46 protein-coding genes, 1 tRNA gene and 1 pseudogene (2 of these 48 cut by a window edge) are annotated in these 57,671 nt (G+C 55.0%); 5 read left to right on the top strand and 43 right to left on the bottom strand.

Annotated features, from left to right (window positions below):
* The 12 genes from atpA to FYJ35_RS14410 all read right to left on the bottom strand — a co-directional run.
* A protein-coding gene (gene atpA / locus FYJ35_RS07770) for a F0F1 ATP synthase subunit alpha (protein WP_154525262.1) crosses the window boundary here: on the bottom strand, nucleotides 1-1,328 show its 5' portion. 187 nt of this gene lie to the left of the window's left edge; the window shows 1,328 of its 1,515 coding nt (coding positions 1-1,328); its start codon is at nucleotides 1,326-1,328; its stop codon lies off the left edge, out of view.
* Nucleotides 1,329-1,341: 13 nt separating this feature from the next.
* Nucleotides 1,342-1,884: an ATP synthase F1 subunit delta gene (gene atpH / locus FYJ35_RS07775; protein ID WP_321049876.1), complete on the bottom strand. Its 543-nt coding sequence runs from the start codon at nucleotides 1,882-1,884 to the stop codon at nucleotides 1,342-1,344.
* Nucleotides 1,881-2,393, bottom strand: coding sequence for a F0F1 ATP synthase subunit B (gene atpF / locus FYJ35_RS07780; protein WP_205839766.1), 513 nt, complete (start codon nucleotides 2,391-2,393; stop codon nucleotides 1,881-1,883). The genes atpH and atpF overlap by 4 nt, the downstream gene beginning before the upstream one ends.
* A gap of 55 nt (nucleotides 2,394-2,448) precedes the next feature.
* Nucleotides 2,449-2,727 carry an ATP synthase F0 subunit C gene (atpE, locus tag FYJ35_RS07785; RefSeq protein ID WP_277067026.1) on the bottom strand — a complete coding sequence of 93 codons (279 nt, stop codon included), beginning with the start codon at nucleotides 2,725-2,727 and terminating at the stop codon, nucleotides 2,449-2,451.
* Nucleotides 2,728-2,786: 59 nt separating this feature from the next.
* Nucleotides 2,787-3,542: a F0F1 ATP synthase subunit A gene (locus FYJ35_RS07790; protein ID WP_154525268.1), complete on the bottom strand. Its 756-nt coding sequence runs from the start codon at nucleotides 3,540-3,542 to the stop codon at nucleotides 2,787-2,789.
* A gap of 4 nt (nucleotides 3,543-3,546) precedes the next feature.
* Entirely contained in the window at nucleotides 3,547-4,008 is a 462-nt protein-coding gene (locus FYJ35_RS07795) for a hypothetical protein (RefSeq protein WP_154525270.1), read from the bottom strand.
* 84 nt (nucleotides 4,009-4,092) lie between these two features.
* Complete coding sequence (locus tag FYJ35_RS07800; RefSeq protein ID WP_154525272.1) at nucleotides 4,093-4,365, bottom strand: AtpZ/AtpI family protein; 273 nt, start codon at nucleotides 4,363-4,365, stop codon at nucleotides 4,093-4,095.
* Nucleotides 4,366-4,434: 69 nt separating this feature from the next.
* Entirely contained in the window at nucleotides 4,435-4,638 is a 204-nt protein-coding gene (locus FYJ35_RS07805) for a hypothetical protein (protein ID WP_154525274.1), read from the bottom strand.
* An 85-nt stretch (nucleotides 4,639-4,723) separates the two neighbouring features.
* Nucleotides 4,724-5,836: an OmpA family protein gene (locus tag FYJ35_RS07810; protein WP_154525276.1), complete on the bottom strand. Its 1,113-nt coding sequence runs from the start codon at nucleotides 5,834-5,836 to the stop codon at nucleotides 4,724-4,726.
* A complete protein-coding gene (locus tag FYJ35_RS07815) occupies nucleotides 5,833-7,620 on the bottom strand; it encodes a MotA/TolQ/ExbB proton channel family protein (RefSeq protein ID WP_154525278.1) in 1,788 nt (595 codons plus the stop codon). Before FYJ35_RS07815 ends, FYJ35_RS07810 begins: the two co-directional genes overlap by 4 nt.
* 77 nt (nucleotides 7,621-7,697) lie before the next feature.
* Nucleotides 7,698-10,508, bottom strand: a complete 2,811-nt coding sequence (locus FYJ35_RS07820) for a fibronectin type III domain-containing protein (protein ID WP_154525280.1) — start codon at nucleotides 10,506-10,508, stop codon at nucleotides 7,698-7,700.
* Nucleotides 10,509-10,638: 130 nt separating this feature from the next.
* Nucleotides 10,639-12,216 carry an NlpC/P60 family protein gene (locus FYJ35_RS14410; protein ID WP_235906456.1) on the bottom strand — a complete coding sequence of 526 codons (1,578 nt, stop codon included), beginning with the start codon at nucleotides 12,214-12,216 and terminating at the stop codon, nucleotides 10,639-10,641.
* A gap of 262 nt (nucleotides 12,217-12,478) precedes the next feature.
* Here FYJ35_RS14410 and proC point away from each other — a divergent pair, with 262 nt between their 5' ends.
* The gene (proC, locus tag FYJ35_RS07830) at nucleotides 12,479-13,270 is read left to right on the top strand and encodes a pyrroline-5-carboxylate reductase (protein ID WP_154525282.1); all 792 of its coding nucleotides are present in this window, start codon (nucleotides 12,479-12,481) and stop codon (nucleotides 13,268-13,270) included.
* 25 nt (nucleotides 13,271-13,295) lie between these two features.
* Here proC and upp read toward each other — a convergent pair whose 3' ends face one another.
* The 3 genes from upp to FYJ35_RS07845 form a co-directional block, all read right to left on the bottom strand.
* Nucleotides 13,296-13,925 (bottom strand): uracil phosphoribosyltransferase, encoded by a 630-nt coding sequence (upp, locus tag FYJ35_RS07835; protein ID WP_154525284.1) that lies wholly within the window; start codon nucleotides 13,923-13,925, stop codon nucleotides 13,296-13,298.
* 75 nt (nucleotides 13,926-14,000) lie between these two features.
* The gene (locus FYJ35_RS07840; RefSeq protein WP_205839767.1) at nucleotides 14,001-14,459 is read right to left on the bottom strand and encodes an arsenate reductase/protein-tyrosine-phosphatase family protein; all 459 of its coding nucleotides are present in this window, start codon (nucleotides 14,457-14,459) and stop codon (nucleotides 14,001-14,003) included.
* A 34-nt stretch (nucleotides 14,460-14,493) separates the two neighbouring features.
* Nucleotides 14,494-15,540 carry an L-threonylcarbamoyladenylate synthase gene (locus FYJ35_RS07845; RefSeq protein ID WP_154525288.1) on the bottom strand — a complete coding sequence of 349 codons (1,047 nt, stop codon included), beginning with the start codon at nucleotides 15,538-15,540 and terminating at the stop codon, nucleotides 14,494-14,496.
* A 242-nt stretch (nucleotides 15,541-15,782) separates the two neighbouring features.
* Between FYJ35_RS07845 and FYJ35_RS07850 the strand changes: the two genes are divergently transcribed.
* The gene (locus FYJ35_RS07850) at nucleotides 15,783-16,871 is read left to right on the top strand and encodes a S1 RNA-binding domain-containing protein (RefSeq protein WP_205839768.1); all 1,089 of its coding nucleotides are present in this window, start codon (nucleotides 15,783-15,785) and stop codon (nucleotides 16,869-16,871) included.
* A 179-nt stretch (nucleotides 16,872-17,050) separates the two neighbouring features.
* Here FYJ35_RS07850 and FYJ35_RS07855 read toward each other — a convergent pair whose 3' ends face one another.
* The 8 genes from FYJ35_RS07855 to FYJ35_RS07890 all read right to left on the bottom strand — a co-directional run bounded on the left by FYJ35_RS07855 (nucleotide 17,051) and on the right by FYJ35_RS07890 (nucleotide 26,563).
* Nucleotides 17,051-19,312: an LTA synthase family protein gene (locus tag FYJ35_RS07855; RefSeq protein ID WP_205839769.1), complete on the bottom strand. Its 2,262-nt coding sequence runs from the start codon at nucleotides 19,310-19,312 to the stop codon at nucleotides 17,051-17,053.
* Nucleotides 19,313-19,506: 194 nt separating this feature from the next.
* The gene (locus FYJ35_RS07860) at nucleotides 19,507-20,421 is read right to left on the bottom strand and encodes a glycosyltransferase family 2 protein (RefSeq protein ID WP_154525294.1); all 915 of its coding nucleotides are present in this window, start codon (nucleotides 20,419-20,421) and stop codon (nucleotides 19,507-19,509) included.
* A gap of 75 nt (nucleotides 20,422-20,496) precedes the next feature.
* Nucleotides 20,497-20,985, bottom strand: coding sequence for a GtrA family protein (locus FYJ35_RS07865; RefSeq protein WP_235906457.1), 489 nt, complete (start codon nucleotides 20,983-20,985; stop codon nucleotides 20,497-20,499).
* A 342-nt stretch (nucleotides 20,986-21,327) separates the two neighbouring features.
* Complete coding sequence (locus FYJ35_RS07870) at nucleotides 21,328-22,098, bottom strand: YkgJ family cysteine cluster protein (RefSeq protein ID WP_154525296.1); 771 nt, start codon at nucleotides 22,096-22,098, stop codon at nucleotides 21,328-21,330.
* Nucleotides 22,088-23,245, bottom strand: coding sequence for an alpha/beta hydrolase (locus FYJ35_RS07875; protein WP_205839770.1), 1,158 nt, complete (start codon nucleotides 23,243-23,245; stop codon nucleotides 22,088-22,090). Before FYJ35_RS07875 ends, FYJ35_RS07870 begins: the two co-directional genes overlap by 11 nt.
* Nucleotides 23,246-23,303: 58 nt before the next feature.
* Nucleotides 23,304-24,533, bottom strand: a complete 1,230-nt coding sequence (pepT, locus tag FYJ35_RS07880; protein WP_154525300.1) for a peptidase T — start codon at nucleotides 24,531-24,533, stop codon at nucleotides 23,304-23,306.
* Between the two features lie 15 nt (nucleotides 24,534-24,548).
* Nucleotides 24,549-25,961 carry an aminopeptidase gene (locus FYJ35_RS07885; RefSeq protein ID WP_154525302.1) on the bottom strand — a complete coding sequence of 471 codons (1,413 nt, stop codon included), beginning with the start codon at nucleotides 25,959-25,961 and terminating at the stop codon, nucleotides 24,549-24,551.
* 101 nt (nucleotides 25,962-26,062) lie between these two features.
* Nucleotides 26,063-26,563: a cob(I)yrinic acid a,c-diamide adenosyltransferase gene (locus tag FYJ35_RS07890; protein WP_154525304.1), complete on the bottom strand. Its 501-nt coding sequence runs from the start codon at nucleotides 26,561-26,563 to the stop codon at nucleotides 26,063-26,065.
* Between the two features lie 263 nt (nucleotides 26,564-26,826).
* Here FYJ35_RS07890 and typA point away from each other — a divergent pair, with 263 nt between their 5' ends.
* On the top strand, nucleotides 26,827-28,680 hold the full coding sequence (gene typA, locus FYJ35_RS07895; RefSeq protein WP_154525306.1) for a translational GTPase TypA: 1,854 nt from the start codon (nucleotides 26,827-26,829) through the stop codon (nucleotides 28,678-28,680).
* A 285-nt stretch (nucleotides 28,681-28,965) separates the two neighbouring features.
* Here the strand turns inward: typA and FYJ35_RS07900 are convergent, their stop codons facing one another.
* The 5 genes from FYJ35_RS07900 to FYJ35_RS07920 form a co-directional block, all read right to left on the bottom strand.
* Nucleotides 28,966-29,919, bottom strand: a complete 954-nt coding sequence (locus tag FYJ35_RS07900) for an L-lactate dehydrogenase (protein WP_154525308.1) — start codon at nucleotides 29,917-29,919, stop codon at nucleotides 28,966-28,968.
* Nucleotides 29,920-30,034: 115 nt separating this feature from the next.
* Complete coding sequence (locus FYJ35_RS07905; RefSeq protein WP_154525310.1) at nucleotides 30,035-30,712, bottom strand: GntR family transcriptional regulator; 678 nt, start codon at nucleotides 30,710-30,712, stop codon at nucleotides 30,035-30,037.
* Nucleotides 30,705-31,589 (bottom strand): 4-(cytidine 5'-diphospho)-2-C-methyl-D-erythritol kinase, encoded by an 885-nt coding sequence (gene ispE, locus FYJ35_RS07910; RefSeq protein ID WP_154525312.1) that lies wholly within the window; start codon nucleotides 31,587-31,589, stop codon nucleotides 30,705-30,707. Before ispE ends, FYJ35_RS07905 begins: the two co-directional genes overlap by 8 nt.
* Nucleotides 31,590-31,621: 32 nt before the next feature.
* The gene (gene greA / locus FYJ35_RS07915) at nucleotides 31,622-32,128 is read right to left on the bottom strand and encodes a transcription elongation factor GreA (RefSeq protein ID WP_154525314.1); all 507 of its coding nucleotides are present in this window, start codon (nucleotides 32,126-32,128) and stop codon (nucleotides 31,622-31,624) included.
* 118 nt (nucleotides 32,129-32,246) lie between these two features.
* Entirely contained in the window at nucleotides 32,247-33,152 is a 906-nt protein-coding gene (locus tag FYJ35_RS07920) for a PHP domain-containing protein (protein ID WP_154525316.1), read from the bottom strand.
* A 200-nt stretch (nucleotides 33,153-33,352) separates the two neighbouring features.
* On the opposite strand from FYJ35_RS07920, the gene trmB reads away from it, so the two are divergent.
* Both trmB and FYJ35_RS07930 read left to right on the top strand, forming a co-directional pair.
* Nucleotides 33,353-34,030, top strand: coding sequence for a tRNA (guanosine(46)-N7)-methyltransferase TrmB (gene trmB, locus FYJ35_RS07925; protein WP_154525318.1), 678 nt, complete (start codon nucleotides 33,353-33,355; stop codon nucleotides 34,028-34,030).
* A gap of 467 nt (nucleotides 34,031-34,497) precedes the next feature.
* Complete coding sequence (locus tag FYJ35_RS07930; RefSeq protein WP_154525320.1) at nucleotides 34,498-35,055, top strand: zinc dependent phospholipase C family protein; 558 nt, start codon at nucleotides 34,498-34,500, stop codon at nucleotides 35,053-35,055.
* An 88-nt stretch (nucleotides 35,056-35,143) separates the two neighbouring features.
* Here the strand turns inward: FYJ35_RS07930 and FYJ35_RS07935 are convergent.
* The 15 genes and pseudogenes from FYJ35_RS07935 to trkA form a co-directional block, all read right to left on the bottom strand.
* Nucleotides 35,144-35,216, bottom strand: a tRNA-Lys gene (locus FYJ35_RS07935).
* A gap of 397 nt (nucleotides 35,217-35,613) precedes the next feature.
* A complete protein-coding gene (locus FYJ35_RS07940) occupies nucleotides 35,614-37,422 on the bottom strand; it encodes an NlpC/P60 family protein (RefSeq protein WP_205839771.1) in 1,809 nt (602 codons plus the stop codon).
* 257 nt (nucleotides 37,423-37,679) lie between these two features.
* On the bottom strand, nucleotides 37,680-38,783 hold the full coding sequence (gene mtnA / locus FYJ35_RS07945) for an S-methyl-5-thioribose-1-phosphate isomerase (RefSeq protein WP_154525323.1): 1,104 nt from the start codon (nucleotides 38,781-38,783) through the stop codon (nucleotides 37,680-37,682).
* A gap of 180 nt (nucleotides 38,784-38,963) precedes the next feature.
* Nucleotides 38,964-40,316: a replicative DNA helicase gene (gene dnaB / locus FYJ35_RS07950; RefSeq protein ID WP_154525325.1), complete on the bottom strand. Its 1,353-nt coding sequence runs from the start codon at nucleotides 40,314-40,316 to the stop codon at nucleotides 38,964-38,966.
* Complete coding sequence (gene rplI, locus FYJ35_RS07955) at nucleotides 40,316-40,762, bottom strand: 50S ribosomal protein L9 (RefSeq protein ID WP_154525327.1); 447 nt, start codon at nucleotides 40,760-40,762, stop codon at nucleotides 40,316-40,318. Before rplI ends, dnaB begins: the two co-directional genes overlap by 1 nt.
* A gap of 33 nt (nucleotides 40,763-40,795) precedes the next feature.
* Nucleotides 40,796-42,856: a DHH family phosphoesterase gene (locus FYJ35_RS07960; protein WP_154525329.1), complete on the bottom strand. Its 2,061-nt coding sequence runs from the start codon at nucleotides 42,854-42,856 to the stop codon at nucleotides 40,796-40,798.
* 60 nt (nucleotides 42,857-42,916) lie between these two features.
* On the bottom strand, nucleotides 42,917-44,893 hold the full coding sequence (gene glgB / locus FYJ35_RS15220) for a 1,4-alpha-glucan branching protein GlgB (protein ID WP_408634776.1): 1,977 nt from the start codon (nucleotides 44,891-44,893) through the stop codon (nucleotides 42,917-42,919).
* A 291-nt stretch (nucleotides 44,894-45,184) separates the two neighbouring features.
* Nucleotides 45,185-46,384: pseudogene (locus FYJ35_RS15225) on the bottom strand (alpha-amylase family glycosyl hydrolase); the annotation flags it as partial.
* 516 nt (nucleotides 46,385-46,900) lie between these two features.
* Nucleotides 46,901-47,899, bottom strand: a complete 999-nt coding sequence (locus FYJ35_RS07970) for an ABC transporter permease (protein ID WP_154525333.1) — start codon at nucleotides 47,897-47,899, stop codon at nucleotides 46,901-46,903.
* A complete protein-coding gene (locus tag FYJ35_RS07975) occupies nucleotides 47,900-48,994 on the bottom strand; it encodes an ABC transporter permease (RefSeq protein WP_154525335.1) in 1,095 nt (364 codons plus the stop codon). It abuts the gene before it with no gap.
* Nucleotides 48,991-50,490: an ABC transporter ATP-binding protein gene (locus FYJ35_RS07980; protein WP_154525435.1), complete on the bottom strand. Its 1,500-nt coding sequence runs from the start codon at nucleotides 50,488-50,490 to the stop codon at nucleotides 48,991-48,993. The genes FYJ35_RS07975 and FYJ35_RS07980 overlap by 4 nt, the downstream gene beginning before the upstream one ends.
* A 132-nt stretch (nucleotides 50,491-50,622) precedes the next feature.
* Complete coding sequence (locus FYJ35_RS07985) at nucleotides 50,623-51,927, bottom strand: BMP family ABC transporter substrate-binding protein (RefSeq protein WP_408634774.1); 1,305 nt, start codon at nucleotides 51,925-51,927, stop codon at nucleotides 50,623-50,625.
* 234 nt (nucleotides 51,928-52,161) lie between these two features.
* On the bottom strand, nucleotides 52,162-55,182 hold the full coding sequence (locus tag FYJ35_RS14980) for a hypothetical protein (RefSeq protein WP_154525339.1): 3,021 nt from the start codon (nucleotides 55,180-55,182) through the stop codon (nucleotides 52,162-52,164).
* A 19-nt stretch (nucleotides 55,183-55,201) separates the two neighbouring features.
* A complete protein-coding gene (locus FYJ35_RS07995; RefSeq protein ID WP_154525341.1) occupies nucleotides 55,202-56,734 on the bottom strand; it encodes a TrkH family potassium uptake protein in 1,533 nt (510 codons plus the stop codon).
* Nucleotides 56,735-56,740: 6 nt separating this feature from the next.
* Nucleotides 56,741-57,671: the 3' portion of a Trk system potassium transporter TrkA gene (gene trkA / locus FYJ35_RS08000; protein ID WP_154525343.1), read on the bottom strand. Its footprint extends 428 nt past the window's final position; 931 of the gene's 1,359 nt are visible here — the last part of the coding sequence; its start codon lies off the right edge, out of view — the gene reads right to left on this strand; its stop codon occupies nucleotides 56,741-56,743.

The raw sequence follows: 57,671 nt of genomic DNA on the forward strand, positions 1-57,671 counted from the left end.
TCGTTGCTGACCGCGTACAGGATAGCAATCTGCTTCTCGACCGGCACCGGCGTCCCTTTGTTCTGCTTGAGAACCTCGACAATCCGTGCTCCTTTGTCCAGTCTGGCTTTGGTATCCTCATCAAGGTCCGATCCAAACTGTGCAAAGGAAGCCAGCTCTCTGTACTGGGAATAGATCAGTTTCAGAGTCCCGGCGACCTTCTTCATCGCCTTGATCTGTGCGTTGCCGCCGACACGGCTGACCGAGATACCCGGGTTGACAGCCGGACGGATCCCTTCATGGAAGAGCTCTGTCTCAAGGAAGATCTGTCCATCCGTGATGGATATGACGTTGGTCGGAATGTACGCGGACACGTCGCCTGCCTGTGTCTCGATGATCGGCAGTGCGGTCAGAGAGCCGCCGCCTTTCTCGTCTGAGAGCTTCGCCGCTCTCTCGAGCAGACGGGAGTGCAGGTAAAAGACATCGCCCGGGTACGCCTCACGTCCCGGCGGTCTGCGGATCAGAAGCGACATCTCACGGTAAGCAACCGCGTGCTTGGACAGATCGTCATAGACGATCAGTGCATCCTTGCCCTGATTCATGAAATACTCGCCGATCGTACAGCCTGCATACGGGGCGATGTACTGAAGCGGTGCCGCCTCCGACGCGGTTGCCGCGACGACAATCGTGTACTCCATCGCACCGGCTGCCTGGAGCTGTGCGACCAGGTTCGCGACGGTTGAATTCTTCTGGCCGATCGCCACGTAGATGCAGATCACGTTCTTGCCCTTCTGGTTGATGATCGTGTCTGTCGCGATGACGGTCTTACCGGTCTGTCTGTCTCCGATGATCAGCTCACGCTGCCCTCTCCCGATCGGAATCATGGAGTCGATTGCCTTGATACCGGTCTGAAGCGGCTGCTTGACCGGCTGTCTCTCGATGATGCCGGGCGCCGTGTGTTCAATCGGGTCGTAGCGCACAGCCTTGATGTCTCCCTTGCCGTCGATCGGCTGTCCGAGCGCATTGACCACACGTCCGAGCATCGCCTCCCCGACCGGGACTGACACGACACGGCCGGTACGCTTGACCGTGTCTCCCTCCTTAATTCCAATATCAGATCCAAGGAGGACAACGGAGATGCTGTTTTCTTCCAGATTCAGCGCCATGCCGTAGGTGCCGTTCGAGAACTCGACGAGCTCCCCGGCCATGCACTTCTCCATCCCGCTGACACGGGCGATGTCATCACCAACCATGATGACCGTTCCGGTCTCGGCCTGCTCGATGGCAGCGGAATAATGCTTGATCTGGCTTTTTATGATCTGACTGATTTCTTCAGGTTTTAATGCCATCTCATTTCCTCTTTTATACGGTAGTGTTTCTGATGATGCTGCGAAGCGTCTTCAGTCTCTCTGCGGCTGTTCCATCATATCGCTTTCCTTCGAAGTCCAGACGGACTCCGCCGATCAGCGCTGGATTGACCAAACATATCATCTCGACCTTTTTCCCGCTCATCTTCTCAAGCTTGTCGAGAAGGGCAGCCTTCTGCGCTTCCGTCAGCTCCCGCGCGCTTGTCACGATCGCTTCCGATATGCCATGGTCCCCGTTATACCGCCTGCGGTATTCCTTATAGCAGCCCCTCAGCTCAGAGATGTATCCCTCCTCACAGAGAAGCTTCAGGAAATTCAGCAGATACGGCCAGAGAGAAGAGCCGAACGCCTCATCGATAAGCTGTGTCCGTTCCTTCTTTGTAATGCTGGGCTCTGCAAGAAGACGCTCGTACTGCGGATTTTCCTTCATCAGATCCAGCACTTCGCGAAGCTGTGCGAGAACCTCGTCCACCATCCCCTCTTCAAGGGCCAGTTCATAGAGACTCCCGCCATATCTTCTGGCAGTCTCGGTCATCATGCTGATTCGTCTCCTACATTCTGAATAAACTCATCGACAAGATCCGCCTGGTCCTGCTCGTTGATCTCACGTCCGATGACTTTGGACGCAATATCCACCGCCATGGAGCCAATCTCATCCTTCGCGTCATTGATCGCCCGCTTCTGCTGGGCGGCAATGTCAAGCTGAGCCTGCGCCTTCAGCGCTGCGGCTTCCTCCTGCGCGTCGGAGACGATCCGCTCACTCTTCTGGGATGCGGCCGCGGAAGCTTCCTTCACGATCCTGTCCGCTTCCTCATTGGCCTTCGAGAGATTGGCCTCGTACTCCTTCTTCATGCTCAGCGCCTCCTGCTTTGCGGCCTCCGCTTCCTTGAGCGGCTGGTCCACAAGCCCCTGGCGCTTGCGGAGGATCTTCATGACAGGCTTGTAGAGAAACTTCTTGAAAAGCAGGATCTGAATGCCGAGGTTGATCAGCTGTATGATGATGGTCTGCCAGTCCAGTGAAACCAGTAATTCATAACCTGTTTTCATGGCCATAACCTCTTTCCATTGCTTTCAGTGTCAGACAAATGCTGCGCTTCTCTCATCAAAGTTTTCCGAGGAACAGGCTCGGCGCAACGAAGATCAGAAGCAGACCGGTGACGAAGCCATAGATACCGGTTGTCTCTGCGAGCGCGACACCGAGGATCAGGGTGGAGCGGATATCGCTGGCCGCTTCCGGCTGGCGTGCGATCGACTCGACAGCGGACGCAGCCGCGTTGCCTTCACCGATACCAGGACCGATACCTGCGATCAGCGCGAGTCCTGCGCCGATTCCGCATCCTGCAAGTGCAATACCTTTTGCCAATACTGTGAAATCCATAATGTTTCCTCCTTGGGGAAATGTTTGTATTGAGGCAGTCTGAAACCGCCTGAAACTGTACCTCAGCCCTCATCCGCCTGTTTAATGAAGATACAGGTCAGAATACAGAAGATAAAGGGCTGGATGAGTCCGCTGAACCAGTCAAAGTACAGGGACGTGATGGCCGGGAGACCGATCTCAAAGATCGGGATGTGCTGGCCAAGCCAGCCGCCGATACCGGGGATCAGTCCCAGGACCGCTCTGCTCGCGAGTCCCAGCGAGCTGTAGATCAGTGTGCCGATGACCATGCCCGACAGGATGTTGCCGAAATGACGGCAGGCCATCGAGACCGGGGTTGCCAGCTCACTGATGACATTGATCGGCGCCATCAGGAAGATCGGGGACAGGTAACTCTTCAGGTATCCGCCCAGGCCGCTCGCCTTGATCTTGTGCTTCGTAATCAGCACAAATGCGATTGCTCCCCAGCCGATCTCTGTTGCAAGATCTGCCGTCGGACTCCAGACCCCGCCCACCAGGCTGATCAGATTGCTGAAGATGGCAGTTCCGAACAAGGCGCCGATGAACGGTGCATAGTGTTCGACTGAGCTTCCCAGGTTGCTGCTGACAAAATCGTTCAGCGCTTCCACGATCCACTCTGCGACTGCCTGTCTCTTGGATATTCCGGTCACTTTCAGGTTCCGACCGAGAATCCAGCACAGAAGGGACATGACGATGAGGACGACCCACCCCATAATCATGGTCATCGTGATGTGGATGTCACCGACCGGCGTATTCTCCAGAATCGTAACATACCACGAACCGTGAAGATTGATATTCATATTATCAGGTTTCACCTCCTTTGCCGCCGGACTTTGGCTGCGTCAGATTCAGCTTTCCGGTTATTTGAAGTCCATAAATGGCCAGTTTTGGAAAAAGCAGGGGAATAAGGCCGCAGACCGTATTGATATATGGAACAAATACGGCAACTGCCACCCATGCCGCCTGCGCAAGGAGTCGTTTGTTGTAACCAGCCTGAACACCCTTCTTTACCGCCTTCCCGCCGGACGCCGCCTCATCAAGCGACCTCTGCAGAGAAGCTGCCATCCACCAGAACACCGCGACGGCCACTGCCGTGCCGAGGACGGAGCCAAGGATGACACCGATGATGGATACGGGGTCTGCCTTCAAATGAAAAAAACCGGCTGCGTATATCACAATGCCAGCCGCCATCTCGACTGCGCACAGAATACTACACCCGATCCCTACACCTTTCAACAGCCCCTTGATATCACTGTCAAATCTCACAGATTCCACTCCCCTCTGATGCTGCATCCGCCTTGGCGGCTGACCCTTTTCACTTAACGAACAAGGATCTGTTCCATTCCTTTTTCAGACATGCTTTGAAAAGGAAATCCGTTCCGGTTTGTCCGCATCCGGTTTCTTCACACCCTTCATGACAATCCGTTTATAGAACTTCCAGAAGGTCATGCCACCGGCTGAGAGACCGAGCGCCAGGCCTGCAAAATAGACCCAGACCCCCCATCCGAGACGTGTATCCAAAAGCCACGCAGCGCCCAGACACATCAAAGAGGGCATGATCAGGTCAAGGCCAAGCTGTCCCACGTAAACCAGATATGTCAGTGCTTTTCCGTGATCCTTCATAGTTCCTCCTGCCGGAACGCCATTGGTCTATATCATAGCACAGGGGCCGGATAGGGTGCAATGGCAGAATCAGTGTTTGCGGAAGATCGCTTCCTTGTGGTCCTTCCAGATGTTCAGGATGAAAACGGCTGCTCCGGCCGCTGCAGAAAGCCTTTTGATCCTCTTCACTCTCCGTTTTCTGCGCTCCGGCTCCGTCCGGATGATGTCCAGCAGTTTCTCTGCCAGCATGTTGCCGGCTGCATCCTTCCATTTTTCTGAGTCTCTCTTTGCCATAGTCTGTCTCCCTGCCGGGGCTGCAGACAGCCTACCCTGCCGCATTCGTCTGTGCCTGGGCATCTGTCTGCGCCGCTGCGTCCGTCTATCCTGCCGCATCTGTCTGCGCCGCTGTGTCTGTCTGCGCCGCCGCGTCTGTCTGCGCTGTCTGGTTCTTCGTGTCGACGATAATCTTGGAGAGCTCTGCAATCATCTCCTCGTCCTTGAGCCGGAACTTGATCTCAACACGACGGGACGCCCGTGCGTCCTCGTTACCATTCTGGTCGAGCACCAGGTTGGACTGAGAGCGGCCATTTGCCGTCAGCTTCTGCGCCAGTTCCTTATTCTGGGCGTCGGTCAGAAAGCTTCCGCTGTTGGAAAGCAAATAGGACGCGACTGCATACGCACGGTTCTGTGACAGCGCGAGGTTGGTCAGGTAATCTCCGCTGGAATCCGTGTACCCGTCGATGATGACCTCCGCCACATAGTCTGCGTATTGATCTGACAGCAGAACGCTGCAGTATACCGGGAGCACCTGTGACAGCACCTTTTCTCCGTCTCCCGTCAGTGTTGATTCGCCCCAGTCGAACATGACGTTCGCGTCCAGGACAATCGCGCCGGTCTGGCTGTCGATGTTGACGACGATCTGCTGCTTCTTGAACTCATCATTCAAAGCCGCGATCAGATCCGCCTTCACACCGACGATCTGGTCAATCTTCTCCTGCTGAGACTTCATCAGGGCATTCGCCTCATCCAGCTGCTTCTGACTCTGCGCCAGCGCATCGTCCCGGCTCTGAAGCTCAGACTCCTGCGTGGCAAGCTGCTGCCGGCTCTTTTCCAGCTCCGATTCCTGCTGGGAAACCTGCTGCTGGCTCTTTTTAAGCTGGCTTGCCTGATCGTCAAGCGTCGTCTGCAGGCTGCTCAGGGATGCCGTCTTCTCCTCCAGCTCAGACTCTCTCTGATTCAGCTGCTGCTGCGCACTCTGCAGCTCTTTTTCACGCTGCGTCAGCTCATCCTGCGTCTGGGCGAGTTCTGTCTGTGTCTGTGCCCTGGAAGCCTGCTCCTTCAGCTTGTCATCGTAGTTCTTCTGCGCTTCCATGAGGCCGACCGCCATGATGAGGACAAACAGCAGAAGCAGACCGGACATCATGTCTGAATAGGACCGCCAGACATTAAAGCCGGCCTCGTCATTCATTCTTTTCCGGTTAACTTTTTTCATCTTCCGAACAATCCTCTTCTTCTGGGCTTCGATTCCTCAGTCTTCTCTTTCCGTGTCTCCGCGGCTTCTCTGGATTCCCTCGCCTTCAAAAGGGCAATGAGCTCCCCAAGCTGAGAGTCCGCCAACGGTTTTGCGCTGGTCTCCGCTGCCTGCGCCTGTTCAGTCAGATACTGATTCATCTTCCGGACAGCTTCCGCGGTTGACTCGGTGAGCCCCTTCATGGATGCGAGCACCTGCGTCATGTAATCGGTAAACTGGCGCAGGTTCTCCTGCTGCGTCTTCGTCTCCTTCACCAGCGTGCCCTGTGCTTCCTGAATGGATTTCAGATACCCGTCCGCCGCGCTGATATACGCAGACTGTGCCTTCTGGACACCCTGAAGCGAGGAAACCGTCAGATCGTTCATTTTCGATATTTTATCGGTCATGCGAATATTGGCGTCATTCATGACAGAGAGGCCCTCTGACAGATCTGAATTGTCCGCCTGCACCTGTGCAAGACTCCGCGTATACTTCTCAGACAGTTCCGTCAGCTCTGCAAGCCTGCCGGATACTGCCCCGTTCATCTCGCTGAGATGTTCCATCTGCCGTGTCATCTCGAGGTTGGTATCGTTGACCTTCGCCATATCTGCCATCGACCTCTGCATGTCCGCGACAAACTGCGACAGCTGCTCCTCCTGGGCGTGCATCGCGTCAAAAACCTCGCTCACAAGCTGCGCGGAGCCGTTCATGACGTCAACCATATGCTGCTGCCCCTGGTCAATGATCTGCTGGTACTGCTTCTCGGACTTCTCCATGAATTCCGCGTGATCGCGCTGCACCTTGTTCGTCTCGCCCATGACCTTGCGCATTTCCGTAAACTCGGAGAAAAACTCCTGCTTCATGGTACGGGCGATTCGCTGTGAGATATTCTCCAGAAGCTGCCCCTGCTGAAGGGTGACCGTTTCTGAGAAGCTGTCCATCGTATGATCCAGATGCTCAACCATCGGCCGGATATTGTTCGCGAGTGTCTGGGACACCTGCTCAGCAAGATCCTTCTGCATCTGCCCGAGCACCTTCGTCTGCGCATTCTGGTTGGCAATGATGTGATTCATGGCCGTCGCGTCGGTTGGCGTGACAGCTGTCGTATAGTACGCGTCCAGAAAACGGTCCAGACTCTCCGAGACTCCCGTCAGCGCTCCTCTGAGCCAGTAGGAAAAAGCCAGCGACAATGAAATCCCGTAGATGGAAGTGACAAACGCCACCTTGATCCCGTCAATCAGAGATTCCACAGACCCCGACATCGCCTCGTAGCTGGTCGGATTGAAATGACGCAGCCCGAGAACCAGCCCGACGAAGGTTCCCAGAATCCCGAGACTCGTCAGAATGTCCGGAATCATTTCCAGAAGACGGCGATGGGTATAATTGTTGATCTCATACTCGCCGATGTAGTCCCCGATATCTGTCGGGCTGTTTGTCTTCCGGAGATAATGCAGATATTCCTGGTATTTTGCATCAAAGTAAGGAACGCCGAAGATTGCTGCTCCCGGCGTTGTGATGGCAGACATATTGCCTCCTCCGTCGGAAATGGCTTTCAGCTTATCCGTTGCCTGGTCGAGCCCCTGCTGTGTCTGGCGCATGCGTCCGAACCCGATCCCGCAGCCGACAATCAGAATAACAATCATCGCCGCCAGAAAACAGCTGTTGTAGATGATGTTGCTCAGACTGGAGTCGAGCGTAATATAGGTGATCGCCACGACCACGGCGGCAGCCATAAGGCCGACGATCCAGTTTGTGATTTTCCGCATATCCCTCTGCCTCCTCCATGCAGCTTCCGTTTTCTTTCCTCATCATGATACACGATTCCGTCAGTCGTGTGAACAACTCATTTTGTCCGAACCTTCAGCACCCGGCTCCATGCCCCGACCCTCTTTCCGCTCACTGCGCGGATTCTGACATAATAGGTCTTCCTTCTGCCTGCGCGGATCGTAGCCGATGCGGTTTTCTTTTTATTTTTGACTGTGCGGGTTTTTGCTCCCGTGAAATCTTTCCTGCCAGCATACTGAATCTGATACCTGGTGTATTTTCCATTCTTCTTGAATGTGACGCGGAACTTCCCTTTTGAGACCGCTGAGACATTCCGGAGGTTCGTCTTCTTCAGCAGCTTCGCCGTGTACTGATCCTGCCAGGTGCCTCCGCAGCGGATGCAGGTATGCAGCGTATAACCGCCCCTTGATGTTGTCGGTTCCACGACTTGTGCCGTATACACGTGTCCCAGCGCCGGCAGCTCCGTTACCTTCGTCTGCCCGCACCGGCTGCACGTCTCCGTGACGCTTCCCTTCTGCGTACACGTTGCGGCTTTTCGAGACGTCTCCTTGAAGCTGTGCCCTAATGCCGGAATCTCCTGCTCTGACTTCACTGCCCCGCACCAGCTGCAGATGACCGACCGCCTGCCCTTCGCTGTGCAGGTCGCCGCAACTGTCTTCTCATGGAAGTCGTGCCCCAGAACCGGCAGCTCCGTTGTCTTTATCTCCCCGCAGCGGCTGCACGTCTCTGTGATGCTTCCCTTCTGTGTACAAGTCGCGGCTTTCCGAGACGTCTCCTTGAAGCTGTGCCCTAATGCCGGAATCTCCTGCTCTGACTTCACTGTCCCACACCGGGTGCAGACCACTGACCGCCTGCCCTTCGCTGTGCAGGTCGCCGCGACTGTCTTCTCCTGAAAATCATGCCCCAGCGCGGGAAGCTCCGTTATCCTTGTCTGTCCGCACCGTCTGCACGTCTCCTTGACGCTTCCCTTCTGCGTGCACGTCGCTGCCTTCCAAGACGTCTCCTTAAAGTCGTGCCCCAGAACCGGGATGGTTCTGTCCACATTCTTGCCGCACACCGTGCAGGTTCCACTCTCCCTGCCCGCCTTCGCGCAGTCTGTCCCTTCAATCGTCGTCCCCTGGTGGGCAGTCTCGTAGCACGTATCCGACGCCGCCGGATAGCTGAACGTTGTTGTGATTGTGCTCCCGCTGAAGTTTCCGCTCGCCTGACGGCTCGTCAGCAGTGTATTATTCGTATAATTGGAAACCAGCAGATATCGCCTGCTGCTGGCCTGAGCGCCTGCCCTATCCGAATCGTCCCAGGTGACATCTACCAGATACCACACGCCGCCGATCTGAGCAAGATTCCACATATGCCCGCTGCCAGTCCGGCTCTTGTCTGACAGGCCGCTGACACAGACCGCCGGAACGCCCAGCTGATCACACAGAACCTTGAAGGCTTTCGCATAGCCCTCGCAGACAGCTCCCGTCAGGTGGTCTGTCCCGCCCAGAAATGCAGCCGCAGACGTATAAATCCGGTATGCGTCGTTGCAGGCGACACTCTGACTGCCGCTGTTCTCCGCAGCACTGACGGAAACGGCTGTGTTGAGCGCAGAGTGATCATAGAACAGGCGGCTGCACAGATACTCATCCGCCGCCCGGACAAGAAGGGCCTGGTAAGCGGCGCTCCCGGTCTCCGCGCCTTCTGTGTTCCACGAATCTGCCATCTCCCGCACCTTGGCAACAGCAGCCTGTACCCCTGCCTGGTAGCTGCTGATCAGGCTTCCCGCCCCAGCAAATGTCTCTACCGGTTTGTACGTCGCTGAGACGATCTGAAAAACGCCCCGTGTCTTCCCATCGTCCCCAGTCTGCTCAGTGCCCGGCACAGACAAGATGGTAAAGGAATATGTCTTCGGTGACCGGATCCAGAACACCTCCGGATGATCATGCTTGAAGGCATCTGCCGCCGCCTGCATATCAGCCGTCATCTGCTCTTTACAAGTCTCAAAGGCGTTCTTCGTATCCGGATCTGTTTTGTCATAAGATATCCCCGAGAGATTGCTATTTTTAGTGACAACCCCCCGAAACTGATAGACACCCTCCCCAAACTTACAGCTCCACTCTCCGGTATGATGTTCTGTCGCGTACCACTCGACCTTGGAATCATAAATCGCTTTTGCATTCGCTCCGAGCTGGGAGGAAAAAGCATATGAACTGCCACTCAGGGCACTCCTTAAAGTCCGGCGAACCCTCCGAAGAGAGGAAGAACCGGTCTGTGTCTGGACAATCTGCCCTGGTGCGCTCAGCGGGTCCTGAATCTGAGCCGTCTCCGTCATCGTGACAGGCTGACCCTCAGAGGATGTCTCTGTCTCCTCGGTCTCCTCTGTAATCAGTCCGTCATCCGGCGTTTCCTCACTTACGATGTCAGACACGCCATCTGTTCCGTCCTCAATCACAAGGCCGCTTTGATCATCCTCACCGACAACACTTTCATTCGCTCTGCCGGATGCCTCTCCGTCCGCTGTTCCCGGCGAATCATCCCCCGTCTCCTGCGAACTGTCTCCCGCTGTCTCCGGCAGACCGTCACTCGTCTCCTGAGAAGCTTCTGTCCTGTCTTCCGCTGTAACCGGCAAGCCGTCACTCATCTCCTGCGAAGCTTCCGTCCTGTCTTCCGCTTTAACCGGTGAACCATCCCCCGCGTTCGGAGCGGCTCCCGGGTTTCCACCAACCGTTTCCGGTGCAGACTCCTCATTTCCAGCTGCCTCTGTCGACACGATGGCTTCTCCTGCTGCATAAGCTGGCAATGCGTTTGGCAAAGCTGTCATGCCCATTGTCAGCGCCAGCAGAATTGCAGATACCTTCCTAAGATTCCTGTTCCATCTGTCGCTCATCAATCTTCCTCTTCCCTGATGCTTTTCTGTTCGCTTTCTCCTGATACAGGAAAGGCGCTTCCCCGGTTTTTCCCGGAGCAGCGCCCGCACTTATCACTGAATCATTCGTTTCGCTTTTTATCGCTTCCGTCTAACCAGCCCAATATCTTCGGTTCTGATTATGCAGCCTTCCGCCGACATAGTCAACCGACGAAACGATGATGCCCAGCCTGGAATTGGCAGCATGGACAACCTGATTGTTCCCGATATAGATGGCAACATGGCTCGCATAAGAACCCGATCCGTAGAAAACAAGGTCTCCCGGCTGAAGGTTTGCATCGGAGACCTTCATGCCTGCGGCATAGCCAATCGTTGAATAGTACCCGCTGGCTCCATTCATCTGGTCAACGGCAACCCTCATGATCCGCACCCCGAAGTGTGCCATCACGGCCTGTGTAAACCCAGAGCAGTCCGTTCCATTTGTCAGGCTCGTCCCGCCGTAAACATATCTGTTTCCGACAAACTGCTGCGCGAACCGGACAACCGCATTTCCGCTGACCGCCGATTCTGACACGATGTGTCCGTCGGACGGGTCCGTATAGTAGCAGCTTCCTGCAGCAAACACAACGGAATCTGTCTGAAGCACTCCCTGCGCATCGAAATAGAACTTATATCCGCCGATGATCTGGAGGCCTGTCAGAGCCCCTCCATCGCTTCCTGCATAGTAGCGCTTTCCATCGGATGTCGACAGCCACTGATTGGTAAGCGGGCTCCCGCTCGTGCCGAACAGATAGGTTCGGCCGTTCCGTGTCACAACGCCGGAAGGCGGTCTTTCTGCCTTGGTTCTGATCCCGTCCGTGCCGACATAATAATCTCCGATGAAGCGGTTCGTCGCGATTCTGCCGTCCGCATCACACCAGTAATAATGCTTTTTGTACTTCACCCAGCGGTTTACCGCAATCCGGCCGGTCCTATAGACATAATAGCGGCTCCCAAGGTAGGAAAACAGCCTTGCGGAGGTATACATCTGCCCGTTCGGGCGGAAATAATAGGTAGAAGCACCGATTCCAACGAGCCCCTTCGCAAAGCTCCCGTCTGCCTGAGCGTAGTACTTCTTTCCCTTCAGCTTTACAAAACAGTTTCTCAGAAGATAGCCCTTTTTCCCTGCATAGTACTGTGCGCCATTCAGGCTGATCAGCCTGCTCTTCTGAAGCACGCCCCTGCCGTTGAAATAATACAGCCTTGAGCCGATCTCCTGCATTCCGGTCAGCTTCTGATGCTGTTCATTGTTGTAATAGGTCTTGCTTCCGATATGGTACCAGCCAACCGCTGCCGCTGCAGCGCCGCCCTTGATCAGAGCGCCGTCCGGGCCGAAATAGTACTTGCCCTTTCTTTTATTGATATATAGCGCGCCGGTCTTCTTGTGCGCATAGTACTTTGCGCCGGCATAGCTGATCCAGCCATAGCGGCGCGCCCCTGTGTTCAGGTCGAAGAAGTATGTCTTCGCCCCCACCCTCTGAATCCCCCGGAGCATGAGGCCGTTTTGATCGAACAGGTAAACCTTCCGCCCGATTTTCTTCAGGCCGGTCACTGTCACCCCTGCCTTCGTCACATACTTCACACCGTCGGGAGTATTCACGAAACCTGCCTGCACGGCTATCGGTGCTGCTGTCATCAGCATTATCAAAAGCAGCAAAAACGCCGCGATGTGTTTGCCCAATCTCTTCATTCCGCTCCCTCGGTTCTCACAGGTACTGCTCTTTTTCTGTAACACTTGTAACAAACCATTCGAAAAGCCTCGCTGTATTCATTACAATTTTGTTACATTTATTTGAATATTACACATTTTCGATCTGTGTGTCAATAGAGGAGCGAGTGTGGTATGATGTCGGGAAACAGCGCATGCGGTGCTTTGGCGGGTTCGTCTGCCGTCGACACCAAAGCAGCTGTCGATAACCTGTCAATCTGAGGAATACCGGGAGGGCTTTGTGATGAAAATTGGTTTTATCGGCTGCGGAAACATGGCAACTGCAATGATTCACGGGATTCTGAAAAGCGGTCTCGCATCCGAGGGCGATCTGATGGCCTCTGCAAAGACAGAGAAGACAAAGAAAAAAATAACAGACGAGCTGCACCTTGCGTGTGGAACCAACGAGGAGACAGCATCGTTCTCCGATGTCCTCTTCCTCGCCGTCAAGCCTCAGTTCTATGAGGATGTCATTCTTTCGATCCGTGACCACGTAAAAAAGGACGCTCTGATTGTGACGCTGGCTCCCGGCAAGACGCTCGAATGGCTCGGATCTCTCTTTGGGGAAGACCGGAAGATTATCCGGACGATGCCCAACACCCCTGCAATGGTCGGCGAAGGCATGACAGCTGTCTGCCCGAACCATTCCGTCACTGATGAGGAACTTGACACCGTCCTGACACTGCTCTCCAGCTTTGGGCAGGCTGAGGTGATTCCGGAAAACCTGATCGATGTCGCAACCGCCGTCTCCGGCTCCAGCCCGGCTTACATTTTTCTGGCAATTGAAGCAATGGCAGATGGCGCTGTCGCAGATGGAATGCCGCGGAACAAGGCATACAGATTTGCCGCGCAGGCCGTCCTGGGTTCCGCGAAGATGGTTCTGGAGACAGGGAAGCATCCCGGCGAGCTGAAAGATATGGTCTGCTCCCCGGGCGGAACAACGATGGAAGCTGTCCGCGTCCTGGAAGAAAAAGGCCTTCGGTCCGCCCTGATTGAGGCGGAGAAGGCCTGCGTACGAAAAGCCCGGGCGATGTAAAACCGCCCGGGTGATCTGCCAGTCTTTACTTCGTTCCAAAGATCCGGTCTCCTGCGTCGCCGAGTCCCGGAATGATATAGCCGTGATCGTTCAGCTTCTCATCAACCGAGCAGACGTAGATATCCACATCCGGATGTTCTCTCTGGACTCTTGCGATGCCCTCCGGCGCTGCAATGATGTCCAGAAGACGGATGTGCTTGCAGCCATGCTTCTTCAGCATTGAAAGCGCTGCGCATGCGCTTCCGCCGGTTGCCAGCATCGGGTCGACAACGAATACCTCCCTCTGCCCGCAGTCCGCTGGAAGCTTGCAGTAGTATTCGACCGGCTCCAGTGTCTTCGGGTCGCGGTACAGTCCGATATGACCGACCTTCGCCGCCGGAATCATCGTCAGCATTCCCTCGACCATACCAAGTCCGGCTCTGAGAATCGGCACCACGGCCATCTTGCGGCCGGAAAGCTGCTTTGCAGTCATCTTCGTGATCGGAGTCTCAATCTCCACATCTTCCAGCTTCAGATCTCTTGTCGCTTCATAGCACATCAGCCCGGCGATCTCGGATACGATTGTCCGGAAATCCTTTGTCCCGCAATCCTTGTTGCGAATCACACCAAGCTTATGCTGGATCAGTGGATGATCACATACCGTAACTTTCGACATTCTGTCCTCCTTTATGGGCAGCTTTCGCTGCCATTCTCATGCTGCATCGCTGCAGCTTCCTACCTGCCTCTCTTTTCAGTTCAGCTCCTCCTGCTGGAGAATCCCGGCCAGCCGTTCAATCTGCGCGTTCAGCTCCCGGAAGCACTGTCCGTAATCGCCAAGCGTCCCACCGTACGGATCATGCACCTCGCCCTCCGCACGGATATACTCGCTCAGGGAGAACACATTGATCGGGTTGGCAAAGTCCCGGAGCAGCCGCTCCTTCTCCGCACCTGTGATCGTCAGGACCAGTGTCCTGTCATCAAAGTCGGCTTCATCGAGCGGATCGCTCATATGGTCCTTCATCGTCAGCCCCTGGGCGACCAGGACAGCCTCCGCCTTCGGATTGATCGGCTCCGGGAAGAGCACCACGAGTCCTTTTGAAAGAATCAGAATATCCTCCAGCAGAAAATGTCTGGAAAGGATCGCCTCCGCCATCGGACTTGTGATCGTATCACTCTCACTCACGAAGATCAGTTTATCATAGTGTTTCACATCCATACCTCCGGCAGAGAGGTTTCCCTGCCCGTCAGACCTTGATGACCTGATGGCCTGCCGCCTTAATCAGACGATTCATGATCGCCTGCCCCATTCTCGGCGTATCGAAGGCTTCCGAATAGATCACGTCCACACCCAGGTCATCGAAATCCCGCAGGATCCCGTACAGATGCATGGATATGGTGATCTCCTCCGTCCTTGTCCCGATGGACTTGACGATTCCTCTGTCATAAGCCGCCGCAGACTCATCCGTCGCGATGATTCCAACCTTTCCTCCGGCCGCTTCCTTCTGAGCTGTCAGAGACCGGATCGCCTCCACAACTCTTTCCTGCGGCCCCTCCACGATTGTGAGCGGTGCCTTCGGCGCGTAGTGACGGTACTTCATGCCCGGTGCCTTCGGATGAAAATTCGGGTCATTGAAATGAAGTCCCGGATCCATCCGGACTTCTCCCAGCACACCCCTGAGCATCTCCATGTTGATATACCCGGGTCTGAGGATCATCGGGATTTTTTCAGTCAAATCGATGATCGTCGACTCGACTCCGATCCCCACCGGTCCGCCGTCGATGATCATATCAATCTTGCCGTCCAGATCGTCCTTCACATGCTGTGCCGTCGTCGGGCTCGGTCTTCCGGACGTATTGGCGGACGGCGCTGCAATGTAGCCGCCGCCTGCCCGGATCATCTCCGCAGCGATCTCGTTGTCCGGCATCCGGATTGCCACGGTTCCAAGACCGCCCGTTGTTGAGGCCGGAACGCGGTCATTCTTGTTGAGAATCATCGTCATCGGGCCCGGCCAGAATGCGTCCGCAAGGTCTCTTGCCTCCTGAGGGACTTCCGTGACAATCCGCTCAAGCGCATCAAACTCCGCAATATGAACAATCAGCGGATTGTCTGAAGGTCTCCCCTTCGCCGCATATATCTTTCTGGAGGCCTCCGCATCCAGTGCGTTCCCCCCAAGGCCGTAGACCGTCTCGGTTGGGAATGCAACCAGCCCGCCCGATAAAAGGATATCGCCAGCCTTCTGCATCAGCTTCCGGTCGATTCCCGCTGTCATATCTGCATATATGGTCTTCATATCTGTCCCTTCTGTCAGCTGTACCCGCCAGCCGGGTTTCATTATAGCACCGCTTTAGGATCGTGTGAACCGTCAGAACGGTTCTGCCTTCGCCGTTCTGAGTTCTGATTTCTTGCGAAACATGCAGAGTGGCTGTGCAAATTGCTCAAATTATCCATATGTTTTGTCCATGTGTTGTGCTATACTGTTGGAAAACCGCGCGCAGCTTTCCCCTGCGCACAATGCTTTGGGAGGGTACCACTATGGCAGATGAAATCAAATCGGAGGCACTGTCAGAAAATGAGGCAGGCCAGGTAGCGGCTGCAACGCCGCAGACCGTCAGTGCGAATGCTGATGCGCCGCAGGCTAAGGAGCCGCAGGCGGGTGAACAGCAGGCCGTGAGTGAAAAATCCAGCTCGCAGACACCGGAGGCGCAGGCTGACGAGCCGCAGACCATGGCAGACGTGGAAGCAGAGCTGAATGCTTCCTTCCGCCCGATCCGCGAAGGCGACACGCTGGACTGTGAGGTTGTCGGCGTGGAGGATGACAAGGTCACGGTTGACATTGCCTCCTACACGGACGGCATCATCCGGAAAGAAGACGTCAGCGACGATCCTTCGTATTCCATCCGTGAGCACATCAGCGTCGGTCAGAAGTTTCAGGCGACGGTCATCCGCCGGGATGACCATGGTCATGTCGGCCTTTCTCTGAAAAAGGCAGCCAGTCTGGCAGCCTGGGACCGTGCCAGAAGTCTTCTGGCTTCAAAGGAGAATGTCCGTGTGAAGATCTCCGGCGTGACAAAAGCTGGCGCGATCGCCTACCTGGACGGCATCCGTGCATTTATCCCGGCATCCAAGCTCAGCCTGGGTTATGTGTCCGATGACGAGCTCCCGGGCTGGATCGGAAAGGAGATCGATGTCCGTGTCATCACAGCGGATGAAGACGGCAATCATCTTGTCCTCTCCGCAAAGGACATCCTTCATGAGAAGCGTGAGGAGGAGCGCAGAGCACACATTGCCCTCGTAAAGCCAGGTACCATCACAGAAGGAACCGTCGAATCCCTGAAGGACTTTGGCGCCTTTGTCGATATCGGAGATGGCGTGACAGGGCTGCTCCATGTCTCCCAGATCAGCCAGAAACGGATCAAATCGCCGGCGGATGTCCTGAAGGTCGGACAGAAGGTTCGCGTCAAGATCACCAAGGTTGCGGACGGGCGCGTTTCCCTGAGCATGAAGGCGCTCGAGGATGAAGGAGATCCGCAGGCAGACACAAGGGAGGAGCACTATGACCTTCCGAAGAGCGAAGAGATCGGAACCGGACTCGGTGCCCTGCTGAAAAACATCCGTCTCTGAGGCTCGTCGCTGCCAGGCCACCATCCGCGGCGGCCTGGCGGTGCTTCACCGGCATCATGCCACGCAGGACTTCCAGGCAGCTTCTGCTGTTTTGGAACGCACGCGGCAGCCTTTGATTCGGCGGGCAGCTCCACAAAAAACACGGGATTCCTCATCGGAACCCCGTGTTTTTTCTTTGCTTAATTCTTGCTGAACAGGCCCTTCGCCCAGTCAAAAGCTCTCTTGTACCAGGCATCCGGCTTCAGCTCTGCGCCGTACTTGTCACACTGATACGATTCCGCATTTTCTCCCCCTGCATCGTACTTCAGGTGGTAGTAATGCGTGTCGATGTGGATGCCCCTCACACCGTCGATCATGCAATGCGGCTGGATCTTGATCCGCCCGTCAAAGGCCTGATCGGTCGGAATCTTGATCACAATCTGGAAGACGCCCGGCTTGATTTCCGTTGAATCCGTCCAGGAAACATAATCGGAACCGTTCACCGTGTACCCGTACATATGGAGCGACGCTCTGAATCCTTCCACCTTGTCGGAGGTGACATTATCGATCGTGTAGGTGATCGTCGAGGTCTCCGGGTCATACTCACCGTAGTGAATGTCCGCCGTGACCTTCTTCAGGTTCGACTGCTCATCCATCCAGTCGGAGCTCTTCATGAGCTCGGTGTTCACATAGTCCAGCCCGTCCTTCTCGATCAGCGTATCCTTGTCGGAGAACAGATTGGTTCCCATTCCAAGGCGGTCCCCGTCAATCTTGACACCGAGCGCTGCCAGCGTTGTCGGGAAATTGTCGATCGTCGCAAACTCCCTGTAGTCATCACGCGCCGGCTTGACAGCCGAGTTGAGATAGCAGGTATAAACCTTTCTCCTGTAATCGTAGGATGCTCCGGCGCAGATCTCCTTGTTCATCGTCGGATGGTCGCCGGAAATGACAACCGTCGTGTTGTCATACCAGTCCTGCTGCTGGATCCATTTCACAAACTCCACCACCTGCTTGTCCGAGAGGTGGATGACATTCTTGTACTGATCCGGGAAGACCTCCTCATACCCTGTATCCTTGTATCCTTCCGGATAATGGGTATCGACGGTCAGCATTGTGAAGTCAAACGGTTTTCCGGAATTGCCGAGCTCCGTGAGCTTGTTCTTTGCATACTCAAAGAGCTTCGTATCCTCAAATCCCCACCAGACCTTGTAGTCGGAAGGCAGTGTGCCGTTCGTCGTGTACAGCTTCCAGTCATCGAAATTGAAATTGCCATGTTCTGTGAAGCAGAGACGCCGTCCGCCGAATGTCGCATCGGAGCCGAACATCATTTCCATGGTATATCCCTCTTTCGAGAGAATATCGCCCAGGCAGGTCAGGTTCGGGAAGAACGAATCCTGCGTGTTCATGAAGTTTGTCCCGACACCGTTGATCTCAATCGGGATCTTCAGCGGAAGTCCGCTTGTCGCGGCCCACATGCCTGCCATCGTCCATGTGCTGTACTTGAGCGCATTGCCTCCGTCCAGCTTTGCAGACTGATCCTTCCCGGCAAAATCGATATTATTGGTATCCTTCGCAAGCTTCGTCAGCTCCGGAATCAGGCTTTCATCGAAGAGACCTCCGCTGTCTTTATCAGAGTAGGACATCTCCATCGATTCCAGAAAGATATAGATCAGGTTTCTTTTCTTTTCCGGGAATGTCAGGGTTGTCGTCGCCGGATCGACATAATTGTCCTCGATATAGGTGGACTTTTCCCCCATGGAGGCGATCCGCTGCCCGATGCCCAGCTTGTTCCAGATTCTGCTGATCTGGATACTCCCGAAAACGACTGCGGCGACCGTGACTGCCGGAAGGAGGAACCTTCTGATCAGCCGTCTTGCCTTCGTGGTTTTTTTTGCATAATCCTTCCGGATTTCTTCTTCCTTCTCCGGTGAAAGCTCCGCTGCTGCGCGAACTGTCTTTCCGTTCTGATTCTGCTTTTTTGCCTTCGGGGGCTGCTTGGGCATCAGGAAGAGATGATAGACCGCAAGCAGTACAGCCAGAAGAACGACCGGGCCGACAACACAGTATCTGATGTATCCCCAGATGATCCCGGAGTCTGTTCCCTTCAGCGGCTGAGTGATCGTAAACATCACCTCATCCAGTGACAGATCCCCCCACTCGTCGGTGACCCACTTTGCCGACAGTCCGGCAATCATCATGAACATCATCAGGAAATACAGCAGGAAACGGATGACTCTCCATCTCGCTTTCTCCCGGACCAGCGGTCCACCCGACAATGCCGCAGTGTCTTTCTCCGCGCCCGCCTTTTTCGCGCCGGCTGTTTGCTTTCTCCAGCCTTTTCTCTTCCCGGCAGTCTGTTCATTCTGACCAGCTGTCCCGGACGTCTCCTGTCCTTTTGATTCAAACCCGGCTTCCGTTTCCCGGTTCTCCTCTTGTCCCTTCAAATCCTTTTCCTCACTCATCCGCATCTGCCTTTTCTATGCTGCCTGGCCATTCTGCCTGCTGAAGTCATGGCGATCCTTTTATATCCCGCTTATAGCTTCTGCCGGCTTTCTTCCCCGGCTCCCTGACTGATAAAGTCCAGCCGCATGCGCCGAGTATTATAACAGCTAAAAAGCGGGATAACAATGAACTTTCTATGAAAATTATCATAAGGTCAGACCGTACGGGACACGATGTAACGTGGGCGCCGCTTCGCTTCCTCGTATATTCTGGCAACATAGTACCCAACCACACCCAGCGAAATCATGATGATACTGCCTGTCAGAAGCACAAGCAAAATGACCGTTGTGAAGCCCTCCACCGCGTGTCCCGTGAAATAGCGGACAAGTGTCTGTATCCCCAGAATGATCGCAAAGGCGAGAAACGCAGCGCCCGCCCAGGTCACACACTGCATCGGGGCAGTCGAATAACCGGCAATGTTGCTGATTGCATAGCGGATCAGCTTTCGGGTCGACCACTTAGAGACGCCGGCTTCCCGCTCCTGAACGTCAAATTCTACCTGCGTCCGCCTGAAACCGATCCAGGCACTCATCGCCCGGAAGAAGGCATTCTGCTCCGGCATGTCAAGCAGCGTGTTCACCGCTCTTCTGTCGAGCAGCTTGAAATCCGAGGCACGTGACATATCGATCTTTGTCGCTCTCGACATCAGACTGTAAAACATCCCTGCCGCTGCCCTGTGCGCGCCGCTCTCCTTCCCGCGGCTCTTCTTGACACCCTCGATCACCTCATAGCCCTGCTGCCAGAGCCGGTACATCTGAACCAGAGTCTGCGGCGGATGCTGCAGGTCACAGTCCATCACAGCCGCACAGTCCCCCTTTGCGGCTGCAAGCCCGGCGAAGATTGCAGCCTCCTTGCCGAAGTTCCTCGAGAAATGAACGCCATGCACCCGGTCATTTGCCTGATGGGCGGTCAGGACCTCGCTCCAGGTCAGATCCTTCGAGCCATCATCCACAAAGACAAGCTCATAGTCAATCTTCTCACCCTCCAGTATCTGTGCCAATACCCTTGCTGTCTTCGGAAGCATCGCTTCCTCATTGTAGGCCGGCAGAATCACCGATAACGATGGCATAGCTGTTCCTCCTGCTGATCCGCTCTTCGTCTTGTCTCACAACGGTATTTTTTATCATGTAGCAGTATCTGCCTGTCAGGCCTTTCCCTCTGCCTGCCTTTCCTTCTTCCGGAAGATGATCAGCTTCGAGAACACATAGTTCAGGATTACGACCAGGATGCTGACTGCCACCTTGGCGAGCATCCCCTTGACCCCGAACAGCTTCTGATTCAGCCCGGCCTTCACCAGAAGCGGAACGCCGGCTATCTCAATGACGCCGGTCACAAGCCGTGCCGAAACAAACAGGACTGCTTCCCGAAGGATAAACCCGATTTTCCAGCTATAGGAGTGAAAGACCCAGACTTTGTTGGTTAGGTAGGCGAAAATGACCGCGCAGATCCACGACAAGATGTTTGAAACCGTAATGCCCATCCCAAGGTTTCTGGCGAACAGTGCGTAGGTTCCCCAGCTCACAACCGTCGTGAGTCCCCCCATCAAAAGGTAACGGATGATCTCTCCGAAATCCATCCTGCCTGAGGCCTCGCTGCGCCCGTTATCAGCCGCTGTCTGTTTCTCTTCCCACATTGTCCCGCACCTCTTATCGTCTTCCGCTTCTCTCGCTTTTCTTCACCTGCATCTGCTCTGAACGGCTTACTATCTCTCGCCGGTTTTCCTGGGCCCTCACCATATCTTGCTCAACAGATGCTCCCATGCTTCCAGGCTGGCTACGGCTGCAGAGAGTATACCACAGGATCATCCTGCCGGCATCTGCCTGCCGGCATCTGCCTGTCTGCCTGCGGTGGGAATCTCTGTCCGCTTTTTTCAGGCAGGCTCTATCGGTGCCAGGACATAAAGAACCGCATCCCGCCGTGCAGTTGGGAAACAGCAGTCCGTTCAGGATAAGGACCGCCCGAATCGACAGCCTGATTACAGGCCCTGAATACTGCCGATCCCAAGGGATCGGCAAGCCGCCTGAAGCTGCTCTTCAAACTGCGGGTAGAACTCCTTCTCTGTGTCAAAACCGGCCAGATAGCACTTTTCCAGAATCTGCATGCAGACAATCTTCCGAAGATGATCCTGCGCAGCATCCGTGCACCCTGAAGCAGTCCCTTGCGTCTGCACGGCGCCTGTGCTTCCGGCAGCTGTCCCCTGCATCTGTGCTGTTCCCGCGCTTCCTTCCCCGGCTCCGCAGCACGCCTGCGCTGCTTTCAGGAAGGCGTGCCAGGTTCTGCAGTATGCCTCGTACCGCGAAAGATCGGGAATACCCAGCCATTTTTTCACCTTCACCTTGCTGCCGGTGCAGTGCGTGCACTCTCCGGTCTGCAGGATGTAGGAGAAGTCCCCGTCCTCCCAGCAGCGCCCGAGCGGGTAAAGCCTGCAGATTCCCGGGCGATACGCGTGGATCTCACATCTTCCATCTGCCCCAAGATAGGGGCACACGCCGTCCGCCATGGCCAGTACCGGCTGGATCAGCCCGTCGATCACCTCAAGCCTGACTGTCACATTCAGAAGCCTCTCGAGGCCACAGCCTGTAGCCTTCTTCAGCTGATAGATATCCCATGGATCCAGTACGATCAGCGCGTCCATCCGGCAGCAGTCACAGCAGCCCAGACAGCCATTTGTCCCGATCTTCACCAGGTCATCCGCCCTGTACCGCCTTCCGTCCGAAATCTCCTCAATCGACTGTTCACGCCTCATCCGGCACCTCCATCAGCTTTGAGAAAATCGGAAGGGCATTGTACAGATACCGGGTTGTCCCGTGGCTTCCGTGGTGCACCTCGCCTTCCCCGATTTCAAAAACAACGTTGGCGGCCGTCCTGTCGTCCCCGAAGGAAAAGAATTCCGGATGATTCTTCTCATCCCGCACCTGTGCCTCCACGACATCCAGCGCGAAATCCTCCGACCCGACACAGGAATACAGGAAAAAATCGTCCTTCGTGTATCCCTGTGCGGCGACCGCATTCATGATATACTGCGCGCCGAAGTCGGCCATCGTTCCGCTCTCCTGTGCGTCCGGTCCCCAGTACAGGGAGCCGCTCATCCCCAGAAATGAATGAAAATAGTCCAGACAGTCACAGAGACGATAGTATGTGGTGACGCTCCCCATCGAAAATCCTCCGAACGCTCTCTGCCACCTGGATGCCCTCAGGCCGGCCTCATCGACCGTCTCCGCACAGGTGCTGTAGTGGCTCTCCACCTGAGGAAGCACGTCCCGGCGCAGCTCGTCCACAAACCCTTTGGTATATTCCGCGTCCCAGTCAGCCTCCCGCTTCTGTCCCTGCTTCGGATAGTAGGTCAGCCCCACGAAGATCATCGGCCTGATCTCCCCGAGTGCAATCATGTTGTCGACAACATATTTCAGCTCCTTCGGCTGAAGCGAGGAACCGAAAAACCGCTCGGCGCTTCCGCCCGCTCCATGCATAAGGTAAAATATCGGATACTTTTCCGCGGGATCATATCCGTATGGAAGGTATACCTCCGCATACTTGCGGATCTTCTTCTCTGCCCTTCCGTAAAGGCCGTACGTGTTGGTCGTATACCAGAATTTTTCGATCGTGCCGCTTTCGGCAGGCTCATAGGTATATGACGCCGGCACCTCATCCATCGACAGCCCTGCCTCCGCAAGGCCTCCATCCTTCTGCGTGGACTGCGTCCTGACCATCACGCTGGATCTGATGCTGCGGGCAGCTGCCACCTTCGGCGCCTGGGCATGGAGGAAGCTCTTTCTTCTCAGAAACAGCAAAAAAAGAACCGCCACAGCAAAAAGGCCCAGAAGCAGGCCGCACCGAATATGCTTCCTGCTCCTGAGTCTTGCCTTCTGTCCGGGATGATTCGTTCTCTTCATGTCCATCTCCTTCGCCTGCGCAGACAGTCCATGCTGTTTTCCCTGACAGTCGAATATGTCAGCCTGCCTGCGGCCCGGCATACGCCGCCACGATACCGGCCAGGATCTTCACCTCATCGTCCATGTCCTCGGCTGTGATATGCTCAAACGGCCCGTGGAACCCATAGCCGCCCGTCCCGAGATTCGGGCAGGGAAGTCCGCGGAAGGAAAGCGCCGCGCCGTCCGTCCCGCCTCTCACCGGGGCACTGTCCGGCGTGATCCCAAGTGCTGAGATTGCCTTTCTCGCGTTCTCGACCAGATGCATGCAAGGGCGGATCTGCTCCTCCATGTTCCGGTACTGCTGCTGAATGGTGAGCTTTACGGTTCCCTCCCCGTACTTTTCATTGATCGTTTTCTCGATATGCCGCAGCAGATCCAGCCTTGCCTGGAAATGGCCCTCGCTGTGATCTCTCACCAGATAGGACACCTCTGCCTTCTCCACCGTCCCGCTGATGCTCTCCAGGTGGAAGAAACCCTCGCGTCCTTCCGTCAGGCGCGGGATGTCCGCCGCCGGGAGCATCGCGTTGATCTCACAGGCGACAAGCCCTGCATTGATCATCAGATTCTTTGCGCTTCCTGTGTGGACCGAAACCCCGCGGATCTCGAACTGTGCGCCTGCCGCGTTGAAGTTTTCATAGGTGATCTCGGAGGTCGCCCCGCCATCCACCGTGTAGGCGTAGTCCGCACCGAACTGTTTCAGATCGAACAGACGCGCTTCCGAGCCAATCTCTTCATCCGGCGTAAATGCAACCGAGAGCGGCCCGTGCGGAAGCTTCTGATCTCTCAGCGTTTCCACCAGCGTCAGAATCTCCGCGATCCCGGCCTTGTCATCCGCCCCGAGCAGGGTCGTCCCGTCGGTCGTGATCAGGGTCTTCCCCTTCATCTGAGTCAGCTCCGGGAAGTCCGCCGGATCCAGCACCTTGCCGTCCCCGAGCGCAACCGCCTTCCCGTCATAGTGTTCATGGATCTGCGGCCTGACATCCTTTCCGGAAGCATCCGGTGCGGTATCCATGTGTGCGATGAACCCCAGCTTTGTCCGGTTCTCAAGTCCGGGCGTCGCCGGAATATGACCCGTCACATAGCCATTTCCATCCAGGCTGGCATCCCCGATGCCAAGACTCCTCATCTCCTCCACCAGGATTCTGGCCAGATCCAGCTCCCGCTCCGCACTCGGCGAGCAGGCTTCATTCTCCGGGTCGCTGGTTGTCCAGACCTTCGCGTACCGGAGCAGTCTCTCATATGCTCTCATCAGTCAATCCCCTTCTCAGGCCTTCAGGAACGCCATGTATGCATTTCTCGCCTCAAAGATATCTGCCTTGCTTGTGACTTCCATCGGCGCGTGCATGTTGAGCACAGCGACACCGGCATCGACCACATTCATCGCATATGCCGCGGAGATGTAGGCGATGGTTCCGCCGCCTCCCACATCCACTTTGCCAAGCTCTGCCGTCTGGAAAGCAACGTCCGCATCATCCATGACCTTTCGCACCCATCCGAAGTACTCGGCATTGGCATCGTTGGAGCCGGACTTTCCGCGTGCCCCCGTATACTTGTTGTACACAATTCCCTTGCCGAAGTAAGCGGAATTCTTCTTCTCGTAGGCCGAACCATAGAGCGGATCATATGCCGCGGAGACATCGCTCGAAAGCATCCTGCATGCGGAGAGGCATCTACGAAGCTTCAGCTCACTGTACTGCCCGCACCTGTCCATCAGCTCCGCTGTTGCATTCTCGAAGAAATGAGAGTGTGCGCCTGTCGCGCCGACCGAGCCGATTTCCTCCTTGTCCGTCAGCAGGCAGCAGCTCGTATACTCCGGATTCTCGCTGCGCAGGATCGCGTCCAGCGAGGTGAAGGCGCAGACGCGGTCATCCTGCCCGTATGCAGCGACCATGCTGCGGTCAAGACCAAGGTCTCTTGCCGGACCTGCCGGCACAATCTCCAGCTCTGCGGAGAGGAAATCCTCTTCCTCCATCCCATACTTGTCTTTCAGGATATTGAGAATCTGCTGCTTTACCAGATCTTTTGTTTCTTTCTTTCCGCCGTCTGCATCTTCCTTCTGTCTGCCTTCGGTAAGCGGCTTCGATCCGACCAGGACATCCAGATTCTCGCCCTCGATGGCCTCCGCAAGTGTCTTCCCCATCTGGTCCTTTGAAAGATGGATCAGAAGGTCGCTGACACAGAATACCGGGTCTGACGCATCCTCCCCGACATTCACCTTCACGACACTGCCGTCCTTCTTCGCGACGACGCCGTGAATCGCCAGCGGAATGGTTGTCCACTGGTACTTCTTAATGCCGCCGTAGTAGTGGGTGTCAAGAAATGCCAGCTCCGTATCCTCGTAGAGCGGGTGCTGCTTGAGGTCAAGCCTCGGCGAATCGATGTGCGCGCCAAGGATCCGCATCCCTTCCTCGAGCGGCTTTCTTCCTATTACATAGAGGACCACTGTCTTCTTCATCCAGACCGCATAAACCTTATCCCCTGCCTTCAGCGTTTCACCGTTTTCAACAATCTTCCTGAGATCGCGGAAACCTGCACGCTCCGCACGGGAAACTGCCTCCGCGGCGAACTCCCGCTCCGTCTTGCAGCGGGAAAGCGTATCCTTATAATCCTCGCAGAGCCTGCCGAGGCTCTCAAGCTGCTGTGCTGTATATGTTTTCCATCTGTTCTCCCGTTCCATTCTCTGTTCCTCCTTCTGTCATGCAAACCGCCGTATCAGCTGCCTGTTCCTTTCTCCTACTTCTGGAATCGGCTGTCTGGCACAATCTCCTGCGCCGTCTGTCAGTCCCGCGGATTTCTGTAATCGGTCACGACCTCCGTGACCTCATCCACGTACGGCCAGATGCTCTCGACCTTCGTCTGCCCCGTCAGATAGATCTCCATCCCGTCCTGTGCCTGATCCAGCAGGGCTGTCAGATCCTCCTGTTTGAGAGCGCCGATGTTGAACAGCCCCAGCACCTCGTCCAGAATCAGGACATCGCATTCCCCTGTTGAAACCACCTTCTTTGCAAAGCTGTAACCCGTCCGGAAATGAATCAGTTCCTCATCCTTCTCCTGCTCCGTGAGCTCACTGAACGGCTTTGCAAACTTGTCAAATGAAAAAAGCTTGATCTCCGGCTCCAGTTTCTTCAAAAAGTCCAGGCCTGCAGCCTCTTTTCCCTTCATAAACTGGATCACAAACACCCGTCTTCCCGAGCAGGCCGCCTTGACCGCCTGTCCGATCGCAGCGGAAGACTTCCCGCTGCCCTCTCCACAATAGATGTGGACATAACTCTTTCCCATGCCTCAAACCCTCTCCGATTCAGACCTGCAGCCGCACTGCCGCAGTGCCTCTGCGGAATGCTCCGCAGCCGTAAATCGCCCTGAAACGATAAAAGAAATCCATCTTCCGGCATCGATATATATACACTAGAAGCCCTGCAAATGCAAGGTTTCCCGGTTTCACTTGCATTCGGAAGTTTTTATGATAGAATATCTGCGGTATTTTTGTCAGGAATGTTGAATGTACGCAGCTTTGATCACAGCCGCGCAGGGAAGGAAGCTTTATGGTAAGAGAAGATGTGAGAAATGTTGCCATCATCGCGCACGTTGACCACGGTAAAACAACGCTGGTCGACTGCCTGCTGAGGCAGAGCGGTGTGTTCCGCGCAAACCAGGAGGTCGTTGACCGTGTCATGGACTCCAACGCGATCGAGCGTGAGCGCGGCATCACCATTTTGTCCAAGAACACAGCCGTCACCTACAAGAACACGAAGATCAACATTGTGGATACCCCAGGTCACGCGGACTTCGGAGGTGAGGTGGAACGTGTCCTGAAGATGGTCGACGGTGTCATTCTTCTCGTAGATGCTTTCGAGGGCCCGATGCCGCAGACGCGCTTTGTGACCGAGAAGGCGCTCGCCCTTGACCTGCCGTTTGTCATCTGCGTCAACAAAATCGACCGCCCGGGCGCCCGTCCGGATGAGGTCGTCGACGAGACGCTCGAGCTTCTGATGGATCTGAATGCCTCCGACAAGCAGCTGGATTCCCCGTTCGTTTTCGCCTCCGCAAGGGAAGGCTTTGCGGTAAAGGATCTGAACGACGAGCACAAAAACATGGCTCCGCTGTTCGACACCATCCTGGAGCACATCCCGGCGCCGGAGGGCGATCCGGAAGGCCCGCTCCAGATGCTCATATCCACAATCGACTACAATGAATATGTCGGAAGAATCGGCATCGGAAAGATCAGCCGGGGTACCATCCGCGTCAACCAGGATGCTCTTTTAGTCAACCATCACGACAAGGACAAGCACGAAAAGGTCCGCATCACAAAGCTCTATGAGTTTGATGGCCTGAAGAAGGTTGACGTGCCGCAGGCTTCAATGGGTTCCATCGTCGCGCTTTCCGGAATTGAGGACCTGCATATCGGAGACACCGTCTGCGATCTCGGTACCCCGGACGCGATTCCGTTCCAGAAGATCGAGGATCCGACCATCTCCATGAACTTCTGTGTCAACGACAGTCCATTTGCCGGCCAGGAGGGCAAGTTTGTCACCTCCCGTCATCTCAGAGACCGTCTGTACCGTGAGCTGAACACAGATGTCTCACTCCGCGTCGAGGATACCGACAACACCGATACCTTCAAAGTTTCCGGCAGAGGTGAGCTTCACCTGTCCGTCCTGATTGAGACGATGCGCCGCGAGGGTTATGAATTCGCAGTCTCCAAAGCGGAGGTCATCTACAAGACGGACGAGCGCGGCAGAAAGCTCGAACCGATGGAGATTGCCTACGTAGACGTTCCGGATGAGTTTTCCGGTACGGTCATCCAGAAGCTGTCCCTCCGGAAGGGCGAGCTTCAGGGGATGGGCAAGACTTCGGACGGAAGAACCCGCCTGGAGTTTGAGATTCCGTCGCGCGGCCTGATCGGTTTCAGGAACGATTTCATGACCGACACCAAGGGCACTGGGATCATCAACACCATTTTCGACGGTTACTCACCTTACAAGGGAGACCTGTCCTACCGTCCGCAGGGCTCGCTGATCTCATTCGAGACCGGGGTCGCGGTTGCCTATGGTCTGTTCAACGCTCAGGACCGCGGAATCCTCTTTGTAAAGCCGGGTGACAAGGTGTACTCCGGCATGGTCATCGGAGAATCCAGCAAGCCGGAGGATGTGGAGCTGAATGTCTGCAAGACCAAGCACCTGACCAACACCCGCTCTTCCGGAGCTGACGAAGCCCTGAAGCTCGTTCCGCACAAGGAGCTGTCGCTGGAGCAGGCCATCGAGTACATCGATACCGATGAGCTTCTGGAAGTCACACCGAAGTCCATCCGGATCCGGAAAAAGATCCTCGACCCGCTTCTGAGAAAGAGAGCAAACATTGCCCGCACGCAGAGAGCGCAGGCTGAGGCAAACCGCTGAATCATACATCTGAACAGCAAAACAGCCGCACGATTTTTAACCGTGCGGCCTTTTTCTTCTTTAATCTCATGTTCTATATCCGGTGAACATCTTCCCCCCGAATACTCCTGTACCGCAAGTGCTCCCAGACTACGCGCAGGCAAGGCAGAAAGAAAAAGGGCGGCGCACAAAACATGCACCGCCCACGGGTATTCTCAGTATCCTGTTACTTTGCCTGCCTGCTCACAGATTCACGTGATTCCGGAGCATTCTCAGACACATTCGGGAAATCTTCCCAAGAATGATTTACTGCTTGTCCTCGCCGTAGATATGCTCAACCATCTGATGCATCACAGCTGCAGAAGCCTTCAGCTTTCCGAGCTCCTCATCTGTCAGCGGAAGGATGATCTTCTTCTCAACACCGTTCGGGCCGACCAGGCAGGATACGGAAACGCAGACATCTCTCAGGCCATACTCGCCATGCATCATCGTGGAGATGGTCGTGACAGAATTCTCGGAGGAAAGGATCATGCGGCAAAGCTTGACGACGGAGACAGCGATCGCATAGAAGGTTGCTCCCTTGTCTGCGATGATGACGCCGCCGGACTTGCGGACGGTATCAATGATGCGGTCCGGATCAAATTCTGCATCCTTGTTTTTTGCATAGGTCTTGTAATACTCAGCGACCGGAACACCAGCCACATGTGCAACAGACCACGGAACGAAGGAAGAATCGCCGTGCTCGCCGAAGACATAAGCGTGAACGTTCTTGGAGGAAACGCCGCACTCATCCGCAATCAGATGTCTCAGTCTCGCAGAGTCAAGCTGTGTGCCGGATCCGATGATCTGGCTCTCCGGAATTCCGGACTCCTTCATGAACACATAGGTCAGGATATCGACAGGGTTGGAAACGATGATGTACTTCGCATACGGACATACAGGAGCAATCTTACCCGCAATATCACGCATGATGCTGACGTTCGTCTTTGCGAGATCCAGTCTGGTCATTCCCGGCTTTCTTCCCATGCCGGACGTGATGATGACGATGTTGGACCCCTTCGCATCTGCGTAGTCACCTGAAGTGACGCTGATCGGATCACGGAATGCAGTGGACTGCACAATATCAAGTGCCTCGCCGTTTGCCTTTTTCTCGTTGATGTCGATCAGAAGAATTTCTGTCGCGAGTGTTTCAAGTGAAAGTGTGTAAGCGATTGTTGCTCCTACGGAGCCTGCTCCGATAATTGTAATTTTGGTTGCCATATTCGTTCCCTTCCTGAATTGTCTATGTGACTTTCCAACTCTAACAGAGAAATCATGTATGAATCTTCATACATCTCACGCATCATAGCATGATGTGAAAATATTGTCAATGAAGCTACTGGATGTGTTCCGCCAGTACATTCGCCTGGCTCTCGATGTGCCTCTGAAGCTCCTGAGCGGCGCGGTCCTCGTCGTGTGTCTCAAGCGCGCTTATGATGTTTCTGTGCGCCTGCACCAGGATCGGGTAAGTCTCAGGATCCTTCAGATTCTCCAGCCTGTACCGGTATAGCTCCTCCCGCAGCTGCGTCAGGGACTGGGTCAGACGGCGGTTATGCGCCGCCTCTGTGATCCGCTCATGGAACTGAACATCCAGCCGGGCAGATGTCTGCATGTCGTTTTTCTCAAGGGACAGCTCGAATTCCTGCTCCAGCTTTCTCAGCGTCTGGATCGTCAGCTCGTCCATGTTGCGGCATGCCTTGCGGACCGCAAGCTCTTCCAGTGCCTCCCGGACCTCCAGCGCATCTCTCAGATCGGACTCCTTGATCGGTTCGACTATGGTTCCCCGCCGCACGCTCATCCGCACGAGCCCTTCCATGCTTAAAAGCCGCATCGCCTCCCGCACGGGCGTTCTGCTCACCCCCAGGACACTGCTGAGCTGAAGCTCCATCAGCCTTGTCCCCGGCGGAAGCGTGCCTTCCAGGATGGCATCGCGAAGTGTATGGAAAACCACATCCCTGAGCGGGAGCGAATCATCTGCTTCCAGTTTCAGTTTGTCAATCGCCGCTTCAGTCATATATCTCCGTTCTCCTGTTATAGGGTCTTGTGAGGCAGACAAACGATGCATCTGTCCCCCGTGCAAGAGCATCCCTTGCCGCTTCTGCCTTCCTGTCGTCATCATAGATACCGAATACACTCGGACCGCTTCCGCTCATCATGGACACCAGGGCCCCCTGCTGCTGCATAAACGACTTGATTCTGGAAATGACCGGGTACCGGACCTCCGTCACGGATTCCAGAACATTGCCGCAGAGGCTGCAGACTCCTGCCAGATCACGATTCTGCGCCGCCTGTACCTGGGCATCCGTATCCGGGTGCCGGATATCGGCTGTCATATGAAGCGCCTCGAAGACAGCCTTCGTGGATACATGGATATCCGGCTTCGCAATCAGGATCCTGCAGTCCGGGAGCGCCGGAAGCGGGGTCAGGATTTCGCCAATTCCCTCCGCAAGCGCCGTCCCGCGCATCACGCAGAAGGGGATATCCGCACCGAGACGCTTCCCCATCTCCCTGAGCTTCTCCTGCGGGAGTCTCAGTCCGAACAGCAGATTCATCGCAACCAGAACGGCTGCCGCATCCGAGCTTCCGCCGGCAAGACCGGCAGCGACCGGGATGTGTTTTTCAAGATTGATGAAGACGCCGTCCCGGATCCCGCACTCCTCCATTACAAGTGCTGCCGCCCGGGCGGCCAGATTCGTCTGATCCGCCGGCAGATAGCGGAGATTCGTTTTCATGCGGACCCCCGGTGCCCGCGTCGGGCTCACCGTCACCTGGTCGCTGAGCCTGACAGACTGCATCACCATTCGAAGATCATGATACCCGTCCGGCCTTGTCCCGACGACATCCAGGCTGAGGTTAATCTTCGCCATCGTCCTGAGATTGATCCGTCTCATTCTTCCCCCGTTTCCATATCCAAAGCTGCCCGTCAGAAGGACCGCAGGCTGTCGCCTGACTCATCGTTTGTCTTGTCGATCTTCCGGATCTCGACCTCGTAGGAATAGCCGTCATTCCCCCGTACCGTCACCACATCTCCGACCTTATGGCGCAGAAGCGCCTTTCCGAGCGGTGACTCGATCGTAATCTGGTTCTCCAGGAGATTCCCCCGCATCGATGTCACGATCCGGTAGGTTTCCTCCTCCTCCATGTCCCTGTCATAGACCGTCACCGAGTTGTTCACCCCGACCTCGTCTGCGGCGCTCTGGTCAGATATGACAATCGCGGTCTTCAGAACATTCTCAAGGTACCGGATGCGGGATTCATTTTCCCCCCTGAACTTTTTGGCCGCGTAGTACTCAAAATTCTCGCTGCGGTCTCCCTGCGCCGCAGCCTCGGCGATTTCCTTCGCCGCCTGATGCCTGACGACAACCTTGCGATGCTCCAGCTCCTTCTGAATCTTCTCCACATCGCCTTTTGTCAGTTTTTCTCTTCGCATTGCACTGATTTCCTCACTATTACCTGAAGATCAGCCCTGTCTTGTACTGAATTCTATACATGGGCTGTCTGGACGTATTGTAACACCGATTCCCTGTATATGGAAAGAAAAGAAATCATCAGAGCGTATCCAGCGGCAGACTTCTCCACGAAACAGCTCCGTTCTCCCCATGCACAAGAATATTTGTGTGGGTGAATCCGCAGGCCATTGCCTGCTTCACAGCCTTGTCAAAAGCCCCGTTCAGCAGCTCCGCCTGATGTGCGTCTGAGTTAATCAGGATCTCCCCGCCCATGTCATGAAGCGCCCGCAGGAAAAATGAATTTGGATAGAACTCCTTTTTCAGTCCTCTGTTGACCGCGCCGCAGTTGATTTCAAACGGCACGCCCTCCTCCACCAGACAGGCCATCGCTTCAAGCGCCGACCCGGTATACCTTGGATCTGTCTCATCCAGCACGTGCATCTGATCGTTGAACTTTGTGATCAGATCAAAATGTCCGATGAAGGTACAGTGCAGCCGGTCGTATACCTGCGCTTCCGTCTCATAGTAGCACCTTGCCAGCTGATAATAATCGCCGCTGAAATATCTGTCCGCCAGGAGCTGGAGATCCTCCGGGGAGGCATCCACCGACAGCGGGCGCTCTTTCCGCGACTGCTCCTGGATGTCTCCCGGCTCGCAGACACCTTCCCCCGAACGCTGCGGGCATGCGCCTTCATACCCCCGGTTGCATGCCACGTCCGGGAAGTGAGTGGAGCCGATCGTATATTCCACCTGCCGTGCGTACACTGGGTTGTAAACCGTATCCAGCTCGATCCCCATCAGGATGTCGATTTTCCCTCTGTACTGCTCCTGCAGGGCATGAATCCGGTTTCTGTAAAGATCCATGTCCATATGATCGTCCGGGTCCATATGGCCGGAGAAGCCGAGCTGTGTAAACCCCAGCGAAGCAGCCCGCTGCGCCATATCCTCCGGTGTGCTGCTGCCATCGCACAATGTGGTGTGTGTATGAAAATTTGCCCTGAGCATATTGTTCCTCCTGAAGTCGATGAAAAACCGCCGGACACCGTAAATTCCTCCCCGGTGAAGGAGGCCGCCGGCGAACTTTTGACACTGTAAACATCAAAATATCCGTCTCTGTAAAGGTACTACGCTTGCAGCAGATATGATATCATCTTTACAAAAATCATGCCGCCATATAAAGGCGGAAGAATGGAGATCAGACTATCATGAGGCTTCGAAATATACCCGGCGCACGCGAGGAAATCGCAGCGGACCGCTACGTGATTCCGGAAGACCTGCAGCCCGCCCTGAAAGGGAACTGGGTGGGGCGTTTTGGAACAAATCCCCGCCCGCTTTATATCGAAATCGGAATGGGAAAAGGAAAGTTTCTGACCAGCCTTGCGCAGCAGAACCCGGATATCAACTACATCGGGATTGAGAAATACTCCTCCGTCCTCGTCCGTGCCGTTCGTCTTCGAGAAGCGCTGGAAGCGCAGGGCACCGTCCTGGACAACCTGCTCTACCTGCGGATGGATGCAGAGAAACTAACCGACGTCTTCGCCCCGGCAGAGGTCGGAAGGATCTATCTGAATTTCTCAGATCCATGGCCGAAGGATCGTCACGCAAAAAGGCGGCTTCCCGGAAGAACCTTTCTCAGGCGGTACAGGCAGATTCTCGTCCCGGACGGACAGTTGGAGTTCAAGACGGACAACCGGGCGCTCTTTAACTTTGCGCTCAGTGAGGCAGAGGAGGAAGGCTGGCGGATCGATCTGTGCACGTATGATCTCCATGCGGATCCCCGTCTCTGTGCAGGAAACGTCATGACAGAATATGAGGAACGCTTTTCCGCCCAGGGGAATCCGATCTGCAAGATGGTCAGCCGCCCGCCGGCTGATGAGCACTGAGCGCCGAATTGTTGTCAGATAATTACTGTAAATTGTGTCTGGCCACATTTCCGTTCGTTTTCAGAAAATGACCTTTCACATTGAAACTGCACAAAATCAAGCCTCCTGAGGCACGGCCATCCGGCCATCGGAAATTGTTTTCCACCCCGTTTATCCACACCTCAGCGAGGAGAAAAGAGCGGAAAAGTCGAGTTATACACGAACTTATCCACATTATCCACATACTATTCCTCTCATCGGCAGGATTCAGGTGTTTTGTTCAATCTGATAAATCGAAGCATTTCCGTCTTTTTTGTCCGAAAACCATTGACAAATGAATGTACAATCATTTGTAGGAATTCAGGCAATATTTCTTTCAATACAAACAACTTATACCCAATCACCGCAGAGAAGGCAGGCATGACAAGCCAAAAGGTGCACGTGTGTCAGCCTTCAGCGGCAGCAATTGACTGCAAAGGAACGACCGAATGAGAACAATTGATCACTGGAATTACGCAAAGCGGATGGTTCGTCCGCTGCACATCTCGAAAACAGAGAAGCTGGCCTTCTGCATCGGGTGTGTGATGCCTGACTACAACAAATTCTCCTACATGGGGCACCACATAAACGACTGGTCATACGGGCACAGCTATGCAGTCAGGCGGAAGGAAATTGTTTCCTTTTTCGGGAAGGCTTACAGGGACAGCTGGCTCTGGTGGTATACCGCCGGGCTTCGGTTTCACTACCTTGGAGATTCCTTCTCAAGGCCTCACAACCCGGCTTTTCACTACGGCAGCAAAGATCATGTCAAGTATGAATGGAGGCTTCATCATCTGACTGAAAAAATTCTCAGGACGCGGCCCTTTGGTCCGGCGGCTGTAACCGGAAGCTTCGGCCAGTGGCTGAGCATGCGTCATCAGGCATATATGCGAAACAGCAAGGGCATCACAGATGATGCCTACTATATTGACAGCACCCTGATGGGTGCCTGGAACTGGGTCAGAGAGAATGTGCTGCCAGCAAGCGCAGCGGTTGTCTGTTCATAATAGAGGGGGGGGAGGATGACTCGACTTATCTATGCATAATAAAAACACCAACTCCAGAGCGAACGCTCGTAGAATCGGTGCTTTCCAATGCGCCTTCAGGGGCTCGAACCCTGGACACCCTGATTAAGAGTCAGGTGCTCTACCAACTGAGCTAAAAGCGCTTATTCTTTTCTGTGGTTCGGTGTTTTCTCTTCCGAAGCACAAAAAGAATTATATGCCTCAATCCGGAATAATGCAAGGGGTGTTCTGTTCAACTTTATTATGATATTTCTTTTGTTGTCTGATATTATTTTCTGATCTATCTATTTTGACGATCTTCTATCCGAACGGCGCCCTTGCCCCCCCCAGAAGGTTTCATCTTCCAATGCTGCGCATCCTTTCAATTTTACCAGAGGCGCCCTTTGCCCGGTATCGAGCAGGCCAGATTGACGCTGCCCTGCTCGATTCTGCGGCTCCGCCGTCATCTCGTGCTCTGCACCCGATGAAAAGCGGTCGCCTGCATAAAAAAGGATCCCCACGATTGTGAGAATCCTTTCTCCAGTATTCAAACTGTCTGCTTTACCATGCCCTGACTGCGCATACCGGATTTCGGTAGCTGATCGAGGAGATGGTGATACCCGTTCTTTCATTCGATGCGTGGCAGACCTGCCCGTTTCCGATATAGATCGTGACATGTCCGATTCCGCCGCCGTTGTCATAGAAGAGCAGGTCGCCCGGCTGGATGTCTGAAAGCGATACCTGCGTTCCGCATCCGGACTGAGCTGCCGCGTTGTGCGGAAGGCTGATGCCAAAGTGGCTGAAGACTGCCATCGTAAACCCGGAGCAGTCAGCACCGCCTGTCAGGCTTGCACCGCCGTACACATACGGATTGCCGACAAACTGTGTTGCATATGCCGCGATCTGGGCTCCCAGAGAAGAAGTCTGCTGTGCTTCTGTCTCCGGTGCGGAGGTCTCAGCAGTCGTCTCCGGTGCGGAGGTTTCCGGCGCTGTTGTCTCGGCGGTTGTCTCCGGTGCGGAGGTCTCGGCTGTGGTCTCCTGCGTCTGAGACGATGCACTTCCGCTTCCGATGGCATTCAGGTATGCCTGATAGGCAGCAATTGCCGCATCCGCCTTTGCCTGCGCATCTGCCTCATCCGTCGGATGGTTGGCTGCGTCCTGTGCCTGCAGATACGCCTGGTAGAGGGCATCTGCATCAGTACCAACCGAGGTAACCGCTGTCTCAGCCGGCTGGCTGGAGGTATCCGTACTCTGCTCTGTGCTCTGGATTGCCTGGCTGCCTGTCGTCTGGGAAGTCCCGTCTGAAACGCCAAGTGACTGGAGGTATGCCTGATATGCGCTGACCGCCGCATCTGCTTTCTGCTTTGCGTCTTCCTCACTGACCGGGTGCATTGCCGCATCCTGTGCTGCAAGATACGCCTGGTAAAGAGCGTCCGACTCGGAAGTCGAGGCGGTGCTTGTATCCGTGTATGTCACATCCGAAGAGCTGTCGCCAGCTGAAGCAGACGAATCAGAAGAAGCGTCAGCCGGTGCTGTCTCGGAAGGCGTCGCTTCGTTTGAAACCGTCTCCGCTGCAGCCACTCCATCATCCGATGCCTGGCTGCCTGCTGCGGCTGCCTGTGCCTCGCTTTGTGCCGTACTCTCAGATTCCTCTGCCACGGTCATTCCGGAGCTGTATGCCGTACTGGCATAAACATAGTCTGCGGAAACCCATCCATAGGTGTCGTGGTCAATGCAAACCTTGAGCCAGTCGCCGTCATTCTGAACAACCTCAAGAGAATCGGACTGTGTCGCTGTCGCAACTACGTCTGAATCTGTACTCTTTTCAGCGCGAACATTCAGCACCTTCGCCCCAACCTCAGCAGTTGTATAGCCGGACGTTGCCGCGATCTGCTGTGCATCCGACCCGGTGGCAATATACTGTCCTGCCACATAGCCCTCAACATTGCCGGACTTGATTTTGTACCAGCCGTTCTCATCGACATCCTCGATCTGAACCGCATTCTTATTGTTCAGGACGCCGACAATCTCACCATCCGTATCTCCGGATGCGCGAACATTGATCTGTCCGTCGCAAAGAGCAAACCCTGTCGTTCCCACCATGCTCTTGTCGACTTCCGTCTGTGGAGCTGCCTCTGACTGGGCTGTCTCAGACTGGGTCTGAGCCTCGGTCTGAGTCGGTGCTTCCGTCTGCGGTGCCTCGGTCTGAGCTTCCGACTCTGTCTTCTTATGATTCTCTGCATCCGCCTGCGTCCCGACGCCTACCAGCGCCACATCTCCGCCGCCTGCATATACTGCTGCTCCTGTACCAGTGAAGGTAAGCCCTGCCGCCAGACAGAACGCGACTGCTTTTGCCATTGCCTTATTCATTGGCCATGCCCCCTTGATTTCCATATTCTTTCGAATTCTTTTCAAATATTACGGATATGTTACAAATCAACTGTGGCTATGTTAACATCTTCGAGGAGCAATGTCAAGATTTTAGAGGGCATTTTTTAACAATATTGTAACATTTAGATGTGGATCTGCCAATGCAGTACTCCTTGACCGCCAGACGCAGAAAGGGCCGGACGCTTTCGCACCCGGCCCTCCTTTAAATACTGTACACGGTACAGCGTTTTATTCTCTCACAGTCCGATCTTCCGGAACGCATCCTCAAACGGCGCTGTGCACAGCCCCTTTTCTGTAATCATTCCAGTAATCAGGGAGTGGTCTGTGACATCAAACGCCGGATTATACACATTCACGTTCTCCGGTGCCATCCGTTCCTGATACCACATCTCCGTGACCTCATCCGGATCACGCATCTCAATCGGAATCTGGCTGCCGGACGGTGTTTCCATATCAATCGTCGAGGACGGCGCGCAGACATAGAACGGTATGCCATAGTGCTTTGCAATGATGGCAAGCCCGGAGGTCCCGATCTTGTTCGCGAAATCACCGTTTCTCGCGACACGGTCACAGCCTACAAAGATGATGTCGATCAGCCCGGCTCTCATCAGGCTGGAGGCCATGTTGTCGCACTGGACAGTCGTGGTGATACCCGCCGACGCAACCTCGAACGATGTGAGCCTGGCCCCCTGAAGCAACGGTCTGGTCTCATCGCAGTAGACATGCATGTCTGTTCCTTTCCAGCCATGCTCCAGCGCAATGTACATCGGAGCAGTTGCCGTTCCATACTTGGCAGTCGCCAGCGTCCCGGCATTGCAGTGCGTCTCGATTCCCACCGGACGTCCTTCTTTTTTCAGATCCTTCAGCAGGCCGAACCCGATCTCACCGATATTCCGGCTGATCTGGACATCCTCTGCCTGAATTTTGTCAGCCTCATGGTAGAGGATCTCCTGAATCTCCGGAATGCTCTTCGTCCGGTTGTCCAGAAGGGTCTTCTCCATCCGGTTCAATGCCCAGAAAAGATTGACGGCTGTCGGCCTGGAGGAGGCAAGGTATTCCTTGTTGGCTTTGAATTCGCTGTAAAATGAGTCAAAATCCGCTGCCTGACTTCTGGAGGACAGGACAGCCATTCCGTATGCGGCGCTTACCCCGATCGCCGGCGCTCCACGGACTCTGAGTTTCTTGATGGCCTCCCAGATCTCTTCCTTCGTGCTGAGATTGATTCTTTTCACCGTCCCCGGCAGAAGTGTCTGGTCAATGATATCCAGGGCCTGCCTGTCCGGCGTTAGCCTGCCGGTCAGCACCTTGTCGAAAAATTTCTCTACACTTGCATTGTTCATGTTTTCTGGTCTCCTTATCTCTTCCATTCCTGTTCCGGTTCTGTATCCCCGATTGACGGCCGGCATGGAGCGCGCCTCTCGGCACCTGCAGCTGTGTTCATCCGGGCCGTATCCTGCTCCGGGCCGCACCGCGCACGCCGGATCCAGGTGTGAAACACACTTCCCGGCAGCCGTCCGGTCTTATATCTGCGGCATGCTTCGCTCGATTGAGGCGAACTTGGTATACTCCGGCAGCCATGCCAGCTCCACATCGCCCAGAGGACCGTTTCTCTGCTTGGCGATGATGCAGTCCGCAATCCCCTTCCGCTCGGTGTCCGGCTTATAGTAATCCTCCCTGTAGAGGAACATGACGACATCGGCGTCCTGCTCGATTGCTCCGGACTCACGGAGGTCGGAAAGCACCGGCCTGTGATCCGGCCTCTGCTCGACAGCACGGGAGAGCTGCGAGAGCGCGACGACCGGGACATTCAGCTCCCTTGCCAGCCCCTTGAGGGACCTTGAGATTTCTGAAATTTCCTGCTGTCTGGAATCGCTGCTGCGCTTCGATGAGCCGCTCATCAGCTGCAGGTAATCGATGATAATGATATCAAGTCCCTGTTCAAGCTTGTATCTCCGGCACTTGCTCCGCATCTCCGGAACCGTGATGCCGGGCGTGTCGTCAATGATTAGCCCGGACTTGCCGATCATATCCGCGCCGGCAATCAGACTGTCCCACTCGGTGCTTGCCAGATTTCCATTTCTCAGCTTCTGGGCATCAATGTTGGCCTCCTGCGCAAACAGGCGGCGGACAAGCTGCCCCTTCGACATCTCCAGACTGAAGATCGCGACATTCTTATGCTGTCGGATCGCCATATAATCCCCGATGTTCAGGGCAAAGGCTGTTTTCCCCATCGACGGTCTTGCGGCAATGAGGATCAGGTCAGACGGCTGGAAGCCGGAGGTCTTGAAATCCAGATCCGCGAAGCCTGTCGACAGTCCCGTCACACTGGAATTCTGCCGTGCCGCCGCGGAGATCTTTGAAATCTCCTCCATCACCACATCCTGGATCGGTACATAGTCCTGGCTTTCCTTCGTCTGGAGGACCCGGAACATCTTCTCCTCTGTCTCCGCCATCAGCGCCTGGACACTCTCCCGGTTCAGATAGCAGCTGTTCGTCAGAGATTCCATCGTCCGGATCATTGTCCGGAGCCTGGACTTGTCCGCCACGATCTTCGCATAGTATTCGATATTCGTCGAAGTCGGGACAGCTGTGACAAGCTGTGCCAGATAACTGTCCGTTGCGATGTTCTCCGGTGCGTCCATTTCCCTGAGTCTGTTCTGAATCGTCACGCTGTCGACCGGCTGGCCCTCATTATCCAGCGAAACGATGGCGGAAAACAGCAGACCGAAGGATTTCTGATAGAAATCGTCCGGACTCAGATACTTCTGTGCCACGGAGATGGCCTCAGGATCCATCATCATGGAACCGATGACCGATGATTCCGCCGCCTGGTCATGAGGAAGTATTCTTTTAATCAGTTCCTCATCCGGCATCAGAGCGCTTCCACCTTGACTTTCAGTTCCGCCTTCACCTGCGGATGAAGCTTGACATCGACAGCCATCTCGCCCGTGTTCTTGATCGGCGCATCAATCACGATCTTCCTGCGGTCGATCTCAATCCCGAGCTGCTCCTTCATCGCGTCCGCAATCTGTCCGTTCGAAATCGAACCGAACAGCTTTCCACCTTCCCCTGTCTTAACCTTGAGCAGCACTGCCTTCTCCTCGATCTCCTTCTTCAGCGCCTCTGCCTCCGCCAGGTTCTCAGCCGCAACCTTCTCGTCATTGGCTTTCTTCAGCTTCAGGGTATTGAGATTCGCGCTGGTCGCCTCCACACCCTGGTTTTTCCGGATCAGAACGTTTCTCGCATATGCGTCAGAGACCTCGACGATCTCCCCCTTTTTTCCAACCTTCTTCACGTCTTCCAGCAATATGATCTTCATAATTCTCCTCCATCTCTCTGTATCTCTGCACGGTCAGATCAGCTTCTCGTCTGTCATCTGTTTCAGAACTTCCTTCAGCTTGTCCCGTGCCTCTTCAATCTTCATCCCCTTCAGCTGAGCGCCGGCCATGCTGATATGGCCCCCGCCGCCCAGCTTCTCCATGACAAGCTGGACATTCGCCTCATCTATCGACCGGGCACTGATAAAGATCTCATTCTCGTAGTCAGTCAGGACAAATGAAGCCCTGACGCCGACAATGTTCAGCAGCTCATTAGCCGCCTGCGCACCGACCACGTTCGGGCTCTTCAGCCCTCCCGGCGGAAGGATCGAAATGGCATAGGCACCCATATAGATCTCCGCGTTCCGGACTGCCTCGGCCCGCGCCTTATAGCTGTCCATGTCATCTCGAAGAAGCTTCCGGACTCTCGTGATATCCGCACCGCTTCTTCTCAGATAAGCCGCTGCCTCGAATGTCCGGGCTCCTGTCTTGGCTACAAAATTATTGGTGTCGATGAGAATCCCGGCGTACATACAGTCTGCCTCAAGGCTCCTGAGCCGGACATTCTCCTCGAAATACTGAAGGATCTCGGCGATCATCTCACAGGCGGAGGATGCCGACGGTTCAATATAGCTCAGGGAAGCATTCTCGATCTTCTCCGTGTTCTGCCTGTGGTGATCCAGCACAACCACCGTATCCGTCCGATTTAATAGCTCACCGCACTCCAGAAGCGACGGCCGGTTCGTATCCACGACAATGATGGCTGTCGATTCATCGGTCATCGCCAGTGCCTGGTCATGACTGATGAACAGCCCGTCCTTGTAATCCTTGCTCTCCTTCAGAAGCTCCAGCCACTGGCTGATCGAACCGGTCTCTGTGCCCATCACGATATGGGCCGGTTTTCCAAGCGCCCGCGCCGCCCGGCAGATTCCAACCGCTGCACCGAGACTGTCCATGTCCATAAAGCGGTGCCCCATCGCGATCACCGAGTTCTTAGTGATCATGATCTCCCGCATCGCCTGCGCCTTCACACGCGCCTTCACACGCGTATGCTGTTCATTTCTCTGGGATTTGCCGCCGAAGAAGGTCATCTGGGATGCATTGTTGACCACCGCCTGGTCACCGCCCCTGCCCAGTGCCATCTCAATCGCTGAACGGGCCTTCTCATAGTTCTCGATATAGGTTTTTCCGCCGATCCCCGCACCGATGCTCAGCGTAATACTGACTTCATTGCCGATATTGATGGTCTTGACCGATTCCAGCACAGAAAAATGATCGGCCATCAGCGCGTCAAGGCTTTTCCGGTTGAAGACAACCATGTACTTGTCCTTCTCGAGCTTCTTCGGAAGGCAGTCGTACGATGTGAAGTACTTCATGATCTGCCGGTCCACCAGAACACTGATCAGGGAACTGTGCACCTCGTCAACTCCCTCCAGTGCCTCATCATAATTGTCCAGATCCACCAGCGCCACCGCAAACCGCTGATCCCGGTTTTCCTGGCGCAGCCGATTTAGGTCAGTCTCATCCAGGAAATAGATAATATAGAAATAACTGCTCTCACCGTCCCTTGCTTCCCTGGAGATCAGCTCCGTCCCGTCAATCAGGTCATCGATCACGATTCGCTGCATGTGAGCGCGAAAGTCCATATTCTCATAGTGGACCTGCACGTCCTTATCCCACTCCGCTGCCGGAAACGTATCCTGCTGAAGCTCCGGAAACAGGGTGGCGATGTTCTTATCGTAGTCCTCCGGTTTCTTTGACAGCTCGCAGAGTCTGTCATTCATCCACAGAATCCGTCCATCCGCCGACACAATCGTCACGGGAAGCTCAATCTGGCGCAGGATCTCCTCCTGTTTCTGCCCGAAGCTCGTCGCAAAGTCAACCAGCCCCCTCAGGATTCTCGGCCGGTAATACAGATAGACTCCGAGGATCAGCACAAAGTAGCAGCAGGTAAAAAGCAGCGTCACAATGCCCGCCCTTGTACTGATCCTGAAATTGAGCGCCACCAGCACAACGAGGGAGAGGGACAGCACGACGCTCCAGCTCCAGTGCATCCCCAGATTCCCGCTGTATCTGATCCGTGGGTTATTTTTCATGCCAATATCCTACCATTCTTTCCGCAGATTCTGCCGCCCGCGCTGCCGGGCGCAGCCTGCTCAATAACGGAACACTGCAACTCCGTACGCCGGCAGGTCGTATGCGAAGGAATACAGTTTTCCATCGCATTCACTCTCGACAGCCTTGTACATCACCGGATGGCTCGTCCCGCGGCCGCCGAAGCGCGCCTCGTCTCCGTCAAGCACCAGCCGGTATGTGCACTTTTTCACACAGCCGACACGGTAATCCGGCCGCGCTACCGGTGTAAAGTTGATGACAAAGAGCAGGTTGCTCTTCCCATCCTCGGAATGGCGCAGGAAGCTGTAAATGCTCCGGTCTGCATCATCCGCATTGATCCACTCAAATCCGCGCGGATCACAATCTGCATCATACATAGCCGGCGTATTTTTATAAAGATGCAACAATTCCGTTACAAAGTCAAGCATCTGCCTGTGCCTGGGTTGCTGAAGGAGGAACCAGTCCAGTTCCCTGTCTTCCGACCACTCGCGCTCCTGCGCGAAATCCTGACCCATGAACAGCAGCTTCTTGCCCGGATGCCCGAACATGTATGTGTAGCCGCACTTCAGATTGGCAAATTTGTCATCATAAAGCCCCGGCATCTTGTTGATCATCGAGCACTTCAGATGGACAACCTCATCGTGCGAGAGCACCAGGCAGTACTTCTCGGAGTACGCGTACGTCATCGCAAATGTCATCTTGTTATGATTGAACTTGCGGAAATACGGATCCAGCTTCATGTATTCGAGGAAGTCATGCATCCAGCCCATGTTCCACTTCATCGAGAAGCCCAGTCCATCGTCCTCCGGCCTTCCCGTGACCTTCGGCCATGCCGTCGATTCCTCGGCAATCATCATGACGCCCGGGTGCTTGCCTCTGACGACGGAATTCAGATGCTTGAAGAACTCGATCGCCTCAAGATTTTTATTACCGCCATACTTGTTCGGTACCCACTGTCCGTCCTTGCGGCCATAGTCCAGATACAGGATGGACGCCACGGCGTCGACCCGCAGGCCGTCCACATGGAACTCCTCAATCCAGTAAAGTGCATTGGCAATCAGAAAATTCTTAACCTCAGACTTGCCGAAATCAAAGACCTTTGTCCCCCAGTCCGGGTGTTCTCCCTTGCGCGGATCCGCATATTCATAGCACGGTGTCCCGTCAAACTCCGACAGCCCATGGGCATCCTTCGGGAAATGAGCGGGCACCCAGTCCAAAATCACGCCAATGCCATGGCTATGCAGATAATTCACCATGTAGGCGAAGTCCTCCGGGGTCCCGTACCGGGATGTCGGCGCATAGTAGCCGGTAACCTGATAGCCCCAGGAACCATCAAACGGGTGTTCCGCGATCCCCATCAGCTCGATGTGCGTGTATCCTGTTTTCAGCAGGTAGTCAGTGATGGAATGCGCAAAATACCGGTAGTTGTAGAATCCGTCCTCATGTTCACCGTGCGGATGACGCATCCAGCTCCCGATATGGCACTCGTAGATAGAAATCGGCGCCTTGTCCTGGACAAAGTCATTCTGCCTCCTCATCCATCTTCCGTCCGTCCATTTGATCGGACTCAGATCCGCGATGATAGATGCCGTTCCCGGGCGGTACTCTGCCTGGTTCGCATAAGGGTCCGCCTTGTACAGCTTTCTTCCATCCTGTGTGTAGATCAGATACTTGTACATCTGTCCAGGCTGCGCCGACTCGACAAAGGTCTCCCAGATTCCGGAGGGCTCCTTCTTTTCCATCGGGATGTTGCTCTCATTCCAGCCGTTGAACTCCCCGATCAGCGTGACGGCCGCCGCATGAGGCGCCCACACAGCAAAGTGAATGCCCTTCCGTCCCTTGTACGTGGAAGGATGTGCACCCAGCTTCTTATAGATGTCGTAGTGAACGCCCTTGTCAAACAGGTACTGATCCAGATCCCCGATAAATTCAGGCCCCTTTTCCGGAACCTTCCCTGCCGGTTTCTTCTTCGGCTCCGCTGCCGCCGTTACCTTCTTCGGCTCTGGCGCCGCTGTCACCTTCTTCGGCTCTGGCGCCGCTGTCACCTTCTTCGGCTCCGGCGCCGCTGTCACCTTCTTCGGCTCCGCCGCTGCCGTTACCTTCTTCGGCCCCGACGCCGCCGTTACCTTCTTCGGCTCCGCTGCTGCCGTTACCTTCTTCGGCTCCGGCGCTGCCGTTACCTTCTTCGGCTCCGGCGCTGCCGTCACCTTCTTCAGCTCCGCTGCTGCCGTCACCTTCTTTGGCTCCGTTTTCCCAGCCTGTTTCTTTCTCATCGCTTCGCTTCCTCCCTGATTGAGCAGATAAACTGCGCAGCCATCCGCCGGCAGCGTGACGTGAAGCTGTCCCTGTTCCTTCTTAACTTCATCCAGCGACAGCAGGTCAACCACAGTATCTCCAATATCCGGAATCCGGATCCACAGCTCGGCAGGCTGACTGTCGTTATTAACCGCGACCACAACCGCCTCCTGATCTCCGATCCTCGCAAATGCATACTGCCTGTTTGTCAGAAGCAGCTCCCTGTACCGGCCATTTCCAATCACCGGATACTCCTGCCTGAGCGCTCCGAGCTTCTCAAGGAATTCTTCCAGCCCCGGGATGGGCGGGTTCTGACTGATCTTCTCCAGGTCGATCTGCGGCCGAAGCCCCCAGTCTCCGTTTTCCTTCCGTCCGCCGATGCCCCACTCTGATCCGTAATAGATGGACGGATCGCCCGGCAGTGTATAAAGAAGCGTATACAGCGGAAACAGCTGCTTTTTATCGCTCAGCTTCTCCACAACCCTTGAAACATCGTGGTTGTCTGCAAAGGAGTACAGCACCCGGCCCCTGTATATTCCGCCATTCTCATCGAACTGTCTCCGGATGGTATGGGCAATCTCGAAGTAATTGTGTGACTCATGTCCGGACCAAAGCCCCTTGTTCAGCTCATAGTTCGTGACAGAATGAAGCATCTCCGGATTCGCCCAGCGCGCATAGTCGCCGTGGATCACCTCTCCCATCAGCCAGAAATCCGTTTTTTTCTCCAGGACCACGCGGCGCATCTCCCGGAGAAAATCAAAATCAAGGCAGTCCGCACAATCCAGCCGGATGCCGTCAATATCAAACGAATCGATCCAGAAACGAATCGCATCGAACAGATAGTCCTTCACCTCCGGATTTCTGAGGTTCAGGTTGACCAGATCGCCCGATCCCCGCCACGTCTCATAGGAGAACCCGTCGTGATAAGCGCTGTCCCATCCAAAATTGATGCCCTTATACCAGTCCTTGTATCTCGATTGCTCCCGGTTCTTCTGAATATCCCGAAATGCAAAAAAATCACGTCCTGTATGGTTGAAGACCCCATCGACGACCACCCGGATTCCTGCCTCATGACAGGAGCGTACAAATGCCTTGAAATCTTCCTGATCTCCAAGACGTCTGTCCACCATCCGGTAATCGATTGTGTCGTACCCATGCCTGGATGACTCAAAGAGCGGTCCGATATAGATCGCCCCGACATGCAGATCCTTCATATGCGGAATCCATCCATTCAGCTTTCTGAGGCGGTGAACCACCTCTCCTCCCTGATTCTCATGAGGAGCTCCCAGAAGTCCCAGTGGATAGATATGATAAAAAACTGTGTTATCGTACCATTCGCTCAATGGTGCCACCCATCCTTTCCCGCACTTTTTCGCAGCTTTTCTACAGCATCCGGTTCTTTCAGCAACCCACTTAAAAGAGCCACCGTCAGCCTGCTAATAATTATATGATTTGCACAAACATAAGTCAACGAAGGCCCCATTTCCGGGCAAACCTGCCTGCGCGGGATCCTTCCCTGTTCCTGCAGCGCTTCATCCATCTGCCAGCAGCGTAGCGGAGGGCTGCGGAGCAGCATAACCACGGTATATATGCGTACGGGCACCGGAAAAGGGTCCTCCCGATTTTCCGATGCCCGTCTGTCTGCTGTCATTCAGCGTATCAGCTTTCAGCATACTGGTCTTCAGTCTGTTTAAGCTGTCTTTGTTGCTACTGTCTTTGATTCTTCCGTCTCAGCGGTCTTCCCTGAAGTACGGCAAGCCCAGTGCTGCCGGCGGCTGGTTCTCCTTCTTGTTCAGCATGCTCATGATGATGAGCACCGCAATCGTGACAAGATATGGAAACGTCTTGTAGATCTCCTTGATGGCCATGTTTGTTCCGGTCGGAATGTAAAGATACAGAATGTACAGGCCGCCGAACAGGATGGATGCAAAGATGCTCAGGTCCGGTCTCCAGACCGTGAAGATGACAAGCGCGATGGCAAGCCAGCCCCTGTCGCCGAAGGCGTTGTTCGACCAGACACCGGATGCATAGTCCATGACGTAGTACAGGCCGCCGAGTCCTGCAATCATGGATCCGACGCAGGTCGCGATGTATTTGTACTTCGAGACATTGATCCCGGCCGCGTCCGCCGTGCCCGGATTCTCTCCGACCGCCCGCAGCTGGAGACCGAGCCTTGTCTTTCTCAGAAACAGCGCGGCCAGGATTGCGATGATGATCGCCGTGTATGCCAGGAAGCCGTATGAGAACAGCAGCTTTCCGATCACTCCCGTCTTATCTGCAAACGGAAGCGTCTTCTGGAAGCACCCGGAGGTCGCCCGAAGTGAAATGGACGGGACGTCCGACCCCGTCAGCTTGATCAGCGATCCGCCGAAGAAGTTTCCGAATCCGACACCGAAAGTTGTCATTGCAAGACCGGTCACGTTCTGGTTTGCCCTCAGGTTGACCGTCAGGAAGCAGTAGAGCAGTCCCATCAGGAGAGACCCCAGGAGCGAACAGAGAATCGGAATCGCGATTCCAAGGAACGGATTGATGGATGCATTCACTGCCGTCAGGTGGTTCTCATAGAAGAAAGAACCGATGACACCCGAGATGGCACCGACGTACATGATGCCCGGGATGCCAAGGTTCAGGTTTCCGGATTTCTCGGTGAGAGTTTCGCCCGTACTGCCGAGCAGAAGCGGAATACTCTGTTTGACCGCACTTGGAATAAACGCTACAAAGTTAAACATTTATTTCGCCTCCTTCTTCCGGACAATTCGGTACTGGATGAAGAACTCACATCCAATCAGGAAAAAGATGATGATGCTCGTCAGGATATCCGAGAATGACTCGTTGAGGTTAAAGTTCGTCGCCACCTCGCCGGCCCCCTTGGACATGAACGTAATCAGGAAACTCGTGAAGATCATGCCAAATGGATTGAACTTTGCCATCCACGCAACCAGGACAGCTGTAAAGCCCCGCCCGTTTGCAAGGGTTGTCGTGATGGTGTGGTCCGATCCAGCGACAAGCATGAAACCGGTCAGTCCGCAGATGGCGCCAGACAGCAGCATCGTCCGAACGATGACTCTTCCAACCCGGATACCGACATATCTTGCCGTATTTTGGCTCTCTCCGACAACCGCCAGCTCATAGCCATGCTTGCTGTACTTCATATAGCCGAAGATAAAGACGGTCACCGCCGCCGCGACAATGACAGTCAGCAGGTACTTGTACCGCCCGATGACCGGCAGCCAGCCGGCGTGACTGGACTGATTGATGATGCCGACCTTTCCGGAGCCCTTCGGTTTCTCCCAGAGGATGATAAAGTATGCGCAGAGCTGAATCGCAACATAATTCATCATCAGGGTGAACAGAGTTTCATTGGTGTTCCACTTCGCCTTGCAGACCGCCGGGATCAGCCCCCAGATGCCTCCGGCAATGACCGCTGAGACAAGACTGAGCAGAATCACCAGTCCATTCGGCAGACGGCTTCCAAGCGTGATCATACAGGCAGCCGTTGCGAGGCAGCCGATCATGACCTGTCCCTCGCCCCCGATGTTCCAGAACTTCATTCGAAACGCCGGCGCCATCGCCAGGGAGATCAGAAGAAGGACGGAAAGATCCTGCATCATAACCCAGAACCGTCTCTGCGAGGCAAAGCTTCCGCCGAAGATGGTCACCATGACGTCGAATGGGCTTTCCCTTGTCAATGCCCAGGTGACAACCGCACATACAAGGATGGCACACAAAAGCGCAAGCGCTCTGATCGCCATCGCCTTGTACCAGGTGATCGCAGATCTCTTTACGATATGAAGTCCCGTACCGTTTTTCGTCTTATTCTTCATGATGCGCCTCCCAGCGAAGTCATCAGCAGGCCGACTTCATTCTTGTTTGCCTTCTTCCCATCCAAAATGCCGGACACCTTTCCTCCGCACAGGACAAGAATGCGGTCCGCCAGTTCCAAAAGCACATCCAGGTCCTCGCCGACATAGACGACCGCGACTCCCTTTTCCTTCTGTTTATTCATCAGGTCGTAAATCACATACGACGAGTTGATGTCCAGTCCCCGCACCGCATAAGCTGTCAGGAGAACGGTCGGATTGGATGCGATCTCGCGCCCGACAAGCACCTTCTGGACGTTGCCGCCCGAAAGTCTTCTGACCGGTGTGGAAAGGCCGGGCGTGTCGACGGAAAGCTCCTCGACGACCTCCTTCGCCAGATTCTGCGGAATCTTCCGGTTCGTGAACGGACCCTTGCCCTTCCGGAAGGAACGCAGCATCATGTTATCTGTCAGATCCATGTTCCCGACCAGCCCCATACCGAGCCGGTCCTCCGGAACGAATGACAGAGCGACGCCCATCTCGGCGATGGCCTCGGGATCCTCCCCTACAAGACTTCTCTTTTTGCCATTGTCATCGATGTAGGTGATCTCGCCGGAATCGATCTTCTGAAGACCTGCAATCGCCTCCAGAAGTTCCCTCTGACCGCTCCCGGAAATCCCCGCAATTCCCAGTATTTCTCCCGAGCGGATATCGAAGGAGACGTCATCCAGCTTCCGGATGCCGTCCACGCTGCTGACCGTCAGTCCCTTCACGACAATCCTCGGCTTTGCATCCTGCGGCTCCGGACGCTCGATATCCAGCTTCACGGCATGGCCGACCATCATATCGGTCATCTCCTGCGTGTTGGTCTCCGAGGTCTTCAGGTTGCCGATGAACTTCCCCTTGTTCAGGATATCCACCCAGTCGGAGATCTCCAGCACCTCATTCAGCTTGTGCGTGATGATGATGATCGCTTTTCCATCCTTCTTCATGTTCCGAAGAACATCGAAGAGGCGCTCCGTCTCCTGGGGCGTCAGAACGGCTGTCGGCTCATCCAGGATGAGGATATCCGCCTTGCGGTACAGCATCTTCACGATCTCAACCGTCTGTTTCTGTGAGACAGACATATCATAGATCTTCTGATTCGGATCCAGCTCAAAGCCGTACCTGTCGCAGATCTCGGAAATCCGCTTCGAGGCCGCCTTCAGGTCGAATTTTCCTTCATTCAGCCCGAGGATGATGTTCTCAGTCGCCGTCATGACGTCCACGAGCTTGAAGTGCTGATGAACCATGCCGATTCCCAGATCCAGAGCGTCCTTCGGAGAGTGGATAAACTCCTCCCTGCCGTTGATGTAGATATGGCCGGAATCCGGGTAGTAGATACCGGAAAGCATGTTCATCAGCGTTGTCTTTCCGCTTCCGTTCTCTCCCAGAAGAGAGAGAATCTCCCCCTTGTAGATGTCGATCGACACGTGATCGTTTGCAACTACCTTTCCGAATGTCTTGGTAATGCCGCGCATGCTGACGGCGGGCTGTTTGTTATCCACTGTCGCACCTTCCCTTCACTGAAGAAGGCAGCACAGGTCTTGCTCCCGTACTGCCCTCCTCTTAATTGTCAGAGACGATCTCTCTGCCTGGTATTCAATGTGTCATCAGCCAAAGTTGGTATCCAGAAGCTTGATGCCATCAATGCCGGCTGCGTTGTCCGCGTCAACCAGATCGAAGTACGGAGCACTTCTGTATTCAGACTCATGGAAATATCCATCCGACACGACCTTGGTATCCGGCGTGTAGTTGTCATCGGTATCTACATCTGCCAGATAGCTGTCGTCAAGCGCTGCCCCCTTGAACGTGAAGGCGGAGGTGTCAAATACATGAACGGTACCTGCCTCAAGTTCCTTGGTAACCTCGTCAAGCTTCTCCTGTGTTCCCTCTGCAGCGACACTCGTGTTGAGATCTGTCAGCTTGACAGAGCCGCTTGCAAGTGTTCCTGTCCAGTCAGCCGGGATCTCCTTGCCCTCTGCAACGGACTGCATCATAAACTTCATGTACGGAGCCCAGTCAATTCTGGAGGAAATCAGATAGGTGTTCGGGCATGCATCCTGCGTGGACCCGTTGTAGGAGACATCCGGAACCCCTGCTTCCTCGCAGGCTGTAGGAGCACCCATGGAATCTGCATGCTGGGAAATGAGCACGCAGCCGTCGTTGATCAGGTTCTTTGCGCCTTCCTTCTCAGCCGTCTCATCATACCAGGATCCGGTGAAGGTAACCTCCATCGTTGCACTCGGACACTGAGATCTTGCGCCAAGGAAGAAGGAGGTGAATCCGGAGATAACCTCTGCGTAGGTGAAGGCGCCGACATAGCCGATCTTCGCCTTGTCCTCGGTAATCTTGCCGTCCTTGATCATCTCGTTGAGCTTCATGCCCGCTGCGACGCCGGCCAGATAGCGGCCCTCATAGATGGCAGCGAACGCGTTGTGGTAGTTGCTCAGTCCTTCGGTGTGCGCCTTCGTTCCGGTTGCATGGCAGAACTGGACATCCGGGTACTCCTGGGCTGCCTGGATCATGTAATCCTCATGTCCGAAACTATCCGCAAAGACTGCCGCGCATCCCTGGTCTGCAAGGTCTGCAGCCGTCTCGTAGCACTCCTGGCCTTCCGGGACATTGGTCTTCAGGATAATCTGGTCATCTGAAAGACCGAGTTCCTTTGCCGCTTCCTTCGCTCCGTTGATGAAATTCAGGTCGTAGGTTGAATTCTCATCGTGAAGGAAAATGAAGCCGAACTTCATATCGGACGGAATCGTCACATCCGCCTCCGTCTCAGCTCCCGCAATGAAAGCGCCACCGCTTGCCTGACCTTCCGTCTGGGCTTCAGTCTCCCCCGCAAATGCCGGGCTGCAGGCTGTTGCAGCCATTGCCAAACTCAGAAACACAGCAATCTGTTTTTTCATCCTCACTACCTCCTGGCGTCAGCAAAAACGCAAAATTAATAAGGAACTAGCTAGAGTATAACAGCGCGTTTTGTCAGTGTCAATGAACGATATTACCATGAATTCAAAATATTTTTATATAAGCTGACAAAATGTTAGAATACCGCTCCAATATCCCAACATTTTCTGTCTGAATGCCTAAATCGGAATGGTTTCGGATCGTTTGCCGGGTTCCGTAATTATTACGGAATTATATCGATGTTACCGCAGATCCTTTGCTTTCAGGATCACCCTGTTCTGTTCGTCGTAGCGCTTCTTCGCAGACTGAATCCTGCGGAAGAATTTCTGCGAATTCCGGATCGCACGGCTTGTCAGCTCCACGACATTGGTGATCGATACCTGTTCGCCCGACTTGGCCGCTGCATCCAGCCTTGCCCTGAGCGCTTCCCTTGCGTCTTCCGAGAGCGTGCAGTCCTGGCTCTCCGCATAAAGCTGACCGAAGTTCACCAGATCCTGGCTGCTGAACGTCGGGATGTAGATCTGCGCCGTGAACTTCATCGTAAAGCGCGGATGGCGCATCAGGAGGTCATGAATATACCGCTGTTCATCCTCCAGAATCATGATCATCCCGTCTGTCCGGAATTCCATCGCCGTTGTCAGCTGATCGACGATGCTGTCTTCCAGATCTCCGGCCTCCTCGACAATCAGGACCCCTCCCGCAATCTTTGCGATCGTTGCCGCAATGTCCTTGCGGTTCAGGTCAGCCGCGTAAATCCGCGCCATCTTGACCGAATGCGTCCCCATGTCCTCCGCGACAGCCTTTGCGATGCCCGTCGCGATCGTCGTTTTTCCACAGCCATGCCCGCCCAGAATCAGGACATTGCCTGTGCGGGATGTACGGTCTCCATTCCGGCTCTCTGCCTGCTCGATTGCTTTTGCAATCTGTTCCTCCAGATTTCCGATCCCGAGGAATCCCGAGAACAGCTCTCTCTGATAAGGCTTCAGGTAGGATCTGCCGGCTGTCACCTGCGGTTCTCTGACATCCGTCTGCGGAAGGACCTCGCGCATGGACTGCTCAGACGTCCGCTGGACAGTCTCTTTCTCTGAGGCAGCATGCGGCTGCTCATCTGCCGGCTGCCTCTCCTGTTTCTGCCTTGATGCTTCCGCGCGGGCTGCGGCTGCCTGCCCAAAAGGCTGAATCCCATCTTCCGGCTGTCCCTGCGATGCCGCTGTTTTTCCTGCATCCTCTTTCTTGGCCTGCGCTTCAGCCTCCGATGCAATTTGCTCCGCAACTCTCTCGCCGGCCGTCTTTGCCTTCAGCTCTCTCTGTCGGAACTGTTCGTGAAGCTTTGCGATTTCCGCTGTCGGAAGAACCCTTGTCTTTGCATCCAGGATATCCTCTACCGGTCTGTTCTTCCAGTCCTCCGGGCGGAAAGATGCCGCCTGTTCTCCTGCGGTACCTGCTGACGGCTGCGCTGCTTCTGCGCCTGCTGATGAATGCACGGCTGCATCGGCTGACGGCTGCGCTGATGCATCTGCTGCCTGCGGTGCTTCCTCGGATGCTGACGGCTGTCTCGCGGTGCCTGCTGACGGCTGCACAGTTGTATCTGTCGGCTTCTGTGCTTCTTCGGGTGCTGACGGCTGCGCTGCTGCATCCGCTGACGGCTGAACTGCCGCATCTGCCGATGGCTGTGCTGCTGCATCTGCTGACGGCTGAACTGCCGCATCTGCCGACGGCTGTGCTGCCGCATCGGCAGTCTGATATCCCTCTGTGTCTTCTCCTTCTGCAGCATCAGTGCGATTTTCAGACAGCGCACCATCTGCTTCCTGCGGCTGCATGGTGACGTGATCCATATCTTTTCCCTCCGAGATCACTCTGCGGACGGCATCCCCCTTGTCCTCCATGGACAGAAGGATGTCGTCAATCGTCAGCTTCGGCGCCTCTGCTTTCTTTTCCTCCGGCTGATTGATCCCAAGGGACATCCCCAGCCCTCTGGATACGACAGCCTCCTCCTGATCTTCCTTCGACTCTTCGATCGCACGGTCAAGCTGCTGCTCCTCCTCATCGACCACATCTCTCGGTCCGATGCCGGATATGATTTTTTTCATGCTCTCTGACAGATTCTGCTTCAGATTTTTCTCATCGTAATGAACGCCTTCATCAACCGGCCCTGACAGCTGATCTGCAGCAGGCTGCGCACTGTCACTGTCCGCAGAAGATGTCTGTGAGAAAGCCGTCTCCGGCCGCATAGCGTCCTCTGCCTTCCGCTGCAGCATCTCTGTATGATCCGCCTGTGCGGAAGCCGCCGCCTGCGCAGCCGGCTGTTCACTGGGCTGACCGGCTGACTGTTCATCTGTCTGTCCAACCGGCTGACCGGCTGGCTGCTCAACAGGCTGGCCTGCGGACTGTTCATCTGACTGCCCGACTGGTTGCATCTGCTGCGGGCCCCCTGCAGTTTCCTGTGCAGCGGGCTGACCGAGCGGCTGCTCTTCTTCCCGCCGGGCTGTCTCAGCCTCCGCCTGCTGTTTTGCCCGTGCTGCCCTCGAGATATCCTCCGCAAGCTCCGACTTGATCGCATCCTGCTGGATCGTTGCACGCTCTGCCCTCGCCTGCTGCAGATAGGAAGCCTCGGACTCCTCGTCCTGATCATCATCCTGGGCCACTTCATCAAAGCGGCTGTCATAAATCTCCTGCTGCCTTGGGGTGAGCGGCGCGATCTTCTTTTTCAGCTCCAGCGCCTTGATTACATATTTACCACTCTGGTACCAGAGCACCAGATCGTCACAGGTGTTGATACATTCCTGCGTCCTTCCGGCCTCCTTGTAGAGCTTCGCCAGCTCGTAGGACCAGCGCTCGCTGTCCTTTTCCTGTGCCAGGTATTCCTTCAGAATATTGATCTGCTCGTCCAGTGACGATCCCCTGCCCCTGTAGATTTTGTACTTCAGGATATACTTGTTGTTGTCCCTCGGCGCCGCCTGAACAAACTCGGAATAATACTCGATCGCCTCATCAAACTGTCCCAGAGCAATGGTACACTCCACCAGCCTATACAGAACTGTCCGGCCAAGGGGGCTCCTGCGATATGCCCTGAGCAGAAGATTCTTGCTCATATCATAGCGGTTCACCGCCTCATAGACCTCGCTGATCATCAGAAGCGTCTGGACATTCCGGACTCTCTTCCAATCGATCGAATCCGCCACCTGCGCCGCAGAATTGTAATCCTCAACGGCAATCAGCCGGTTGATCTCACTCAGTTTCTCCTGGTACTCTTTTTTATCCACTTCTGTCACCTCACTGGCATCAGCCAAGTTCCATTTCAAGGCTTCCGCTCATCATCAGATCGTTTTCCGCTTCCCGGCTCCTTCTGACATGCTTTCCTCTCAGAACAGAACCCTCCGCCCATGTATGGGGAGAAAGGAGGATCAGTACAGGAAGGATCTCCAGTCTTCCGGCAATCATATCAAAAATCAGCACACAGGTGGAAAATGCGCCATACCCGCTGAAGTTTGAAGCCGGTCCAACTCCTCCAAGCCCCGGGCCGATATTGTTCAATGTCGCCGCCACCGCGGAAAAATTCGTCTCAAGTCCGAAGTTGTCGACTGAAACCAACAGAACCGAAAGCCCGAACACCACGAAGTATGCTGTAATAAAGACATTGATGCCTCTCAGTACTGCGTGATCCAGCACCTTTCCGTCATAACGGATCTTGCGGACATCATTCGGATGAATGACGCTGTCCAGCTCTTTCATGATCGCCTTGAACACCACCTGGATTCGGGATACCTTGATGCCGCCTCCCGTGCTTCCGGCGCAGGCGCCGACAAACATCAGAAGTATCAGAATCCATTTGGAGAAGGCAGGCCAGATGTTAAAATCCGTGGTTGAAAAACCGGTTGTCGTGATGATGGATCCGACCTGAAAGGCCGCATCCTTGATCGCCAGCCCGATGCTTGTATAGGATCCCCGTATATTGATCGTCATCAGAGCAACGGCTGCCCCGATGATTCCATAGTAGGTCATCGCCTCCGACACCTTCGGCACTTCCCGGATTCTGCCCATCATGATCAGGTAGAACACACTGAAATTTGTCCCGAACAGGATCATGAAGACCGTGATCACAACCTGCTGGAAGATCGTATATGTTGCACAGCCCGAATTCAGGACTGAGAACCCGCCCGTTCCGGCTGTCCCGAAGGTAATGCAGAGCGCGTCAAACAGCGGCATCCGCCCGAGCACCAGAAACAGAAGCTGCAGGACTGTCAGGAAAATGTACATCTTGTAAAGAAGACCGGCTGTCTGACTCGCCTTCGGCACCATCTTCTTGACGCTAGGGCCCGGACTTTCCGCCTTCATCAGGTACATCGCACTTCCCCCGGATGCGAGCGGAATAATGGCCATGACAAAGACCAGAATGCCCATTCCGCCTACCCAGTGCGTGAAGGAACGCCAGAACAGCAGCCAGTGCGGAAGCGCCTCGACATCTGACAGGATAGAGGCGCCGGTTGTCGTAAAGCCGGATGCCGTCTCGAACACAGCATCAAACATATCCGGAATATGGCCGGACAGCTTGAACGGAAGCGCCCCGAAGATGCTGTACAGAAACCAGATCAGCGCGCAGATGACAGCTCCCTCCCGCGCATAGATCCTGTGGTGACACGGTCTGGAAACGGCTCCCAGAAGGAGTCCCGCCGCCGTTACAATCCCCATCGAGACAAGCAGCCAAATCACGCTGGCCTCCCGGTAGATCGCCGCCACGATGGCGGAGGGCGCCATAAACCCGGCCTCAAAGACCAGCATCCACCCCAGAATCCGGAATATCATTGCATAATTCATGGGATATCACTTTTCAAAAATATCATCGATATCACTGACCCCCTTGAGGGAAGTGATGACCACTGCCGTATCGCCCACCTCGATCCGGTCATCGCCCCTCGGAAGAATCACCTTTCCCTTTCTGGAAATGCAGGCGACCAGCGCCCCCTGCCGGAACTTCATATCCCTGAGCGGGATATTCTTGTGAGCAAATGAATCCCTGATCAGAAACTCCAGTGCCTCTGCCTGGTCATCCATCATCCGGTGAAGCGTCTCGATGTTGCTTCCAAAAGAATTCTGCATCGCCCGGACATAAGTCACGATGTGCTCCGCCGTAATGTTCTTCGGAGCAATCATCGTGTCCAGATCCAGCTGGTCAAACACCTCCGCGAATGCACTTCTGTCGACCTTTGTGACGATTTTCCGAATGCCCATCGACCGGGCGAACAGCGACAGGATGACATTCTCCTCATCAATTCCGGTCAGTGCGACAAAGCCTTCCGTCCGGGCGATTCCCTCCTCGACCAGAAGCTCCTTGTCCGAGGCGTCGCCGTGAATGATGGTCGCCTTCGGAAGCAGATCCGCAAGCTGCTCGCAGCGCGAAAGTTCCTTCTCTATGATCTTGACCTGAATCCCGGAGCGGATCAGAATCCGGGACAGATAATACGCGATATCCCCTCCCCCGGCGATCATCACATTTCTGACCGCATGGGTATTGAGTCCGATTCTCCTGAAAAACTCTGTCTGCTCATCCCCGGGAGCTACAATTGAGATAACATCCCCCGACCTCAGTACCGTGTTTCCCTGCGGAATGACCATCTCGTTGTCACGCTCCCGCGTGCATACGAGCACATGGCATTTGAGCCGTTCGTGAAGCTCGTTCAGATTCATTCCATCCAGCACGGAATCCTTCGGGATCCGGAAATGAAGCAGCTCTGCCTTTCCTTTGGCAAAGGTG

The sequence above is a fragment of the Porcincola intestinalis genome (assembly GCF_009696445.1).
Classification (GTDB): Bacteria; Bacillota; Clostridia; order Lachnospirales; family Lachnospiraceae; genus Porcincola; species Porcincola intestinalis.

Bases quoted from the DNA above. Each gene is read 5' to 3' on its own strand.
- mtnA (WP_154525323.1), bottom strand. From the start codon at position 38,783: ATGAACAATGCAAGTGTAGAGAAATTTTTCGACAAGGTGCTGACCGGC.
- FYJ35_RS07905 (WP_154525310.1), bottom strand. From the start codon at position 30,712: ATGACTGAAGCGGCGATTGACAAACTGAAACTGGAAGCAGATGATTCG.
- FYJ35_RS07805 (WP_154525274.1), bottom strand. From the start codon at position 4,638: ATGGCAAAGAGAGACTCAGAAAAATGGAAGGATGCAGCCGGCAACATG.
- FYJ35_RS07850 (WP_205839768.1), top strand. From the start codon at position 15,783: ATGGCAGATGAAATCAAATCGGAGGCACTGTCAGAAAATGAGGCAGGC.
- greA (WP_154525314.1), bottom strand. From the start codon at position 32,128: ATGCGAAGAGAAAAACTGACAAAAGGCGATGTGGAGAAGATTCAGAAG.
- FYJ35_RS07800 (WP_154525272.1), bottom strand. From the start codon at position 4,365: ATGAAGGATCACGGAAAAGCACTGACATATCTGGTTTACGTGGGACAG.
- FYJ35_RS07790 (WP_154525268.1), bottom strand. From the start codon at position 3,542: ATGAATATCAATCTTCACGGTTCGTGGTATGTTACGATTCTGGAGAAT.
- FYJ35_RS07960 (WP_154525329.1), bottom strand. From the start codon at position 42,856: ATGAAAAATAACCCACGGATCAGATACAGCGGGAATCTGGGGATGCAC.
- FYJ35_RS07855 (WP_205839769.1), bottom strand. From the start codon at position 19,312: ATGAGTGAGGAAAAGGATTTGAAGGGACAAGAGGAGAACCGGGAAACG.
- FYJ35_RS07900 (WP_154525308.1), bottom strand. From the start codon at position 29,919: ATGGCAACCAAAATTACAATTATCGGAGCAGGCTCCGTAGGAGCAACA.
- FYJ35_RS07890 (WP_154525304.1), bottom strand. From the start codon at position 26,563: ATGGGAAAGAGTTATGTCCACATCTATTGTGGAGAGGGCAGCGGGAAG.
- typA (WP_154525306.1), top strand. From the start codon at position 26,827: ATGGTAAGAGAAGATGTGAGAAATGTTGCCATCATCGCGCACGTTGAC.
- FYJ35_RS07885 (WP_154525302.1), bottom strand. From the start codon at position 25,961: ATGGAACGGGAGAACAGATGGAAAACATATACAGCACAGCAGCTTGAG.
- upp (WP_154525284.1), bottom strand. From the start codon at position 13,925: ATGTCGAAAGTTACGGTATGTGATCATCCACTGATCCAGCATAAGCTT.
- FYJ35_RS07920 (WP_154525316.1), bottom strand. From the start codon at position 33,152: ATGCTCAGGGCAAATTTTCATACACACACCACATTGTGCGATGGCAGC.
- FYJ35_RS07970 (WP_154525333.1), bottom strand. From the start codon at position 47,899: ATGTTTAACTTTGTAGCGTTTATTCCAAGTGCGGTCAAACAGAGTATT.
- FYJ35_RS07845 (WP_154525288.1), bottom strand. From the start codon at position 15,540: ATGAAGACCATATATGCAGATATGACAGCGGGAATCGACCGGAAGCTG.
- FYJ35_RS07940 (WP_205839771.1), bottom strand. From the start codon at position 37,422: ATGAATAAGGCAATGGCAAAAGCAGTCGCGTTCTGTCTGGCGGCAGGG.
- atpH (WP_321049876.1), bottom strand. From the start codon at position 1,884: ATGATGACCGAGACTGCCAGAAGATATGGCGGGAGTCTCTATGAACTG.
- FYJ35_RS07975 (WP_154525335.1), bottom strand. From the start codon at position 48,994: ATGAAGAATAAGACGAAAAACGGTACGGGACTTCATATCGTAAAGAGA.
- proC (WP_154525282.1), top strand. From the start codon at position 12,479: ATGAAAATTGGTTTTATCGGCTGCGGAAACATGGCAACTGCAATGATT.
- dnaB (WP_154525325.1), bottom strand. From the start codon at position 40,316: ATGCCGGATGAGGAACTGATTAAAAGAATACTTCCTCATGACCAGGCG.
- FYJ35_RS07930 (WP_154525320.1), top strand. From the start codon at position 34,498: ATGAGAACAATTGATCACTGGAATTACGCAAAGCGGATGGTTCGTCCG.
- FYJ35_RS07980 (WP_154525435.1), bottom strand. From the start codon at position 50,490: ATGCGCGGCATTACCAAGACATTCGGAAAGGTAGTTGCAAACGATCAC.
- FYJ35_RS07810 (WP_154525276.1), bottom strand. From the start codon at position 5,836: ATGAAAAAAGTTAACCGGAAAAGAATGAATGACGAGGCCGGCTTTAAT.
- FYJ35_RS07865 (WP_235906457.1), bottom strand. From the start codon at position 20,985: ATGTGGGAAGAGAAACAGACAGCGGCTGATAACGGGCGCAGCGAGGCC.
- FYJ35_RS07870 (WP_154525296.1), bottom strand. From the start codon at position 22,098: ATGAGGCGTGAACAGTCGATTGAGGAGATTTCGGACGGAAGGCGGTAC.
- rplI (WP_154525327.1), bottom strand. From the start codon at position 40,762: ATGAAGATCATATTGCTGGAAGACGTGAAGAAGGTTGGAAAAAAGGGG.
- FYJ35_RS07860 (WP_154525294.1), bottom strand. From the start codon at position 20,421: ATGCCATCGTTATCGGTGATTCTGCCGGCCTACAATGAGGAAGCGATG.
- FYJ35_RS14410 (WP_235906456.1), bottom strand. From the start codon at position 12,216: ATGAAGAGATTGGGCAAACACATCGCGGCGTTTTTGCTGCTTTTGATA.
- ispE (WP_154525312.1), bottom strand. From the start codon at position 31,589: ATGAGACGGATCAATCTCAGGACGATGGCGAAGATTAACCTCAGCCTG.
- FYJ35_RS07875 (WP_205839770.1), bottom strand. From the start codon at position 23,245: ATGAAGAGAACGAATCATCCCGGACAGAAGGCAAGACTCAGGAGCAGG.
- atpF (WP_205839766.1), bottom strand. From the start codon at position 2,393: ATGAAAACAGGTTATGAATTACTGGTTTCACTGGACTGGCAGACCATC.
- FYJ35_RS07995 (WP_154525341.1), bottom strand. From the start codon at position 56,734: ATGAATTATGCAATGATATTCCGGATTCTGGGGTGGATGCTGGTCTTT.
- pepT (WP_154525300.1), bottom strand. From the start codon at position 24,533: ATGAGAGCATATGAGAGACTGCTCCGGTACGCGAAGGTCTGGACAACC.
- trmB (WP_154525318.1), top strand. From the start codon at position 33,353: ATGAGGCTTCGAAATATACCCGGCGCACGCGAGGAAATCGCAGCGGAC.
- FYJ35_RS07815 (WP_154525278.1), bottom strand. From the start codon at position 7,620: ATGCGGAAAATCACAAACTGGATCGTCGGCCTTATGGCTGCCGCCGTG.
- FYJ35_RS07820 (WP_154525280.1), bottom strand. From the start codon at position 10,508: ATGAGCGACAGATGGAACAGGAATCTTAGGAAGGTATCTGCAATTCTG.